General features: G+C 45.0%; 50 protein-coding genes (2 of these 50 only partly in view). 34 read left to right on the top strand and 16 right to left on the bottom strand.

All coding sequences use genetic code 11. From position 1 onward, the window contains the following. From I2H74_RS02400 to I2H74_RS02370, 7 genes are all read left to right on the top strand, one after another. Positions 1-668, top strand: partial view of a carbohydrate ABC transporter permease gene (locus tag I2H74_RS02400; protein WP_195571323.1) — the 3' portion only. 229 nt of this gene lie to the left of the window's left edge; 668 of the gene's 897 nt are visible here — the last part of the coding sequence; its start codon lies off the left edge, out of view; the stop codon is at positions 666-668. A gap of 85 nt (positions 669-753) precedes the next feature. Then, positions 754-2,355: an extracellular solute-binding protein gene (locus I2H74_RS02395; protein WP_195571322.1), complete on the top strand. Its 1,602-nt coding sequence runs from the start codon at positions 754-756 to the stop codon at positions 2,353-2,355. A gap of 24 nt (positions 2,356-2,379) precedes the next feature. Then, complete coding sequence (locus I2H74_RS02390; protein WP_195571320.1) at positions 2,380-4,461, top strand: alpha-galactosidase; 2,082 nt, start codon at positions 2,380-2,382, stop codon at positions 4,459-4,461. Positions 4,462-4,473: 12 nt separating this feature from the next. Continuing rightward, on the top strand, positions 4,474-5,346 hold the full coding sequence (locus I2H74_RS02385; protein ID WP_195571318.1) for a sugar phosphate isomerase/epimerase family protein: 873 nt from the start codon (positions 4,474-4,476) through the stop codon (positions 5,344-5,346). 81 nt (positions 5,347-5,427) lie between these two features. Further along, positions 5,428-5,691 (top strand): YqkE family protein, encoded by a 264-nt coding sequence (locus I2H74_RS02380; protein ID WP_195571317.1) that lies wholly within the window; start codon positions 5,428-5,430, stop codon positions 5,689-5,691. A gap of 109 nt (positions 5,692-5,800) precedes the next feature. Further along, positions 5,801-6,985 carry a NupC/NupG family nucleoside CNT transporter gene (locus I2H74_RS02375; RefSeq protein WP_195571315.1) on the top strand — a complete coding sequence of 395 codons (1,185 nt, stop codon included), beginning with the start codon at positions 5,801-5,803 and terminating at the stop codon, positions 6,983-6,985. Positions 6,986-7,096: 111 nt separating this feature from the next. Continuing rightward, a complete protein-coding gene (locus I2H74_RS02370; protein ID WP_195571313.1) occupies positions 7,097-7,930 on the top strand; it encodes an alkaline phosphatase family protein in 834 nt (277 codons plus the stop codon). 120 nt (positions 7,931-8,050) lie between these two features. Here I2H74_RS02370 and I2H74_RS02365 read toward each other — a convergent pair whose 3' ends face one another. Beyond that, positions 8,051-9,448 carry a peptide MFS transporter gene (locus tag I2H74_RS02365; protein WP_195571312.1) on the bottom strand — a complete coding sequence of 466 codons (1,398 nt, stop codon included), beginning with the start codon at positions 9,446-9,448 and terminating at the stop codon, positions 8,051-8,053. 373 nt (positions 9,449-9,821) lie between these two features. On the opposite strand from I2H74_RS02365, the gene I2H74_RS02360 reads away from it, so the two are divergent. From I2H74_RS02360 to I2H74_RS02350, 3 genes are all read left to right on the top strand, one after another. Next, complete coding sequence (locus I2H74_RS02360; RefSeq protein ID WP_195571310.1) at positions 9,822-10,061, top strand: phage holin family protein; 240 nt, start codon at positions 9,822-9,824, stop codon at positions 10,059-10,061. A 17-nt stretch (positions 10,062-10,078) separates the two neighbouring features. Next, a complete protein-coding gene (locus I2H74_RS02355) occupies positions 10,079-10,339 on the top strand; it encodes a hypothetical protein (protein WP_195571309.1) in 261 nt (86 codons plus the stop codon). Between the two features lie 175 nt (positions 10,340-10,514). Further along, positions 10,515-11,228 carry a copper amine oxidase N-terminal domain-containing protein gene (locus I2H74_RS02350; RefSeq protein ID WP_195571307.1) on the top strand — a complete coding sequence of 238 codons (714 nt, stop codon included), beginning with the start codon at positions 10,515-10,517 and terminating at the stop codon, positions 11,226-11,228. Between the two features lie 898 nt (positions 11,229-12,126). Here the strand turns inward: I2H74_RS02350 and I2H74_RS02345 are convergent. Further along, positions 12,127-12,927 (bottom strand): DUF1836 domain-containing protein, encoded by an 801-nt coding sequence (locus I2H74_RS02345; RefSeq protein WP_195571305.1) that lies wholly within the window; start codon positions 12,925-12,927, stop codon positions 12,127-12,129. 254 nt (positions 12,928-13,181) lie between these two features. Here I2H74_RS02345 and I2H74_RS02340 point away from each other — a divergent pair, with 254 nt between their 5' ends. Next, the gene (locus tag I2H74_RS02340) at positions 13,182-14,522 is read left to right on the top strand and encodes a hemolysin family protein (protein ID WP_195571304.1); all 1,341 of its coding nucleotides are present in this window, start codon (positions 13,182-13,184) and stop codon (positions 14,520-14,522) included. A gap of 16 nt (positions 14,523-14,538) precedes the next feature. Here the strand turns inward: I2H74_RS02340 and I2H74_RS24935 are convergent, their stop codons facing one another. Continuing rightward, positions 14,539-14,661, bottom strand: a complete 123-nt coding sequence (locus tag I2H74_RS24935) for a hypothetical protein (RefSeq protein WP_267490698.1) — start codon at positions 14,659-14,661, stop codon at positions 14,539-14,541. A 24-nt stretch (positions 14,662-14,685) separates the two neighbouring features. On the opposite strand from I2H74_RS24935, the gene I2H74_RS02335 reads away from it, so the two are divergent. Next, positions 14,686-15,228, top strand: coding sequence for a hypothetical protein (locus tag I2H74_RS02335; protein WP_195571302.1), 543 nt, complete (start codon positions 14,686-14,688; stop codon positions 15,226-15,228). 245 nt (positions 15,229-15,473) lie between these two features. Then, positions 15,474-15,635: a DUF4269 domain-containing protein gene (locus tag I2H74_RS02330; RefSeq protein ID WP_229106292.1), complete on the top strand. Its 162-nt coding sequence runs from the start codon at positions 15,474-15,476 to the stop codon at positions 15,633-15,635. A gap of 68 nt (positions 15,636-15,703) precedes the next feature. On the opposite strand, the gene I2H74_RS02325 is transcribed toward I2H74_RS02330, so the two are convergent. Together I2H74_RS02325 and I2H74_RS02320 are read right to left on the bottom strand one after the other, a co-directional pair. Next, positions 15,704-15,982, bottom strand: a complete 279-nt coding sequence (locus I2H74_RS02325) for a GNAT family N-acetyltransferase (RefSeq protein ID WP_195571299.1) — start codon at positions 15,980-15,982, stop codon at positions 15,704-15,706. 79 nt (positions 15,983-16,061) lie between these two features. Then, positions 16,062-16,295 carry a (4Fe-4S)-binding protein gene (locus I2H74_RS02320; RefSeq protein ID WP_195571298.1) on the bottom strand — a complete coding sequence of 78 codons (234 nt, stop codon included), beginning with the start codon at positions 16,293-16,295 and terminating at the stop codon, positions 16,062-16,064. Positions 16,296-16,573: 278 nt separating this feature from the next. Between I2H74_RS02320 and I2H74_RS02315 the strand changes: the two genes are divergently transcribed. From I2H74_RS02315 to I2H74_RS02305, 3 genes are all read left to right on the top strand, one after another. Further along, entirely contained in the window at positions 16,574-17,800 is a 1,227-nt protein-coding gene (locus I2H74_RS02315; protein WP_195571296.1) for a PucR family transcriptional regulator, read from the top strand. Positions 17,801-17,918: 118 nt separating this feature from the next. After that, on the top strand, positions 17,919-18,368 hold the full coding sequence (locus I2H74_RS02310) for a hypothetical protein (RefSeq protein WP_195571295.1): 450 nt from the start codon (positions 17,919-17,921) through the stop codon (positions 18,366-18,368). Next, the gene (locus I2H74_RS02305; RefSeq protein WP_195571293.1) at positions 18,365-18,832 is read left to right on the top strand and encodes a GNAT family N-acetyltransferase; all 468 of its coding nucleotides are present in this window, start codon (positions 18,365-18,367) and stop codon (positions 18,830-18,832) included. The genes I2H74_RS02310 and I2H74_RS02305 overlap by 4 nt, the downstream gene beginning before the upstream one ends. Positions 18,833-18,932: 100 nt before the next feature. On the opposite strand, the gene I2H74_RS02300 is transcribed toward I2H74_RS02305, so the two are convergent. Further along, positions 18,933-20,267 carry a sigma 54-interacting transcriptional regulator gene (locus tag I2H74_RS02300; RefSeq protein WP_195571292.1) on the bottom strand — a complete coding sequence of 445 codons (1,335 nt, stop codon included), beginning with the start codon at positions 20,265-20,267 and terminating at the stop codon, positions 18,933-18,935. A 224-nt stretch (positions 20,268-20,491) separates the two neighbouring features. Here I2H74_RS02300 and I2H74_RS02295 point away from each other — a divergent pair, with 224 nt between their 5' ends. Together I2H74_RS02295 and pruA are read left to right on the top strand one after the other, a co-directional pair. Continuing rightward, a complete protein-coding gene (locus I2H74_RS02295; protein ID WP_195571290.1) occupies positions 20,492-21,412 on the top strand; it encodes a proline dehydrogenase family protein in 921 nt (306 codons plus the stop codon). 141 nt (positions 21,413-21,553) lie between these two features. Beyond that, positions 21,554-23,101 (top strand): L-glutamate gamma-semialdehyde dehydrogenase, encoded by a 1,548-nt coding sequence (pruA, locus tag I2H74_RS02290; protein WP_195571289.1) that lies wholly within the window; start codon positions 21,554-21,556, stop codon positions 23,099-23,101. Positions 23,102-23,369: 268 nt separating this feature from the next. Here the strand turns inward: pruA and I2H74_RS02285 are convergent, their stop codons facing one another. After that, a complete protein-coding gene (locus I2H74_RS02285) occupies positions 23,370-23,843 on the bottom strand; it encodes a copper amine oxidase N-terminal domain-containing protein (RefSeq protein WP_195571287.1) in 474 nt (157 codons plus the stop codon). Between the two features lie 215 nt (positions 23,844-24,058). On the opposite strand from I2H74_RS02285, the gene I2H74_RS02280 reads away from it, so the two are divergent. Then, the gene (locus I2H74_RS02280) at positions 24,059-25,318 is read left to right on the top strand and encodes a sensor histidine kinase (RefSeq protein ID WP_195572104.1); all 1,260 of its coding nucleotides are present in this window, start codon (positions 24,059-24,061) and stop codon (positions 25,316-25,318) included. Positions 25,319-25,385: 67 nt separating this feature from the next. Here the strand turns inward: I2H74_RS02280 and I2H74_RS02275 are convergent, their stop codons facing one another. Continuing rightward, on the bottom strand, positions 25,386-27,566 hold the full coding sequence (locus I2H74_RS02275; RefSeq protein WP_195571286.1) for a HelD family protein: 2,181 nt from the start codon (positions 27,564-27,566) through the stop codon (positions 25,386-25,388). Between the two features lie 165 nt (positions 27,567-27,731). Here I2H74_RS02275 and I2H74_RS02270 point away from each other — a divergent pair, with 165 nt between their 5' ends. Further along, the gene (locus I2H74_RS02270) at positions 27,732-28,553 is read left to right on the top strand and encodes a VanW family protein (protein WP_195571284.1); all 822 of its coding nucleotides are present in this window, start codon (positions 27,732-27,734) and stop codon (positions 28,551-28,553) included. A gap of 277 nt (positions 28,554-28,830) precedes the next feature. Here the strand turns inward: I2H74_RS02270 and deoD are convergent, their stop codons facing one another. Next, positions 28,831-29,538: a purine-nucleoside phosphorylase gene (gene deoD, locus I2H74_RS02265; RefSeq protein ID WP_195571282.1), complete on the bottom strand. Its 708-nt coding sequence runs from the start codon at positions 29,536-29,538 to the stop codon at positions 28,831-28,833. A gap of 374 nt (positions 29,539-29,912) precedes the next feature. Between deoD and I2H74_RS02260 the strand changes: the two genes are divergently transcribed. The 10 genes from I2H74_RS02260 to I2H74_RS02215 all read left to right on the top strand — a co-directional run bounded on the left by I2H74_RS02260 (position 29,913) and on the right by I2H74_RS02215 (position 45,938). Continuing rightward, positions 29,913-30,869, top strand: coding sequence for an ABC transporter permease (locus I2H74_RS02260; RefSeq protein WP_195571281.1), 957 nt, complete (start codon positions 29,913-29,915; stop codon positions 30,867-30,869). Positions 30,870-30,903: 34 nt separating this feature from the next. Then, on the top strand, positions 30,904-31,800 hold the full coding sequence (locus I2H74_RS02255) for a carbohydrate ABC transporter permease (RefSeq protein ID WP_195571279.1): 897 nt from the start codon (positions 30,904-30,906) through the stop codon (positions 31,798-31,800). A gap of 118 nt (positions 31,801-31,918) precedes the next feature. After that, positions 31,919-33,580, top strand: a complete 1,662-nt coding sequence (locus I2H74_RS02250; protein ID WP_195571277.1) for an extracellular solute-binding protein — start codon at positions 31,919-31,921, stop codon at positions 33,578-33,580. A gap of 382 nt (positions 33,581-33,962) precedes the next feature. After that, entirely contained in the window at positions 33,963-35,630 is a 1,668-nt protein-coding gene (locus I2H74_RS02245; protein ID WP_195571275.1) for an extracellular solute-binding protein, read from the top strand. A gap of 312 nt (positions 35,631-35,942) precedes the next feature. Further along, positions 35,943-36,899 carry an ABC transporter permease gene (locus tag I2H74_RS02240; RefSeq protein WP_195571273.1) on the top strand — a complete coding sequence of 319 codons (957 nt, stop codon included), beginning with the start codon at positions 35,943-35,945 and terminating at the stop codon, positions 36,897-36,899. A 31-nt stretch (positions 36,900-36,930) separates the two neighbouring features. Next, entirely contained in the window at positions 36,931-37,827 is an 897-nt protein-coding gene (locus I2H74_RS02235; protein ID WP_420707405.1) for a carbohydrate ABC transporter permease, read from the top strand. A gap of 120 nt (positions 37,828-37,947) precedes the next feature. Continuing rightward, positions 37,948-39,624, top strand: a complete 1,677-nt coding sequence (locus I2H74_RS02230; protein ID WP_195571271.1) for an extracellular solute-binding protein — start codon at positions 37,948-37,950, stop codon at positions 39,622-39,624. 118 nt (positions 39,625-39,742) lie between these two features. Further along, a complete protein-coding gene (locus I2H74_RS02225; protein ID WP_195571269.1) occupies positions 39,743-42,283 on the top strand; it encodes a beta-mannosidase in 2,541 nt (846 codons plus the stop codon). Between the two features lie 289 nt (positions 42,284-42,572). Continuing rightward, entirely contained in the window at positions 42,573-44,153 is a 1,581-nt protein-coding gene (locus I2H74_RS02220) for a response regulator (protein WP_195571267.1), read from the top strand. Positions 44,154-44,165: 12 nt separating this feature from the next. Beyond that, positions 44,166-45,938 (top strand): sensor histidine kinase, encoded by a 1,773-nt coding sequence (locus I2H74_RS02215; RefSeq protein ID WP_229106291.1) that lies wholly within the window; start codon positions 44,166-44,168, stop codon positions 45,936-45,938. Positions 45,939-46,276: 338 nt separating this feature from the next. Here the strand turns inward: I2H74_RS02215 and I2H74_RS02210 are convergent, their stop codons facing one another. Continuing rightward, on the bottom strand, positions 46,277-47,134 hold the full coding sequence (locus I2H74_RS02210; protein WP_195571265.1) for a DegV family protein: 858 nt from the start codon (positions 47,132-47,134) through the stop codon (positions 46,277-46,279). A 282-nt stretch (positions 47,135-47,416) separates the two neighbouring features. Between I2H74_RS02210 and I2H74_RS02205 the strand changes: the two genes are divergently transcribed. Both I2H74_RS02205 and I2H74_RS02200 read left to right on the top strand, forming a co-directional pair. After that, positions 47,417-47,965, top strand: a complete 549-nt coding sequence (locus I2H74_RS02205; RefSeq protein WP_195571263.1) for a hypothetical protein — start codon at positions 47,417-47,419, stop codon at positions 47,963-47,965. Between the two features lie 141 nt (positions 47,966-48,106). Next, positions 48,107-49,251, top strand: a protein-coding gene (locus I2H74_RS02200) for an IS3 family transposase (RefSeq protein ID WP_195571261.1) whose coding sequence is annotated in 2 segments (ribosomal slippage) — positions 48,107-48,380 and positions 48,380-49,251 — 1,146 coding nt in all. Because the reading frame shifts where the segments join, the coding sequence is not laid out codon by codon here. A gap of 189 nt (positions 49,252-49,440) precedes the next feature. Here the strand turns inward: I2H74_RS02200 and msrA are convergent. Then, positions 49,441-50,406 (bottom strand): peptide-methionine (S)-S-oxide reductase MsrA, encoded by a 966-nt coding sequence (msrA, locus tag I2H74_RS02195; protein WP_195571260.1) that lies wholly within the window; start codon positions 50,404-50,406, stop codon positions 49,441-49,443. A gap of 422 nt (positions 50,407-50,828) precedes the next feature. Between msrA and I2H74_RS02190 the strand changes: the two genes are divergently transcribed. After that, positions 50,829-51,518 (top strand): TerC family protein, encoded by a 690-nt coding sequence (locus I2H74_RS02190; protein WP_195571258.1) that lies wholly within the window; start codon positions 50,829-50,831, stop codon positions 51,516-51,518. A gap of 263 nt (positions 51,519-51,781) precedes the next feature. Continuing rightward, the gene (locus I2H74_RS02185) at positions 51,782-52,663 is read left to right on the top strand and encodes an AraC family transcriptional regulator (RefSeq protein WP_195571256.1); all 882 of its coding nucleotides are present in this window, start codon (positions 51,782-51,784) and stop codon (positions 52,661-52,663) included. A 96-nt stretch (positions 52,664-52,759) separates the two neighbouring features. Here the strand turns inward: I2H74_RS02185 and I2H74_RS02180 are convergent, their stop codons facing one another. From I2H74_RS02180 to nhaC, 5 genes are all read right to left on the bottom strand, one after another. Next, positions 52,760-53,923, bottom strand: coding sequence for a glycoside hydrolase family 88 protein (locus tag I2H74_RS02180; protein ID WP_195571255.1), 1,164 nt, complete (start codon positions 53,921-53,923; stop codon positions 52,760-52,762). 20 nt (positions 53,924-53,943) lie between these two features. After that, positions 53,944-54,714 (bottom strand): 2-dehydro-3-deoxy-D-gluconate 5-dehydrogenase KduD, encoded by a 771-nt coding sequence (kduD, locus tag I2H74_RS02175; RefSeq protein WP_195571253.1) that lies wholly within the window; start codon positions 54,712-54,714, stop codon positions 53,944-53,946. Positions 54,715-54,750: 36 nt separating this feature from the next. Continuing rightward, on the bottom strand, positions 54,751-55,515 hold the full coding sequence (locus I2H74_RS02170) for a DeoR/GlpR family DNA-binding transcription regulator (RefSeq protein ID WP_195571251.1): 765 nt from the start codon (positions 55,513-55,515) through the stop codon (positions 54,751-54,753). 58 nt (positions 55,516-55,573) lie between these two features. Further along, the gene (gene kduI, locus I2H74_RS02165) at positions 55,574-56,407 is read right to left on the bottom strand and encodes a 5-dehydro-4-deoxy-D-glucuronate isomerase (protein WP_195571250.1); all 834 of its coding nucleotides are present in this window, start codon (positions 56,405-56,407) and stop codon (positions 55,574-55,576) included. 242 nt (positions 56,408-56,649) lie between these two features. Then, a protein-coding gene (nhaC, locus tag I2H74_RS02160) for a Na+/H+ antiporter NhaC (RefSeq protein ID WP_195571248.1) crosses the window boundary here: on the bottom strand, positions 56,650-57,671 show its 3' portion. 379 nt of this gene lie beyond the right edge of the window; only the last 1,022 of its 1,401 coding nucleotides appear in the window; its start codon lies off the right edge, out of view; the stop codon is at positions 56,650-56,652.

The raw sequence follows: 57,671 nt of genomic DNA, 5'->3' as shown, positions 1-57,671 counted from the left end.
CGGGCTATCTTCATACGATCTACCGAACCGTGCTTGGTGTATTGTTATCGGTCACCTTTACCGCGATTACAGCTTATCCGCTTGCCAAGCGTCAGCTGCCAGGCAACCGCATCTTCACAGGCATCATTCTGTTCACGATGCTATTTGGAGGCGGATTGATTCCGAGCTATCTCTTAATTCAGGAATTGGGATTGTATAATACGATCTGGGCTTTGGTTATCCCTGGTATGATCGGAGCATTCAATGTGATGATCGTACGCAATTTCTTTCGGAATATACCTGATGAGCTGGAAGAGTCAGCTGTGGTGGACGGAGCAGGATATGGAGCTATCTTCATTCGCATCGTGCTGCCATTGTCGAAGCCTGTGCTTGCAACCATTGCATTATGGGTAGGAGTCGGGCATTGGAATGCTTGGTTCGACAGCATGATTTATATCGCGGACCCTTCACGCCAAGTGCTGCAGGTGGTGCTTCGCAAAATTATACTAGAGAACAACACGAGTGATCTATCGATTATCATGCAGACGATGAATCAGCAATCAGAATTTACCGGTCGACAGCTTCAATCTACCATTATCATGTTTTCAATCATCCCGATGCTGATCGTTTACCCGTTTGTGCAGAAATACTTTGTCAAGGGTGTCATGGTCGGTGCGGTTAAAGGATAAGTGATAATGGTTAAGGCATGCTATCGGCAAATTAATTTCTACGGATCATGCTTTAGCTAATAACCATGTGAGAGGGTTGGTTGAAGTGAAAATAAAAAAAGCGCTGCTAAGCATGCTTAGCGTATCCTTGATTTTATTATTTGTATCCGCTTGCAGCCATTCAGGTCAGCAAGCAGATGGAAAGTCGACTGCTCAATCCGGAGATGAAACGAGCAAGAAGACGCTTGAATTCTGGTCATTCTATCCTGAACGGGTGAAAGCAGACTCTCCTGGCGTAACGGCTATTAAAGAGAAATTTGATGTCGTGGTAGAATTTGTCCCAACGACCTTTGATGCGTACCAAGAAAAATTAAATTTAATGATAGCCTCCAAGGATATTCCTGATTGGATGAAGAAGACCTCAACGTCGGAATATGAGAAATATATGAAGCAGGGGATTATCACAGAGATTCCGCAGGAGCTCATTGAAACGCATATGCCTAAATACACAGAATGGATTAAGAAATATATCGATCCCGTAGATCCATTCAAATATGTGAAGCGGGATGGTAAAATTTATGGTTTACCAGAAGTATGGGATATCGGTACAGATGGAACTCAGCTTGGCATTCGACAAGACTGGCTTGCTAAAGTTGGCATCGATAAGGTGCCTGAGACCCTTGAAGAGATGGAGATCATCTTGGAAAAGTTTCGTAATGAAGATCCGGATGGCAATGGAGTAAAGGACACGTACGGCATTACGGCAATGGCATCCAGTGGAAGCATTGGAGGGATGTTTAGCTTCGTATTTGGAGCCTATGGTGTTCATCCTGGCATTTTTACAGAGAAGGACGGAAAGATCGTTCGCGGTGAAATGGAGCCTGGTGCTAAGGAAGCACTTACGGTGCTTAATCGATGGTACAAGAATGAGTGGATTGATCCGGAGTTTGTGGTTAATAAGGATACCAATTTTGTAGATAAGCTTTCCACCAATAAAGCAGGAGCTGGGGAATGGTACTGGTGGGACTTCATGCCGGGTAAAGCATTTTTGGGCAATGAGTCGATGTTCGACAAGATGCTAAAGGCTGATTCGAATGTCAAATGGGCAACGACTGGCGGCATTAAAGGGCCAAGCGGAGATTATGGCATCTCCCAATATGCGCCTGCAGATGGCTCAGGCATTATGTTTGGCTATCAGCTTGCGAAGGATCAAGAGAAGCTCATCAAATATCTTCAAATCTTTGAAGCTACACAGTTTGATCCAAACCTTTATGAGCTGTTCAACTTCGGTGTAGAAGGAACGCACTGGAAACGTGATGAGAATGGCGTCGTACAATATATTCCACCGTATGATGACCAGAAGGAGCGGGATAAACGGGGCATTGCCTTTGGCTCGTATTCGATGTCCGGCTCCTTTAATGATTATGAGTTCCAAACGTCGTATACAGCAGATAAAAATCTTCGTGAGCTTGGGAAGGAAACAAGAGCAAAGAGTACGAAAATCTATGATATTCTGAACCCTTATCAGAAGCCTGTGTTAAACGAATATCAGGATCGGCTTAATCAATATACGATGGAGACGTTCATAGATTTTATTACAGGCAGAAAGTCGCTTGATGAGTTTGATTCCTATGTTCAAGAATGGAAGAAGATGGGCGGAGACAAAGTGTTGGAAGAGGCTCAGAAGATCTATTTAGAGAACAAGTAACATAGAAGAGAGGGAAGCAAGCACATGAAGAAGGATTGGTTCATAACACCTGCGTTATATCGGGCGGAATTCAAGGTTTCATCACAGCAACAGGAGATCACGCTGTCCAACGGCTTAATTTCTCGAACATGGAGACTTGAGCCTAATGCTGCAACGGTAGCCTTTGATAATCTTATGACAGGAGAAACGATCATTCGTGGCGTGAAGCCGGAAGCGATCCTTACTTTGGACGGTCAGGAAGTCGCTGTCGGAGGATTGTCAGGTCAGCCAGACTATGCCTATTTGAAAAAGGAGTGGATAGAGGAGCTGACAGCAGATCCAGAAGCTTTTCAGTTTGCGGGTTATGATATCGGAACCGTGAAGCCGCGTTTTCCTTCTAAAGCGGGCTCCTTCTCGACGCAGCGGCCTTGGATCGCTTCAGGAGTATCTCTTCACCTTATGTTTAGAAGCAAGCTGGAAGCGCTGCAAGGGCTGCAAGTTACGGTGCATTATGAAATGTACGATGGCATTCCGCTGATGAGTAAATGGGTGGAGATCCATAATCAGGGTGAAAAAGATGTACGACTCAATGCCTTTATTAGCGAATGCCTTGCCGTTGTGGAATGGGATTCTCCGGTTGAGACGCCTGACCGCTGGGAATACCCGAATCTTCATGTAGAGAGCGATTATTCGTTCCAAGGGATGGCACAGCGTAAAGCGAACCGAACGACGCATTGGGTCACTGATCCACAGTATCTGACCCAAGTGAATTATGATCGCCTTACACCTGCGATGCTGATCAGCAAGCCGCCTATAGGACCTAATGTCATGATCGAGAGCGGGGAACGATTTAAGACTTTTCGTACCTTCGAGTTGATACAGGACAGCATGGATCGTGAACGCAAGGGGCTGGCACAGCGGAAGATGTATCGCTTGATGGCGCCCTGGGTTCAAGAGAATCCCATCACTCTTCATGTAAAAAGCATCGAGCCGCAAGTTGTGAAGGATGCCATTGACCAATGCGCAGAGGTTGGCTTTGAAATGGTGATTCTATCCTTTGGCAGCGGCTTGGACATGGAAAACGAAGATCTCGCGTATCTTGCCGCATTGAGAGAGCTTGCTGATTATGCGCATGAGAAGGGAATTGCGCTAGGAGGCTATTCGCTGCTTGCTTCTAGGTCGATTAGCAAAGAGCATGACGTAGTGAATCCGAATGGCGCGTACTATATTCATTCACCGTGTCTGGAAAGCGAGTGGGGACAGGATTATTTTCGGAAGCTTCGGCACTTCTTTGAGCAAACAGGCTTTGACGTTCTGGAGCACGACGGCTCATATCCAGGAGACATCTGTGAATCAACCACTCATCCTGGACATGAAGGAAGAGAGGATTCACAGTGGAAACAGTGGAGACGTATCACTAATTTTTATAAATGGTGCAGAGAAAAAGGTATTTATCTGAATGTGCCGGATTGGTATTTTTTTATGGGCTCAAACAAGGCCGGTATGGGTTATCGAGAAGTGAACTGGGCGCTGCCTAGAGAGCGTCAAATCATTTTGTCTCGGCAAAATATATTCGATGGCACCTGGGAGAAGACGCCCAGCATGGGCTGGATGTTCGTGCCCCTTACCTCCTATCAAGGCGGTGGATCCGATTCAACCTTAGAGCCGTTAAGTGAACACTTAGATGCCTATGATGCGCATTTAAGAAACAATTTTACAGCAGGTGTTCAAGCGATGTACCGAGGCTTCCGTGTCTATGATACAGAGGAGACCAAGCAGGTCGTAAAGCGATGGGTTGACTTCTTTAAGCAGTATCGAGATATCCTGGAATCCGATATGATTCATCTTAGAAGGCCGGATGGAAGAGGCTATGATGGTATTATGCATGTGAATCCTACATTGTCTATCAAAGGATTAGCTGTTATCCATAACCCTACAAATGAAGAAATGGTACAGACAGTGGAGCTCCCGTTGTATTATACTGGTATTAGTCAAACGGCTATTGTTCGGGATCGACAGGGTAGAGAATATCGGTGTGATGTGGACCAGCATCAACGAATTAGTGTTACCCTTAACATTCCTGCTCAGGATGCAGTTTGGCTATCCATCACAGACAACAATGGGTAGAGGTGAAGCACAATGAAGATAGGTTTGAGCTCGTACAGCTTATTGAATGCGCTTAAATCTGGAGAAATGACGATCCTGGATGCGATTCAATGGATTGCAGACAATGGCGGAGAGCATATGGAGATTGTTCCATACGGGTATACGTTGGTCGACAATCTTGAGCTTGCGGATGCAGTACGTGAAAAGGCGAAGGAAGCAGGAATTGAGCTGTCCAACTACTCTATGCCGGCTAACTTTGTGCAGGAGACGGAAGAGGCTTTCCAAGAGGAAGTCGCCCGCTTGAAACAGCACGTGGATCTGATTGAGCGTCTTGGCATGAAGCATATGCGCCATGACGTGACAGCGTTTACGCTGCCGAAAGAGAAGATGACGATTCAATGGATGGAAGAGAGCTTGCCGCTTATCGTAAGAGGAAGCCAACTGATCGCAGACTATGCAGCAACTAAGGGCATTACGACGACCATTGAGAATCATGGATTCAGCGTTCAAGCAAGCGATCGTGTGCAGCGCGTGCTTCATGCGGTGAATCGTCCAAACTTTAAAACAACGCTTGATATCGGTAACTTCATGTGTGTGGATGAGGATCCTATCATCGGCGTGATGAAGAATCTTCCTTATGCCTCCCTTGTTCACTTCAAGGACTTCTACTTCCGTCCTTATGATGAGAACCCAGGCGGGGGAGACTGGTTCCGCACGACGAATGGCAACTATCTTCGCGGTGCGATTCTAGGCCATGGTGATATTCCAGTTCGCAAGATTATCAAGCTGATCAAGGACTCTGGCTATGACGGCTATATCACGATTGAGTTTGAAGGAATGGAAGAATGCAAGGAAGCCTCGCGCATCGGAATGGATAACCTAAGAAGCCTGTGGGATGAAGCTTAAGCTCGCGCAATCCTTCTTGTCCTTCTACAATCAAGCGCATATCTGGTATACTCGTAGAAGGATAAAAGAGAGGTGACGACGATGGCGAAGCATAAAAGACAAGCGCCTCAGGCGAATGATCCGACCGCACCGCCGAAAGCCGCAACGCTTAAGGATTTGCTTAGCAGCGAAGTGTTGAATAAGCTGAAGACACAGGCAGATGACCTTAAGTCTCAGGAGGCGGAGCGCAAAGTGAAGGAGCTCAAGGAGAAGGAAGAGGCGCGCAAGGCAGAGAAGAAGCGCCTTGAGAATGACTTTGAGTACCTGCTTGCCAACGACAAGTCAGATTGGCGCACATTCAAGTAGCAAGCCGATTTGGGCCATTTGGCAGCCTGAACATAATTTTCTGTCCATCAAGGGATACTGTTATAAAACGGTATCCCTTTTTGTGTTGATATGGATGGAGGATGTTAGGATGAAATATGTATTTGTAGTGCTGGGGTTGCTGCTTGTCTTTGTGCTGGCCTACGCAGTGAGCAACAACCGAAAAGGTATTCGATATAAGTCCATACTTGCGATGCTGGTGGTGCAGATCTTGTTGGAGCTGCTCATTTTGAATACAAATGTCGGGATTATTCTCATTCAGGTCATCGCAGATACATTTGCAAAGCTAATGGAGTACGGGATTACGGGGGTGGACTTTGTGTTTGGAGGTTTAGAGAATGAAGGCATGTCGACGTTCTTCCTTGATGTGCTGCTCCCAATCGTATTCATCTCTGTACTGATCGGAATTCTGAATTACATCAAGATACTCCCCCTTATCATCAAGGGCATTGGGATCGTATTGAGCAAGCTTAATGGAATGGGAAAGCTCGAGAACTATGTAGCGGTCTCTGCTGCCATATTGGGACAATCCGAGGTGTTCCTGACAACGAAAAGGCAGCTGGATGTGATCTCGAAGCGAAGATTGTATACGCTCTGTACCTCTGCCATGAGTGCAGTTAGCGCAGCGATCGTAGGAGCCTATATGACGATGCTTTCTCCTCGCTACGTTGTGGTCGCGATTATTCTAAATATCTTCTCCGCACTTATCATCGCGAATCTGATCAATCCATACAAACTGACTCCTGAAGAGGATGTAACGGTTGTGGAGGAGAAAGGGGAGAAGGAATCCTTCTTCCAGATGATTAGCGAGAGCGTTATGGACGGCTTCAAGGTAGCCATTATCGTTGGGGCCATGCTGATTGGATTTATCGCGCTGATGGAGATGATCAATAGCCTATTCGGCATGATCTTTGGCATCTCGTTCCAGGAAATACTCGGCTTTATCTTTGCGCCTATCGCATTTGTAATGGGCATCCCATGGTCGGAGGCCGTGAGAGCCGGCGGCATTATGGCAACCAAGCTTGTTACCAATGAATTTGTCGCCATGCTGAACTTCAAGGAGATTGCGGCTGGAATGTCTGAACGAACAATAGGCATTGTGTCGGTATTCCTTGTGAGCTTTGCAAACTTTAGCTCGATTGGCATCATTACAGGGGCGGTAAAAGCATTGAATGAGAAGCGGGGTGAGGAGGTCGCGCAGTTTGGCTTAAAGCTGCTGTACGGCTCGACGTTAGCCTCTATCCTGTCCTCTGTTTTAGTGGGTCTCGTTTTGTAGTATTGAGCAGAACGAAAAAGCATAAATACGATACATTTGTCCATTCTGATTCCGTTTGCATAATCCTAAGATGAGAGTAGCAGGACGCACAACGAAGGAGAGTGGGAAGAGATGGGCAAGTCAGTTAACCGAGTATTTGTATTAGGAATGGATGGAGCAGGGAACTTCCTGCAGCGTTCGAATGCTGTTCATATCCCTAAGGCCGTTGCCAAGCAGGGAGTGATAACATATAACGCGCAAACCGAAATGCCAACAATCAGCGCACAGTGCTGGGGGTCGATGCTTCACGGCGTAACTCCAGATAAGCACGGCTATGATAACAATCGAGCCGCTGTTGAGCGGTTCCCACTTGATTCACCGTACCCTTCTTTTTTTAAGGCGGCACGTGACCAGCATCCAGAGTGGACGCTTGCTTCTTTTACATGCTGGGAACCGATTAACTTTGGTTTAGTTGAAGAGTCAATTGATGTTCATAAAGTGGTTAAAGATGATGAGGCATTGACAGAAGCTGCCTGCGAATACTTAAGCAAAGTAGAAGATGTTCAGCTTTTCTATTTGGCGCTTGATGGTCCAGATGGTGCAGGGCATCGCTATGGCTACAATACGGATGATCAGCTTCGTGGTATCGAGACTGCAGATGCACAGCTTGGAAAGGTGCTGGCGGTCATCGAACAGCGTGGCTGGATGGATGATAGCTTGATCGTATTCGTAACCGATCATGGCGGCGGTGGAGCGGATCCATTCAATCACGGCTCGGATCATCCTTTGGACCGTACAGTATTCTGGGGTGCAGTAGGTCCATGTGTTAACCCTAATGCAAATATCGATGAAGTGACATTCAAGGATACAGCTGCGGTTGTGCTGGCTGCCCTTGGCATCGAGCAGCCCAGCGCTTGGGACGCTCGTGTTCCAGATGAGCTGTTCCAATCTGTTGTTTCGTCCTAGATCAGGTATCCCTATATAAAAGAGCATCCATCAGGTATGGATGCTCTTTTATTCATTATAGTCGTGTTGCATGCCAGCTCATTTCATGAAATCGATGGACTTAAACGTGAGTCCGTAAGATTAGTTGGCATCTATTTGAGCCATTTGCGTCAGCTTCTTCGAGCACAGCAACAAGATAAGACCAAGCGCAATTGATAAGCCTCCAATAATGCCGAATGTCTTGAAGTAGCCAAGGGCGTTTATTTTAGAAGCAAATTGCCCGCCGATAATATTTGCAACCCCCGTGCTCGCCAACCATACACCCATCAAGAGAGAGGTCAGCTTTGCCGGCGATATCTTATTGACTAAGGATAGCCCTACAGGAGATAGGAATAGTTCACCAATCGTATGGAAGAAGTAGGTGCCCAAAATAAATAGAATGCTCGCCTGCTTGGTGGCTTGCGCGGGATCACTACCCGTTTGATTGACCGCAATAAGCAGCACCATATATCCAATTCCGAGAAGCACCATGCCAACTCCCATCTTTGTTGCAAAGCTCAGGTCACCGCGTTTCCGCTTAGAGAGCGCCATCCATAAGGCGGATATGATAGGAGCGAACACAATAATAAACAAGGGATTGACGGATTGGAACCAGGAAACAGGAATTTGGAACCCAAACACATCCTTATCGATGAACTGCTGGGTGTATAACGTCAACAGACTGCCTGCTTGTTCAAATCCAGCCCAGAAGAAAATGACGAAGCAGGTGATGATGAGAATAACCGCCGTTTGACTTTTTTCAGTGGCGGTAAGCGGAGCTTTGGATTGTTTGACTCCATCCGCATGCTTTTCCTTCTGATTCGTAGGCTCCTTCCCAATATCTCCAAGATAACGAGGGCCCAAAACGTTGTATAGCAGCTGGCCAATGACCATCCCAATGCCTGCAGCAAGGAAGCCATATTTATACCCATAGACGATAAAGTCTACCATATCAACTTTGAACCATTGCTCCGCAAGGAAACCGCAGACTAATGGGGCTAAGAAGCTGCCCACGTTAATCCCCATGTAGAATATGGTATAAGCCGAGTCTACTCGCTTGTCATTCTTAGGGTACAGCTCTCCTACTAATGTCGATACATTAGGCTTAAAGAAGCCGTTGCCGATAATAATCAAGGCAAGTCCAAGATACATGAATGCATGGGTCTGTACAGCAAATAAAGAGAAGTTACCGATTGCGATACAAAGCCCGCCGATCGTGATGGATCTTCGTCTGCCGAGATAACGGTCGGATAGATAGCCGCCAAGGAGCGGTGTAAAGTAGCAGGCTCCTACGAAGAAGCCGTAGATCGCGATTGCTGAGCTTTCTGCAAAGCCTAAGCCCCCGCTGATGTACTGTGCTGTCAAATATAAGACGAGCATGGCTCGCATGCCATAGAAGCTGAAACGTTCCCACATCTCCGTGAAAAATAAAAGGTACAAGCCGGGAGGATGCTTGGCCTTGTTGGGTTCGAGCGCAGGATCAAGTGTGTTTGCTGTCATCTGTGAGTCTCCCCTTCAAAGATCTACATATCATTATCGATTGAACAACTATGTATGATGTTACTTGTGAAATCATTTACATGTCAAATGATTGATTAAAGTTTCCTTATATTTCTAAGCCTATAGTAGCGCGTGTTTTCGGGAGTTGTTCAGATTGCAAATATAGAGTTACCCACGAATCACCCACAAAAGAAGTGTTAGTGTTTAAGAATTCATGAGCTTTTCGAATCTGTCAGGGACAAGTTTTTTCTGTCCTTCGGTTACGTGGAGGTATGTAAGTCTGGTTATTTGATCATTTTTATGACCAAGTCGATCTTGGATAACTGCAAGATCTTCTCCAGCTTCCGCAATCAAAATTAGTTAGAAGTTACTGGTGTTTTGTATGAATGCTGATTATGTAACAGGTCTTCTTGGGGCTATTATGACAAAGACTGTCAACAGTGAAGTATGTTCTGGGGGGGGCGTGCGTAAGGGCGTTATCTTCGTTGTGATTGCATTGGCAGTTATGTTGGGCCAGTATGCAGGGGATCTCTCGCCAGTGTTCCGAACATTGGCGATGTATTTCTATATTGGCCGCGAGGGCCTGAGTATCGTCGAGAACTTGAAACATTAAAAGGAGATGATGACGAGATGAAGATTGTGGAGCTGGAGAAGATCGTAAAAGAGCAGGACAAACGGATTAAAGAACTCGAAGCGAAAGCTTGTATAGACGAACCGCCTGAGTGGGCTAAGGAGGCTTGTGTGAATGCCAAACGTGCCGGGATTATCGATACGTCCAACAACGGCAGCCGTGACTTCTATCGCTTTAAAACTGTGCTTGATCGACTAGGATATTTAATAAAAACGTGTAGACCCAATGTATTTGCTAATGAAGTTCAAAAGATTTCTTGAAATGTATGTTACAACAATTAATCAACCAACATTGTCAGAAAAGTTTTACGTTAAATCTAGAGGACGTTGTAATAAACGCCCTGAAAACGATGATCGATAAGGATGTAATTTATCAATAAGTGTGATACCATTATTCTGGGAATTCCGTCCAATAGTATATTTTAGGAGGTTTAAAATGAAGAAAAAGCTGGTCATTGTTGTATCACTTGTTTTTGCTCTTACCTCTTTGTTAATTGGGGGAGCATTTGCTAGTGGTAAAATTTCAATTGTTGTAAACGGTCAAACAGTACCTACTGACGTTTCGCCTCGCAATGTTGATGGAAGAGTCATGGTTCCTATTAGTACGATTTCTAAGGCATTAGGTGCTGATGTGACTTGGGATTCTAAAAAACAAACAGTAATTATTAATCAGAAAAACGGCACTTCGGTTTCTACTCCTGATCTATGGAATGAAAAATTAAATCTGGCTGGGGGAGAATGGGCAGACATCGTATCTTTAATTAATAAGTATTTCGTTACATATGATTCAAGGGATGAAGAAGCTTGGAAAAAAACAATAGCCTCTAGTTACTTGAATAACGGTTCAATCGAACTACCAGGAGGAGGCGTATATCCTTCCATTTTAGAGCTGAAAATAGTAGATGCTAAAAAAATTGTAGATGATAAAAGAAAAGGAGAAGGTAGGAGCGATGGAGACCAATACAAAGTACGTGTAAAAGTAGTTCATTACATGAATTTATCCACACCATTTGTGGCTGAATGGGACTTTGATGTAGCTCCATATATGAGTAAGGGATACCTAATAGATTATGCAAACATAATCAGTGATACCCAATTAAAGAATTATACCGTTTTCCCTGGTTTAACATTCCAAGATGTCTCGGAATAGATATTATATGTATGATATGTAATGAGCCCCATAGCTTATCGGGGAATTTCCTATAAGCTATGGGGTTTCCTTTATTTCAGCATACTTTCGCTAGTTATTTCTGATAGATTTGGAACATATCGTCGCACAGTACAAACTAAAGGATGTAACGGGTCGAAGATCATTCAGAATGCAAGGGGAGCATTCGAAATTAACGAAAATTCCGATTGTTTGTGGAATGTAATTACTGACTCGGGTTATTCCCCGAGTTCAAAACCTCGCATTGAATGAAATAGTTTCTTTATAGATAGATACTTGGATAGATTAAAAGGAAAAGGATTTATTGATTTTGAAACGAACAAGACACGTACTATGAAAGTGCTGCGGGGGTAATATAAAGAGCTGTTGAGTTAACCCTCACGGCTCTCTTTTATTATTCTGGCACATATTTTACCCACACACTACCCACAAAAACCATGTTAAAAGTGATAAATCATGATAAACAATGATAAAGCAGAAACCCCGAAAACCAGCATCACTACGGCTTTTTGTTGAATATTGATAAACGGTGATAAATCGGATAACTTTTACAAGTCAAATGACACTAAGTTTAGAAAAACATAAACATAGATATTTTTACCAAATTGTATTGTTTCAAATGAAAGGAAAACCAATCCTTTTCATTGCGATTTAGGAGCAATCGGGAAAGCGAGTGTTTACTTGTAGCAAAGAGCCGAATGTTATTAAGGTTTTGTCAAGGAGGGTAAGCATGACAGATGAACAACACAAGAGAGAATTACCAATAATTATGAATCCTATAATTATCTAAATTGAGATATAACAACAAAGTGGGTCGGGAGTTGATGTAAAGGTTCCTCATAATCCAACTTGATAAGCATAAAAAAAGGATAAGCCCGGCTTATCCTTCAAGATTCGTTTGAGTCTTTAGCATGCTGTGTAAATACTGCCTTGACAAGTATTGGAAGAAGATGGTTTGCAAAGAGGCTAGAGCAATAACCATAGTGTCACGCAGCATTACCTGATGTTCCTGCATTTCTGGTAGATGCTTCTTCAAGAACTCCTCGGTCTTCGTACGAATCACCGATTCGAGATGACCATCATGATGATGTCGTAACGGATCAAATAAATGAACGTCGATAATTTGATCGTTATCTTGGTCCAATACTTCATATAATGTACTATAGAGCTGATACAGCTTCAATGGCTCGATGACCGGCTCAGATTCCTGACAATGGATTCTAAGCGCTGTGAGCATATGGCGAATTTCATCCAATGTTAGTGTGGAACGAAGATCTTCGACGATTAGAATGATCGCCGCCTGCTGCAGATCATATTTTTTCCCGAGTCTAGGAGAGCCGATTACGCTTCGGATCTCACGCTTTACCCAGTTCTGCACGGAGGTAACAGAGAAGTTCGTATACTCCACATGATTGCCAAGGGCCACGATTTCATTTAAAGAGAGGCCTTCAGACAAGATGCCGCTTCGAATAAATTTATCTACTATAAACGGGAGGCGGATCGTAAGCTTATGAGCAGAGCTATTTATGGATTCAGCACCCTGCTGGTTCTGGAGCCATTCTTCCTGCAATTCTTGAAGCGATTGGCGAATCGCAGGCGCATGCTGTCGCTGCTTGGCTATCTTTGCTAGCGTATAAAGCAATTGAGACATTTGCTTTCGTGAAAATGTAAGCGACTCCATTTCCGAACCTCCCTGTTTTACGTCATAATCGTACTTCTCATCATAGAATCAGAACCAAATCAAAGTCAAAGATGATAACTGAATTAGAAGACCGCTTCTTCTGGATAAAATGGTCAAATTATCGGCTTTTAGGCTGAATATGAACAGATTCAGACATTGATGAACAGGTTATAAGTTCATATAATAAGTTCAAATGACCTTGAAATATGCCAAAGGTGTACGCTCAAGGAAAAAAAGGAGAGAAATATAGTAACATGGACGACCCCTCGGGTAACTTAACATTGAATTTTGTTCTTGTTGCAATTCTGATCTTGCTGACGGCATTCTTCGTCGCAACGGAGTTTGCGATCGTAAAGATCCGTTCTAGCCGTATTGATCAGTTGGTTGCAGAAGGGAAGGCCAATTCTTTATCGGCCAAGAAAGTCATTACGAATTTGGACGGTTATTTGTCCGCCTGTCAGTTAGGTATTACGATTACAGCCCTCGGTTTAGGATGGTTGGGTGAGCCTACGGTGGAACGAGTACTCCATCCGCTATTCGAGTACTTTGCGATTCCTGAATCGGTGAACAAAGTCGTGTCCGTTGCCGTTGCCTTTGTCTTTATGACGTTCTTGCACGTTGTTGTAGGTGAGTTGGCGCCGAAGACGCTCGCGATTCAGAAAGCTGAGCAGGTTACTCTGGCATTTTCAAAGCCGATCATTTGGTTCTATCGTATTATGTATCCGTTTATCTGGTTGTTAAATGGATCTGCCAATGCCCTCGTTCGTTTATTCGGCTTCAAACCGGTAAGTGAGCATGAAGAGGCGCATACCGAAGAAGAGCTTCAAATCATTTTGAATGAGAGCTTTGAAAGCGGCAAGATCAATAATACAGAATACGGCTACATGAGCAACATCTTTACCTTTGACGAATTGCTTGCAAAAGAGATTATGGTTCCAAGAACAGATATGATCTGCTTGGATGCAGAGTCTACTGTTAATGAGAACATGACCGTAATGAAGCAGGAGCAATATACGCGTTATCCCGTCATCCGCGGCGATAAGGACAATGTCATTGGAATGGTTAACACGAAACAAATGTTTCTTCAATATAATGAGACTCGCCAAGCTGAGCTTGGACAGCTGGTTCAGCCGGTGCTTACCGTATCTGAAGCGATGCCAGTGAAGAGCTTGCTTCGCAAGATGCAGCTTGACCGCGTCCATATGGCTGTTCTAGTGGATGAGTACGGCGGAACGTCTGGTATGATCACGATCGAGGATATCCTTGAAGAGATCGTAGGCGAGATTCGCGACGAATTCGACGCAGAGGAAAAAGCGGAGATCGAAATGATCGATGATGATCATTATCGTTTGGATGGTAAAGTGCTGCTTGCGGAGATCAACGATATCTTCGGAACACATTATGAGAGCGAAGACTTCGATACGATCGCAGGATGGCTGTATGATCGATATCCAGATGCGAAGCGTGGAAGCAGGATCGTTGTTGACGATATCGAGTTCACGATTCTTGAAAAGGAAAGACATCGGATTCGTAAGATCGAGATGAAGAAGATCCAAGATCCCGTTGCTTTCGAAGTGAGCGAGATGCACGCGTAAGCATCATTTTAAATAGTTAAGCATGACTTGCAACAAGTGTAACGGTATGATAACCTTTTAACATCATAATAGTGCGTGTTGCACCGAAAGAATCGGGCAGCGGCTGCTGATGCAGCTTGCTGCCCTTTTTTGCGTTCATGAACCAACCAGGGGAGGCTATAGCGTGAAGCAGGTTGTCAAGCTTGAGAAGTTCTTTGTGGCAGGTGTGTATTGTGAGTCAGAATCAGAGATGGAGAGCTGGTGCATAAAGATGCCGAAGCAGCTGCCGTTAGGGTTTCAGCATGATCTCGAACGAACAAGCTACGGTGTCAAGTGCAAAGATAGCTACTTCGCAGGAATAAAAGTTTATGACAGGATTCGCATTCCAAGCTATTTGCATCTGCGGGAGATACGTGGAGGCATGTACGAGATGAATCCGGTGGATGCTAGGGACTCACTGTGCGAAGAATCGGTTTGGATGGATGAATCTTATACGCAGAAGACCTTATTTCCTGAGGACAGCCTAACGGAGTTTATTCTCATTCAAGATGAGTATGTCCCGATGTTTCGCTATATTCCCTTCGATTTGAAGCCGTGGGAGGACTTTAGATGTGATCGCCGGATAAAAAAGAGCACAGGTGTCATGCGCATTCGGGAGCAGGCAGGCCGATATGTAGAGATGCGTATGCTCGGTTCGGAAGAGGGACGGGCAGCCTGGCTGTTATAAAGGTTGCTTATCCTGCAATCTAAGGTATATAATTCCAGTGCCGACAAAGGAAATCCATTGTTGCATACGACGTGCAACGATAAGATTTGCCGTCTAATGAATAGACTCTTCCCTAAAAGGGAGGGCTGTTTATTCTGAGACTTTATGTTATGATTATTGCCTTCCATACCGAATGACATGCTTCTGAAGAATCGGCCGCACCAATGTTCGATTGTTGAGCATCCAAGGAAATGAAGCGAGCGGGCTTGAAAACAGAACCAGCCTTCGCACAATGGTTAGGGTTAAGCGGAGATCCTTATGAAGCCATCCTTCACTTGGAACAAATAGAGGATGCGGCACTGAAGAGAATAGTATCTGCTGCTTACGAGAGGAACTTTGGGAAGGCTGAGTTTGCAGGCGAAGATTAAGCTACATAGAACAAAAATGGCAAGCCCATGTTACTTGGGCTTGCCTTCGTGCATTAGATCAATTTAATTTAGTAGCGAACGTCCGCATATTCTGGCTTCGTTTCAAATTGCTTTTTGGCAAACGGGCAGAGCGGGATTAACTTGATATCGTGTTCGCGGGCATACTCAACCACCGTGGACATAAGCTGATCTGCGAGTCCTTGTCCGCGATAATTCTCATCAACGAATGTATGATCGATAATATACAACGATTCGCGTGTGATGCTGTAGGTCATCTCAGCGATGAGCTTACCGTTGTCCTGAATAAAAAATTGGCGTTCAGCCTGATTATGCTCAACTTGTAACATGGTCTCAGCCTCCTAATGCAGTGAGTGAAAGGAATAACACTTGATCCTCCATCATGAATAAGAATACGTCTCCAATCGGTTAATGAGATGATGAAGAGCTGGAATCAAGACGCTTATAGGACAAGGCGCCGCTAGGGCACTTCTCGATGTGAGCGGCTATCTCGTCTGCAGATGCTCCATCTGTATTCACCCATGGTCTTTTTTTCAGATCGAATACTTGAGGCATCCCTTTAACGCATACACCAGAATGACTGCATTTCTCAGCATCGAAATAGACTTCTATCTTTTCGCCGCGATAAACTTTGTTGCTCATGGAAGACACACCTTTCTAGGATGTTTTAGCATCCAATGATCCCTTAATATACCCTTGGGTGTAAGGATTGAAACATTAATAAAAGTTTTAGATGCTATGGATAATATAGTCCTTATCCTTTTGAATGTCTATATGGCTCATCACGGTATCGTGTTGAAAAATCGTGACTGTACATTTTTACTTATTTCCACTACTATCAGGATGGGAGATTTACGTATACTGTGCAAAATATCTGTACTGGCATAGTAGGTATACTTTAAATATAAGGGGAACAATCAATGAATCTTGGCATTAATCCATTTGACCGTCAATTCGACAGCATTGAGTCTATCGTAGATACGATTAGTGAAGTGCTACAATGCCCTGCGACGATTGAGGATGTCAGCCACAAACTTATTGCCTACAGCTCTCATATGGCCGATACAGATCAAGCACGCATCGCGACGATCATCGGAAGAAGAGTGCCCGAATATGTAATAAATGCATTGTGGAAGGAAGGCATCATCCAACAAATCATGTCGAGCACAGAAGCGGTTCGTATCCCGCCGATTCAAGAGCTTGGTCTGAAAAGCCGAATTGTAATCGCCATACGTAACCATCAAGATGTAATTGGCTTCATTTGGGTGCTGGATGATCATCAGCTTGCAGATGACATCGCTCAGCTTCAGTTAAAAAGGGCTGCGCAAGCTGCAAAATTGAAGCTTCTTGAGATGCAAAATGATAGAAGAAAGCAAGAACAGCAGCATTTCGAACTGTGCTGGAGCCTTCTTACAGGGCAAGAGCATAGCGAGATGTCCATTAAAGAGAAGGCGCTGCAATACGGCATTCAACTGCCTGACTCCTATCAAGTCGTTGTGCTTGAATTCGACAGCGAGATTAACGAGAAGCAGTATCAGCAGATGCTGTTTATCGTGCGCACTGTCGAGAACTTAAGAATTCCACTCTATGTCATTCATCAGAATCGCTTAATTATGATAGCAGGAACAAAAGGGATAAGACAGACAATCATTCAATACGAAGAGGAGCGCGATGTATTCGTACACCGGCTGATACAGCGATTTGCGACTGATGCTCACGTTGGCTGCGGCTCCTATTACCGGTATTTTACCAAAGCAGAGCTCAGCTATCATGAGGCGCTCGTTGTGCTGCAAATCAAGCATTCGTTTCCAGATGAAGTGGATGAGATTCATAACTATAAGGACCTTGGCTATTATCGCTTCCTCCCTTCGATGTATACTGAAAAAGAGAAGACGCAGGTGGAGCATCCAAGCATTACGCTGCTTAGACAGTATGACCTTGAGCACGGCAGTGATTTGCTGACGACGCTTGAGGTATTTCTAAAGCATGACAGCAATGTGAAGAAGGCAGCGGAAGCGCTCCACGTTCATACCAACACGTTGACCTACCGACTGAAGCGCATGATGGAGATCGGACAAATGGATCTCAGCCAAATGGATGAGAAAGTAACGCTCTATTTGGAACTAAAGCTAAATAAGATGAAGTAGGAGTCTTATCAGAGCCAGTTCCGTAATAAGGCTCCTGCCTTTATGGAATAGCGAGCGCTTCCTGCGTAGTGACCATAAAGGAATGGATATACGCGATAAGCCTGGAGGAGAGATAAGCGTGAAGGGGATACGATTGTGGAGAAAGATCACTGCAGGGTTGATCATGATTGTATTATTTGCGCTTATTATGGCCAGCTTGCTGCATAGCAACGGCTGGTTCAGCTTTAGCCAAGTGGTGACGATTGTAATGACGTTCACATCGTTCGGAACTTTGCTGTTTGGTCTCGCCTGCTCTTACGGCATAGATGCGGTGCTAAGGCATCTGAGAGAAGCACGTGCTTCGATGGGAATCAGATTAATCGCCGGCATAGCCCTGTATGCAATGGCTGGATTCTTCTCAACAGTACTCGCCACTTTGGTGCTTATGGTGCTCACTCAACATACCGGAATCATAGATGCATGGATGATGGGACTGCGTCTTAGCCCATTTGGGATGACGGCCTCTTTATTATTTGCGGTCATTGAAGCGATATTAAAGTATTGGTGGAAGGGGAAAACAACATCATGAACATACGACCATTAGCACAAGGTGAACAGCCGCCGCTTAAGCTTATGCTGCTTGCTGATCCCAGCGAAGCGATGATTCGCAGCTACGGTCCAGAGGCGTTCACTTGGGTGCTCGAGGATAATGACTTCGTGATTGGGGTGTATGTATTAAAGCCTCTAGCGGATGGCGGAATGGAGCTCATGAATTTAGCGATAGAAGAAGAACGACAGGGTCAGGGTCTTGGCTATCAATTGCTTCAGCATGCTATGGAGACGGCGATATCCATGCGTGCGGCATATATGCTTGTGGGTACAGGCAATTCCAGTGTAGGCCAGCTTTATTTGTATCAAAAAGCGGGCCTTCGAATCGATCATGTGATTCATGATTACTTTACCGCTCATTACGATGAGCCTTTAGTTGAGAACGGTATACCATGCAGAGATCGTATCGTACTGAAGGCATCTTTTCACACATCAAAACAATAAAAGACAAGAGGCTTATGGCTGCCTCTTGTCTTTTTTGTTCTCCAGCAGTTCTTTATCAGGCTAATCTAATCGTCATGATCGCAAATGGAGTGTAGTGAACTTACGGTTGATCCTCGATTCCGTATGACCGCAGTTTGTAGTATAGCGCGCCTCTAGAAATGCTAAGCAATCGTGCGGCACGTGCCTTGTTGCCGTTCGTCCGCTTCAGCGCCTCCAGAATGCGCCCTCGCTCCATTTCCTCCGAGTGCATGCTAAGAGGCAGCTCTCCCTCCGTTAATTCCGCGAGCGTGGTTAGGCGAGCGTAATCCGGCAGCTCAAGCGCGGTGATCTGTCCTTGCCCACTGGCATGGACATGGAAGCAGGCATGCTCAATCGCATGCTTCAATTGTGGCAGATTGCCTGGCCAATTAAAGGCTTGAATAGCAGCAAGCGCGTCACTGGTAAGCAGCGGAGCCTTCATATCGAGCTTGCCTGCAGCCTCCTCTACGATCATGCGGCTTAGCTCAGGCAGATCCTGCTTGCGATCGCTTAGGCTAGGGATGCGCTGCTGAAACATCATATAGTAAAGGCTGTCAAGCAGGGTCCCATCTTCAAGCGATGACAAGACGACGCTTTCTGAAGGAATGGCGCAGATGATAGCGCATTGCAGCTTCACTTGCATTTTACCAGCTAGCCTTGTATAGGATCTTTCCTGGATAGCCTCAGCAAGCTTATTTTGCACGTATAAGGGCATTAGATGAATATCCTTGAGGTAAAGCAGACCATTCTTTGCTTGATCCAGCTTGCCTTGTCGTACTTCTTCTCCCTCATAGCCAAATAGCTCTGCTTCCATGAGCCCTTCTGGAATCGTGGAACAACTTACGGTGACGAAGGCGCCTTCGTGCGCAAGCTCTTGGTGAATCCACTTCGCGATGGCTCTCCGTCCAACGCCATTTTCCCCCAGAAGAAGCAGGGCCTGCCCTTTATGAACACATAGCTTGGCTGCCTGCAGTACTTCAGGCTTAAATGGAAAGCTGGCAGAAGACAGTTCCTCTTCCTCCTGCTTCGTATACATCTCTGCACTCATCTTTACGTACTGTGTGACGTTATGCTCAATGGCAATCGCGCCAAGGAGGGTTCCTTCCGAATCGCGAATCGGGCTAGCATCTATAATGACATGCATCCCGGACCGAGGCTCATGATACACCTGCTTCACCTCAAGGCCACTCTCCATCACTTGAATCAGCATAATCGATTCCCTTTGGAAAAAGTCGCCGATTCGTTTGCCGATAATTTGTTCCTTCATAATGCCGTAAGTCTCTTCTGAAACCCGATTCCAATACTGCACGATCCCTTCGGTGTCAACAATCGTCACCGCGTCGTGGATCGTCTCCAATACCTGCCGCAGGACGGATTGCAGCTGTCGGTCAGTCCAACTGTTGATTTCCACATTCATTCTGTTAACCTCTGCTTCCGTATACTTAGTGCTTGTACGTTATTATGTCAAAAGCTTCCTTGCGTTGCAATGAATTTCTAAATGCATAGAGATAGTGATAAAAATCATTTACAATTATTTCGCTTTGTATATTTACAATATCAACCATATGTGATTATAATTAATCATGAAAATCATAAGATGTTCAAAAATTAAACACTTCGTCACTTGGAGGGCTGCTTGAGATGGAAACGATGATGCGCAATGCATTTCTATATCTGTCCAAGAATCGAATGGCCAATCGAACCGCGAAGCGCTATGGTCTTAAGTTTGGCGCAAAGCGTTTTGTGGCAGGTGTTCAGATTGCGGATGCCATTGAGGCAATTCGGCAATTGAATGCCAAAGGCATTGTAGCAACGCTTGACCATTTAGGAGAATTTATTAGTACAGAGCAAGAAGCAGCAGAAGCAACCCATTATTGCATCCGAACTTTGGAAGCGATTGCAGAGAGTGGTGTGAATTCACATTTATCGCTTAAGATGACGCAGCTTGGCCTTGATATTTCGAAAGAACTTTGCATGAAGCATATGCGCATGATTCTTGATACAGCCAAGCGACAAGGCCAATTTGTTCGCATCGACATGGAGGATTACGCGCACAATGAAGTTTCTTTAGAGATCTTTGAAACGCTTCGAAAGGAATATGGTGAGACGGTTGGACTCGTTATCCAGGCTTACTTGTACAAGAGCGGAGACGATATTGCCAAGCTTGCCGAGTATAAGCCGAATCTACGCTTGGTAAAGGGTGCTTATAAGGAATCCAGTCAAGTCGCATTTCCGGAGAAAGCAGATGTAGATCGCAACTTTATTGCCATTATTGAACAGCATCTAAGCAATGGGTGTTACGCAGCAGTAGCCACTCACGACGACAGCATCATTCATCATGTGAAAAAGTATGTGAAGGAACACAACATTCCGAATTCACAGTTTGAATTTCAAATGTTGTATGGTATTCGCACTCAGGCGCAGCAAGAGCTTGCGAATGAAGGCTATAGCATGAGAGTCTATGTTCCTTATGGAGATGACTGGTATGGCTACTTTATGCGCCGCCTTGCTGAGCGCCCAGCGAATGTATGGTTTGTTCTCAAATCCATGTTTAAATCCTAATCCCATCTCAGATAAACCCACAGAAACCCTTCCTACACCATAGAGCCACCATCAACATGTTCATATGTGTATCTGACTTCAGCATAGACCTTTCATATGAGACCTTTAATGCCTATTCATAACTTAATTGTTCAGGAGGTAATGATGATGATCGATTTCCGCAATGAACCATTTACAGACTTTACGGTTGAAGCGAACAAACAAGCTATGGAGGCCGCACTTGCCAAGGTCAAGGATCAGTTAGGCCGCACCTATCCGCTTGTTATTGATGGAGATAAAAGGGTTACCGAAAAACTTGGACAGTCCATTAATCCAGGACAAACGGATCAGCTTGTAGGGAATATGTCACAGGCAAATGCGGATTTGGCTCTTCAGGCGATAGCCGCTGCGGATACAGCATTTAACAGCTGGAAGCTGGTGAGTCCAGAGGAGCGCGCAGGCTATTTGTTCAAGGCGGCAGCCATCATCCGTCGTCGCAAATTTGAATACTGTGCATGGCTGGTCTATGAAGTCGGGAAGAACTGGGGAGAAGCGGATGCTGATGTAGCGGAGGCTATCGACTTCTTAGAATTCTATGCCCGTGAGATGATTCGTTTAGGTGGGCCACAGCCATTAACGCCGTATGAGGGCGAGCATAATCAGTTAACCTATATCCCGCTTGGCGTTGGTGTTGTCATCCCGCCATGGAACTTCCCATTTGCGATTATGGCAGGTATGACGTCTGCGGCTATTGTCTCAGGTAATACAGTCGTTCTCAAGCCAGCATCAACATGTCCTGTTATCGCAGCCAAATTTGTTGAGTTGATGGAAGAGGTTGGACTTCCTGCAGGGGTACTGAACTTTATTCCTGGCTCCGGTGCCGAAATTGGCGATTTGATCGTAGATCATCCTAGAACACGCTTTATTTCCTTTACAGGCTCTAGAGATGTCGGTTTGCGCATTAATGAGCGCATGGCAAAGACGTCAGAGGGCCAAATCTGGATCAAACGCCTCATAGCTGAAATGGGAGGCAAGGACGGCATCGTCGTGGATGCAAGCGCGAACTTGGAAGAAGCGGCGACAGCAATTGTCCAATCCGCATTTGGCTTCCAAGGTCAGAAATGCTCTGCAGGCTCCCGCGCGATCATTCATCAGGAGGTTTATGATAGAGTGCTTGAGCTGATCATTGACAAGACGAAGCAGCTGCAAGTAGGAACAGCGGACACGAATGCTGCGATTGGTCCTGTTATTGATCAGAATGCGTATGAGAAGATTCTAGAGTACATCGAGATTGGAAGAGGCGAGGGCCGCTTGGCAGCAGGAGGAAGTATCGCAGAGGGGAATGGCTATTATATTCAGCCAACCGTCTTTGCTGACGTTGCAGCCGATGCGACGATCATGCAGGAGGAGATCTTTGGCCCGGTTCTTGCCGTATGCAAGGCGGAGAATTATAAGCAAGCTATTGATATCTTCAACAATACCGAGTATGGATTGACAGGCTCTGTTTTCAGCCATAACCGCGAGAATCTGGAATACGCCAGAGTTCATATGCATTGTGGCAATCTTTACTTTAATCGAAAATGTACAGGTGCATTAGTGGGTGTGCATCCATTTGGAGGTTTCAATATGTCTGGAACGGACTCCAAGGCTGGAGGCCGAGACTACTTGCTCTTGTTTACGCAAGCCAAGCTTGTATCTGAAAAGTGGTAGGATCGAATAACGCTTAACATAAAAAATCTGCACTTTACAATACGTAGAGTGCAGATTTTTCCTTGTTGATATTCGAATCAGGCTTCATTAACTCTATCATTGTAATGGAAAATACGAGTGTAGCTTGAGGGTGGATTACCGAGTCTTCATCCCAGTGGCTATCGTAATGAGGTTATAAAGTTAATGATTATGTACTTGAGCAGTCAGAATTATAGCGTTTATACATGAACTGACCGACAATCAAGGCAACTCTATCATTGTCTCTTTCTTATTGGACATCAGGCGATAGAATTGTAACCGTCTTCGTAGGAGCATCCCAATAATATTTCAGCTGAAATACCTGTTGCAGCAGAACTAACGGGACATAAGTGCGGCTATCGAATATTTGAGGACGATCCGTTATCGTAACATCTTTGTTGTTGACCTTGATTCGATCCGTAATGGAATACCATTTCATCGTTGTTTGCGGATTCTCGATGGTAACGGTATGGGTGCTCGCTTCCCATCTTACTTGAACCTGTAGGACTTTGGCGACTTCAGAGATCGGGATATAGGTCATCCCGTCAATGATCTTATGGTTAGAAACGGCAACATAGCCGTTGGTAGTCTCAACGCGAACCTGTGAATTTGGAGCTGCGGTTAATGCCGGTGCTCCAGCCTGCTTCGCTAATGCTGAATAAGGATAAATCATCGTTGTTGCAATTAGGCTTGATATCGCAATCGCGGTTAACTTTTTTCTCATGATGAACCCTCCTCAGTAATAAGACGAATGAAATGGTTATTTAGTTTCGTTTTTTATTCATTTTCCACATGTAAATATTTACTTTTTGATTGGCTGAATAGGGAAAATATGATAATGTTGAAGAAAAGTGTTGGATGATGCTGTAAAATAATGTCGAAATATCACAGCGCTTCTTAGGAAATGAAACAAAGACCCTTTGAGAAGGAATGTTTCAGTTGATACTGTCAATGATCGGTCATCAGGTTACAGGGATTCTATATGTGATGAGTGCCTGTTTATGTTTTTTGATTATTACCCCACGATTTACCTATTCTAACAACCGACGCAAACTTTTGTTTGTGGCCATATTGGCTTTATTGTCTCTAAGCTATCTTTCATTGGAAACAATAGATCCATTTATTTACTGCATTCACTTGATCCCGATCAGCATTGTGCTAGCCTCCTTGTTCGAGGGAACGATTGCGGGAATCGCAACATGGATTGCCTTTAACTTCGGCAATATCTTTATTCTAGGGAATGACATATGGCCTACAATGCTTGCCTCAACCGTATTGTTGTGCATGGGACTTGTGTTCCATAGGACCCAGGTAGAGCGGAGCACGTTTTTGCAAATTAATCTACTCGCATTTACATTAACCACGGTATATTTGCTTGTCTTTTTACTTTGCTATGAAGATTGGCCTAGTATAGAGGGAAGTCCAATTGGACTTATAGTCATTGGTACATACATTTCTACGATGCTTGTCAGCTATATCTACTATCATGTGAAAAATCAAGAGAAGCTGCGAGAGGAGCTGTATGATGCAGAGAAGTACCAGGTGATTGGGCAGCTAGCTGCCTCCATATCACATGAAGTTCGCAATCCATTGACGACTGCCCACGGCTTTTTGCAGCTGATGCGTAATGAGAAGTTGTCCAGGGATGTTCTGGAGAAGTATCGCAGCTTTGCGATAGAGGGGATTGATCAAGCGAATTCGATTATTACGGACTATTTGAACTTTGCAAAGCCTACTGTGGGGAATCACGATATCGTACATATTCAAGCGGCGATAGATTCTTTAATCTCCATGGTATCTCCCTTATGTGTGCTGTCCAAAGTAGAACTTAACATTAAGCATTATACGGCATATCCTGTCTACGTGAAGGGAGACACAAAGAAATTTCAGCAAAGCCTCCTCAATATTATGAAAAATGCGATTGAATCCATGCCTGATGGTGGGCATCTTCGAGTGTCCACATGGTGTGATAATGAAGGGGTACATATCCAGATTCAAGATACAGGCGTTGGCATGTCTGAATATGAAATCAAGCGCATCGGCATGCCTTTTTATACGACGAAGGAGAAAGGGACAGGCTTGGGCCTTATGGTCGTAGTAAGCTCCGTGCGGGCGATGAATGGGAAGATTTCCTACTACAGCAGACCTAGAGAAGGGACAACCTGCGTGCTTCAGTTTAGAAGAATGCATCAAAACTAGCTGAACGAACAAACAGCTGAGATCGACAGAGATCTCAGCTGTTTTTATCATGATATCGTGTATAACGTTAGGCATGCACATGTTCAGCCCATTCATCGCTTACCTCTGCAAGAAGTGGGCTAAGCGTGCCATCAACGAGCAGTGTCAGCTGGTGAAGCGCACGGGTACAGCCAACATACAGCAAACGTGCCTCCATCGGATTCAGATGATAGTGTGATTCGTTTACGTGCAAGAGGATGACAGAATCGAACTCCAAGCCTTTCGACAAGTATACAGGAAGGATGGAGATGCCGCCCTCATACTGCTGCTCCTTGCCTTGAATCAAATGTACAGGTACAGAGGATGACTGTAATTGCTCGTGCCATTCCTTCGCCTCCTGCATTGTTCTGGTCAAAATAGCCGTTGTTTGATAGCCGCTCTCATGATGACGCTGAATCTCATTCATCAGCCATTGCTCCACCTTGGTGTGCTGGTGGACGACGGCGACCTTTTGGCCGCTGCGGAATACAGGCTCAGCGAGGAGTGCTGTTTTTATGCCCCTTTTTAGCACTTGATTGGCAAAATGAATAATCTCCATCGTTGAGCGATAGCTTCTGGTCAACGCATGATAAGAACATTCTTCCGGATGGAACAGCTCCATCATTTCCTTCCAGTCTTCAATGCCTGCATATGCATGAATGCCTTGAGATAGGTCACCAAGAATAGTGAAGGAATGATTTTTCGTCAATCGATCTAGCAAGGCAATCTGAAGCGGAGAGAAGTCCTGTGCTTCGTCAATGACGATATGATCGAAGCGGTCCGCGGATTCGACTCCGTTTAGGCGAATGTACAAGTAAACAAGGGAAGCCAAATCCTCATGCTGCAGGAAGGCTTTTTTTAGATCAGAAACCGTTTGTTTGCGATTCTTGGCCGGAAGTAAGCCGCTGTAATCTTCTTCTTGAAGAAATTGTTTATACAACTCGGTAACCTCGGTTTTCGGCCATTTTTTCATATAGGTTTTAAGCTTTTGTGAAGATTTTTTCTTTTTCTCGCTGAGCAGCGTGCGACTGCGTTCCTTCTTGAGCTCCATCTCCAGCCAGCGCTGGATGCGAGCTTGAACCCTAAGAATGCGCTTCGCTGGTTCATAGGAGCGATATTCTTCGTTGAACCACTGGGAAATGGTCTCTTGAGACAAGACGGCACCTTCCCAAGGAACAAATTCTACGTCAGGAATCGCATCTTCCACCCAACGATCAACAAAACGATCAAGCTGAAGCTTCCAAGCGACCGAGCCTTTGACTCGGCCCGTTGCTGGAGTGCTGTCCTTCGGTCTTGCATCTAGGGAACCGTACCAGCGCTCAATATCATCAAAGGAAGAGGCTAGAATGATCTTATCTTCCAGCTGAGCAAACTGTAGAGCCCAATCTGCAAAGGTTCTCTGTTGAATATTTCCAACCCCAAGCTCTGGCAAGACCTCGCTAATATAATTGAGGAACATGCGGTTAGGGGCAAAGATGATCATGCGCTCAGCCCGAATCAGCTCCTGATATTGATAGAGCAAGAATGCCAGTCGGTGAAGCGCAACGGTGGTCTTTCCGCTGCCTGCCACCCCTTGAATGAACAAAGCTTTATTTTTCGGTGAACGAATAATAATATCCTGCTCTGCTTGGATCGTTGAAACGATGTCGCGAAGGCGATTATCTTTGTTCTCGCCCAGTCGATAGACAAGAAACTCGTCGGTGACGTGTTCTTCGCCTTGCTCCCGATTGTAGGTATCTACAACACGCTGAAGCTGCTCATTTCGAATGACGAGGTTCCGCTTTAAATGGACATGTGCCGAGATGGGGCCTTCTGGGGCTTCATACACAGCAGGTGCTTCACCTCCCGTGAAGGAGTAGAACATGCTTGCTACAGGCGCCCGCCAATCGATCACCATTGGATAATGGACTCGGTTCTTAGGGAAGCCTTCCTGCTCCAGGTCAGTTTCCTCTGCATCCACCCCTTGTTTACCAATATAAAGAGGTGTGGCAGTGACTTGGTGGGCATCTTCCTGAATATCCATCCGGCCGAAATAGGGCTCTCTAATCGCCCGCTTCAATCTTTGTCTGCGCTGCTCCCGGTTGTCTTCTAGGACCTGCTCAGTAAAGTCGGAGCCGCGATATACCGGAATAGCCTGCAAAGACTCAAATTGCTGCTTAATTTCGAGAAGTGTCTGTTCAAGTCGCTCTTCTTCTTCTTGATAGGCACTTTGAAAACGTTCCTCTGACATTTCAGTTACCTCCTAAGATCAAATGCTGCCATTTTACGGTCGTGAGCAACTGGAAAATGGAAACAGGTATCCACTATATCATACGGTGTAACCCATCGCAACCAGATTGCGCTCATGACGAATTGATCAGAAATCTATATTTAAAGGGAAGATGAGGTGTTAAGGATGCAATCCACCCTGCAGTATAAACCGATCCCGCGATCGAAGCTGAGATTATGGCTTGGAAAGGCTTATTATCGCGGAAAGAGGAGGGTCAAGTGGTGGAAAATGAGGCATCAATTCGCATCAAGGCAGCAACCTGAGAGTCTACTATATGTGCATGCTTCTCACCAGACACCGCTCTACCGCAAACTACAAAATGTCGACATGTCGATTCAAGCGCAGAAGGTACATAACTTGAACCTTGCCATGAAGTCTCTTCACGGACTTATTCTTGCACCTGGAGAGGTCATGTCGTACTGGCGACGCATTGGAAAGCCTACCCACAGAAAAGGGTACAAGGAAGGGATGATTCTATTCTACGGGACCATGCAGCTTGGGGTTGGGGGAGGATTATGCCAGCTATCGAATCTGATCTATTGGATAACACTGCACACGCCTTTGCAGGTAATGGAGCGCTATCGGCATTCCTATGATGTGTTTCCAGACGCAAGCCGTACCCAGCCCTTCGGAAGCGGGGCGACATGCGCTTATAATTATTTGGATCTGATGATCGTCAATCCAACGAATGAGACGTTTCAGCTTCTGCTTACGATCGATGACAAAGAGCTTCGAGGAGAGTGGCGTTCTACCTATAAGCCTCTATATCAATATAAGATCGTAGAGCGTAATCATCGAATCTCACTTGAGGCATGGGGAAAGTATATGCGGCATAATGAGCTGTATCAGCAGGTCTACACGTTGGAGGGTGGATTGATCAACGAAATAAAGGTTGCAGAGAATCACGCTCTGATGATGTACGAGCCAATGCTGAAACAAGGAGTATAGGGAATCCATGTAAATAGAGTATCGAGGTGTACCGCCATGATATTAACTGTTCTTGCTTGATATGGTATTGTCAGTGCTTTGGTAAGCTATAAGAAAACCTTACAAAAGACCAAGAACGATCTCCATTTGAAGAGACGCCTTGGTCTTTTATTCTCTATATAGTACTTTAAATTGCTATTCCTGAATCTCATCCCATACTAAACTGGCGGTTACAAGCAGCCTTTGAATGAAGTCACATTGATCAGGGTCTATGATTGGGGTTCTTCTCGTGCAAAAATTAGAATTTAATTACGGTATCGAGTGCTACTTCAATCATTTGATTAAAGCTTGTTTGACGCTCATGCGGTGTCGTTTCTTCACCTGTCACGATATGATCGCTCACTGTAAGAAGAGACAGCGCTTTGCGCTTATACTTCGCTGCCAGTGTGTATAAGCCGGCTGTTTCCATTTCAACAGCCATCACACCGTATTGACCCAGTTTCATGGTCATTTCAGGACGCTCATTATAGAAATAATCCGTTGAAAAGACGTTGCCGACACTAACAGGGATACCGCGTTCTTGTGCTGCTACGTAGGAAGCATGCAGCAAATCATGGTCAGCAATAGGTGAGAAAGCGATGCCTGGGAATACGTGAGAAACGATTGATGAATCCGTGCTTGCTGCTTGTGCAATCAATACATCACGCACCTTAACATCCTCTTGTATGGCTCCACAAGTGCCAACGCGAACGAGTGTCTGACAGTTGTAATCTTTCATTAATTCAGTGGCATAGATCGAGAACGATGCGATGCCCATGCCTGTACCTTGAACAGAGATTCGCTCTCCTTTATATAGGCCTGTATAACCGAGCATATTGCGCACTTGATTATAGCATTGAACGTCCTCAAGAAAGTTCTCCGCGATATGCTTCGCACGAAGCGGATCTCCAGGAAGTAGAATTTTATCTGCAATTTCACCTTGTTTAGCTTCAATATGTACACTCATGATTTGACCTCCAGTTATGTAATGATCTCATGTTCAGCATAAACGATTTTCATCGTTTTTTAAACTAAGGGATGTTTTTGAAGGAGGAATTTTTATAAAAATCCAAGATTAAAATACAAAATATGACAGGTAAATATATAAAAGGACAAGACAATTATGTAAAAATATGTCGATTTTTCTTTAAGAGCGGTGAATAGTATCATTTTTCGTTGTTCAAGCACCTATCCTTGAAAGCGTTGTCAAAATACAATTAAGTTACAGAGAGACGATCAAGCAGCACAGCTCTTACAGAAATCATAACAACGATGAAAAGGGCAGCTGCAGCCTCTAAACCTTAGCTTCAAATCATTACTTCAAGATTAAGGGGGATAGATATGGCACAAGTATCGGTAGAAAAAGAGTGGACTCCTAAAGGGAAAGAAGCCAGTGGACTGAAGCGTTTTTTTAAACAAATCGATATTCAATTAATGGTTATTCCAGCCTTGTTGCTTATCTTTGTCTTCAGCTACATCCCGATGTACGGCGTGCTTATGGCTTTTCAGGACTTCGACATTTTTAAAGGATTTTTCGGAAGTCCATGGGCCGGCTTCAAGCATTTTCAAATGTTTTTTGAAGCACCAGAGTTCTACAATGTTATGCGCAACACCATTGTGATTGCCCTGTTGAAATTCTGTATCGGATTTCCAGCGCCAATCCTTCTCGCACTAATGCTGAACGAAGTGAACCGCATGTTCTTCAAGCGTATCATTCAAACGATCAGCTACCTGCCTCACTTTTTGTCCTGGGTTATCGTATCAGGATTCGTGATCTCCCTTCTCTCTACAGAGAGCGGAAGCGTGAACATCCTGCTGGAGAAGCTCAATCTGATCGAGGATCCTGTCAACTTCTTGTCGATACCGGAGTATTTCTGGACGATTCTCGTAACGACGAATGTATGGAAAGAGATTGGATTCGGATCGATCGTCTATCTCGCAGCAATTGCGGGGATTGATCCTCACCTCTATGAAGCGGCATCAATGGACGGTGCAAGTCGATTCAAGCAAATCTTCCTAATTACGCTGCCTTCTATTATGCCGGTCGTGACGATCTTCATGATCCTTGCCATCGGTAATCTGTTGAATGCAGGATTTGAAGATATCTTGCTCTTAGCTAAAAACCCGATTTTAAGACCAGTTTCGGATGTTGTTGATACCTACGTGTATAGGGTCGGTCTGCAGAACTATCGATACTCCTACGCAACAGCGGTCGGATTGTTCAAGGCAGTCATCAGCGTGATGCTCCTTACGTTTGCGAATGCAGTCGCTCGCAAATCCGGCAACAGCTTATGGTAATCGAGACTTCATGAAGAAAGGGGTATGATGACCGATGAAACGGTACACAACAGGCGATAAAGCAATGTATTTCTTCATCTATACATTCTTGATCCTGCTAGGATTCGCAACGTTCTATCCATTCTGGAATGCGCTGGTCATTTCATTCAACGTAGGTTCCGATACATCCATGGGTGGCATCACCTTCTGGCCACGGGCCTTCACGTTTGAAAACTACGAGATTGTGTTTAAAGACAAACGTATCTTGAACGGATTTATGGTTTCGGTGTTTAGAACCGTTATAGGTACTGTACTCGCAATATTGTGTACATCCATCTTTGCTTACGGGATGTCCAAGAAAGAATTGATGGGCAAGAAGTACTACATGATCATGTGTATTGTGACGATGTACTTTAGCGGCGGTTTGATTCCAACGTTCATGGTTATCCGTGGCCTTGGCTTGACAAATACATTCTGGGTATTCATTATTCCAGGCTTGATCAGCGTATGGAATATGATTATCTTCCGAACGTTCTTCCGAGGATTGCCGGCAGGACTTGAGGAATCCGCTAAGATTGATGGATGCGGAAACTGGGGCACATTCTTTAGAATTGTTGTTCCGCTATCAGGTCCGGTTATTGCAACGCTGTCCTTGTTTACGGCGATTGCACACTGGAATGACTGGTTCGGTCCAGCCATCTATATCTCAAATGAGAATTTGCTTCCTATTCAAACGATTCTAAAACAGATTCTAGACTCCAACATTATGTCTGAGCAGCTTGCTAATCTCGACTCTGCTTCACAAGGTCGATTGAGCTCCATGAAGTCTGTTACGAGCCGTTCCTTGACGATGGCGACGATGATGGTTGCAACATTGCCAATCATCTGTGTATATCCATTCGTACAGAAGTTCTTCGTTAAGGGTGTATTGGTAGGTTCTTTGAAAGAGTAGTTCTTAGGCAGATTTCAGAATATGGCAGGGAACATCAGCGTTTCCTGCCACCCATTACGGGTATAAAGCGATACGCTTTAACCATACATTTTCTTAACAACAGAGAGGGGTTGTCTACATGAGATTCAAGAAATCTTTACTGCTGACGATCATTACGGTGTTCATGTCAGTATCCTTCCTCGCAGCTTGTTCAAGCAACAACACATCTAATGAGTCTACATCAGAGGGGTCAAGCAACAAGACAGAAACAGAAACATCTTCATCCGGTCTTTATGAGCTAGGAAAGGAACCTTTGGAATTTACTTTCTATGGTCACTATGACTGGTACACAATGCCTCAATGGGGCGATGATGAGGGATCCAAGTGGATTCAAGACAACAAAAAGGTTACGGTAAAAGCGATCAGCTCTGGCGGTAACGCAGCTCAGAAGCTGAATACGATGATTTCAACCAATGATATGCCAGATGTTATCTGGTTGGATCGTGCATCTGACTTGGAACGTCTACGTGAAGCAGGCATGCTCGCTCCACTGGATGAGTACTTCAACAAATATCCAAACCTGAAAGAGTGGTTGGGTGACAAAGGTGCAAATATCCTTCGCGCTGAAGACGGACACCTTTACGGCTTCCCGAACTGGTATACAAGCCAGCCTAATGGTAACGCAGGTTACGTTGTAAACAAGAAATACTATACAGAGCTTGGATCTCCTAAGCTTGAGACGACAGAAGATCTGTACAACTACTTGAAGCTTGTAAAAGAAAAATATCCAAACGTAATTCCGTATCAGCCGCACTTGGCGAAAGATGGACAAGGTATGGATATTCTGTACTCTGCATTTAAAGAGAATGATCACAAGTACCCTGGTATGAGAGCGGTTCCAGAAGGCGATAAGCTTACTTCCATCTTTACAGATCCAGCGTTCCGTGAAGCGATGCAATATTCTGCTAAGCTGTTCCGTGAGAAGCTGATCACACAGGATGCGTTTACACAAACATTGGATCAAATCGAAGAATCTGTTATGACGGGCAACGTAGCAGTATTTGCTTCTGCAAGCCCAACAGAGATCGCGATGAAGGCACATGCAGGTCTTGCAAACTCCGACCCTAACGGCGGTTACTTCATGATCTGGCCAATTCATAAAGAAGGCTTGGATAAAGACAAGATCTTCCCTGGTACGTATACAACGCTTGGCTGGAACGTAGCGGTTATTACAAAGGCAGCTAAAGATCCTGAAGCAATCTATGCATTCTTGGATTGGTATACAGGTCCGGAAGGTCAAACGATCAACTTCTGGGGACCTGAAGGCAAGTACTGGAATGGTCTTGAAGATGACGGTATTTCACCGAAGTTCACAGAAGAGTATGTAAAAGATGCAGCTGGCTTGGCTGAGTATCAACAGCTTTCGACTAACCTTGCATGGGTAGGTAATACTGTATTTGCTGACCGTACAAAAGCGAAGTTCGAAGAGTCTCTTCCTGAAGAAGAACGCAACTGGTCTACTCGTTGGCAAAGTGAGATTACTTGGAAAACGCAATCCAACGCAACAGAATTCATTAGTTTGAATCCGCTTCCAGATACAGAAGAAGGCATGATTCAACAACGTGTTGAAGATATCTATCAATTGGCTCGTACTCAAGCGATCTATGCGAAGACAGACGAAGAGGTTATCGCGATCTTGGACAAAGCTCAAGCGGATGCCGCTGCAGCTGGCTATGACAAATTGCTAGAGTTCAAAACACAAAAATGGCAAGCAAACAAACAAAAAATTGCTGGTAACTAATTGAATACCGTTCGTAAACGTTCAGATGGAGAGTTAGAGGGGTTATCCCCTTTGACTCTCTGTCTTTTTTTGTGCCATAATTTGCAGCAGTATGAATGATTATATTGTCCAAGCATGTTCGTTGTTTTGTATCACATTTCATTGATCAAACCTATTTTCATGACAGATATAGATGATTATGATAATAAAAACAAATAATTACAGTTATGGATTGACAGAACTAATTAGCTACTATGCAACTCCGGGATAAGGCACTGCATGAATATGCCTATGGATATCCTTAAGAGGTTGCATCATGAAGAGCTAGAATGATTTGTTTTATTGACCACGGGTATAAAGCGGCTTGCTTTTTACCATATCTATGATGAAAGGGGCTAATCAGATGAAGTTTAAACGATCATTATTTCTGATGATCATCACGATGTTACTGACAGCTTCATTTCTAGCAGCCTGTTCAGACAGCGGCACGACGACGAACACTCCATCCACCACGAATAGGGACAAGGAGAAAGAGCCTACAGTAAGAAATAGCAATGGCTTATACGAGTTGGGTAAAGATCAACTAGAATTTACATTATATGGACATTACAATTCTTATTCCATGCCTGCTTGGGGAGCTGACGAGGGTTCGAAATGGATCCAGGATAACAAAAAGGTTACGGTAAAGGCGATCAGTGCAGGCAATGATCCGGCAGCGAAGCTCAATACGATGATTGCGACTAATAGTTTGCCTGACGTGATCTGGTTGGATCGTGCTGCTGATTTTGAGAGGCTTCGTGAAGCAAATTTGCTCGTTCCATTGGATGAGTATGTCGACAAATATCCGAATCTAAAGCAATGGTTGGGAGACGAAGGCATTAACATTCTTCGAGCTGAGGATGGACACTTATATGGGTTTCCAAACTGGTATACGAAACAACCGAATGGCAATGCGGGCTATGTCATTAACAGCAAGATCTATAAGGAGCTTGGTTCACCAAAAATTGAAACAACAGATGATCTGTACAACTATTTAAAGCTTGTGCGCGAAAAATATCCGAAAGTTATTCCTTATCAGCCGGGGCTCGCGAATGACGGACAAGGAATTGATGTATTGTACTCCGCTTTTAAAGAGAATGATCATAAGTTTCCTGGAATGAGAGCGGTTCCTGTGGGAGAAAAGCTGACCTCCATTTATTCGGACCCAGCATTCGTCGAAGCCATGAAGTACACATCCAAGCTGTTTAGAGAAAAGCTGATCTCTCAAGACGCCTTTACCCAAACGTTGGATCAGATTACGGAGACGGTAATGTCCGGAAATGTAGCGGTCTTTGCAGGCGCCAGCCCTACGGATATCGCCTCTAACGCTCATGCGGAGATGACCAAGCAAGATCCTGATGCAGGATATTTTATGATATGGCCTGTTCATAAAGCTGGGCTCGATAAGAACAAGATCTTTCCAGGCACCTACACGACGCTTGGTTGGAATGTGGCTGTGATTACAAAGGCCGCGAAGGATCCTGAGGCAATCTTTGCCTTCCTCGATTGGTATACGGGGCCGGAGGGGCATCGAATCAACTTCTGGGGCCCTGAGGGCCAGTATTGGAAAGGGCTTAAGGAGGATGGCATCACGCCAATCTTCACAGATGCGTACATTAACGACGCGGAGGAGCTCTTAAAATATCAAGGGGTCTCAAGCAAGCTAATGTGGGTTGGTAATACGGTCTATGCCGATGTGACAAAAGCAGACTTCGATGCTACGCTGCCGGAGGAAAAACGCAACTGGACAACGAAATGGCAGCATGATATTACGTGGAAGACGCAAAGCAATGCGACAGAGTTTATTAATCTTACTCCAATACCAAACTCAGATCTAGGCGTTATCGCCAAGCGAATTGACGAGATCTATCTGCAGGCGCGCGCTAAAGCGATCTATGCCCATTCAGATTCAGAAGTCGAAGGGATCCTGAAGGAGGCTGAACAGCAGTCCATGGCTGCCGATTATCAGAAACTGCTTGATTATAAGACGGATCGCTGGCATGCTAATAAGAAGAAGATTGCGGGCGAATAGAGTATGATCATGTCCGGGGTTTGACGATCCTTGTCAGATTTCGGACGTTTTTTGTAAAAATAAAAGAAACATTCGATATTAAAAAAATATGAAGATTGGACCTTGTATCGTTGAATAGTATAACTTTTCGTTGTTTGAGCATATTCCCATGTTAGCGCTTCATGTTTATGATAATTGTATAGTAGATACAGAAAATAACAGCTCTGGATACTGTACAACGAAGATTGAGTAGGTCCTGGGTAGGAGGATGTGGTCCGCTTTAAAGTTATCACGATTAAACTGAATAGAATGTGCATATAAAGGAGGAACGACATGGCACAAGTCTCACTAGAGAATGAACATCTGCCAAAGTCAAAGGAGAAACCGCTGATCAAGCGATTCTTTCAACAGATCGATATTCAACTCATGGTGCTTCCTGCGTTAGCCTTCATCTTTGTCTTCAACTACATTCCGATGTACGGTGTGATTATGGCCTTCCAGGAGTACGATATTTTTAAAGGATATTTTGAAAGTCCTTGGGTAGGCTTTAAGCAGTTCGAAATGTTTTTCCAAGACCCAGCGTTTTTTAACGTGATGCGCAACACCTTAGTCATCTCACTTCTCAAATTCTGTATTGGCTTTCCAGCCCCGATCATACTCGCTCTCATGCTTAACGAAGTCAATCGAATGTTCTTCAAGCGCATTATACAAACAGTCAGCTACTTACCTCACTTCCTGTCTTGGGTTATCGTTGCCGGATTTGTCATCTCACTTCTATCCACAGAAAGCGGCAGCGTCAATATACTCCTAGAATCTTTAAACCTCATTGATGAACCAATTAACTTCCTGTCTATACCCGAATACTTCTGGGGCATTCTCATCACGACTAATGTTTGGAAAGAAATTGGATTTGGATCCATTGTATATTTAGCAGCCATTGCAGGCATCGACCCTCACCTTTATGAAGCCGCTTCCATGGACGGTGCAAGCCGATTTAGACAAATTTACTTGATTACGCTTCCATGCATTATGCCGGTAGTATCCATCTTTATGATTCTTGCCATCGGTAACTTGTTGAATGCAGGCTTCGAGGATATCTTGCTGCTCGCGAAAAACCCAATTATACGACCTGTGTCTGATGTCATCGATACCTTTGTGTATAGGGTGGGCTTGCAGGATTACCGATACTCGTATGGTGCAGCCGTTGGATTATTCAAATCCATTATTGGGGTTATTCTGTTGACCATTGCCAATACGATTGCTCGAAGATCTGGCAACAGCTTATGGTAAGAAACGATACTATACGGAAGGAGGGATAGATGTGACTCGCCTTGGAACTGGGGATCGTATCATGATTATCTTCATATATTCATTCCTAATCTTGCTTGGCTTCTCAACGTTCTATCCATTCTGGAATGGTTTGGTTATTTCATTCAATCAGGGAACCGATACTTCCATGGGAGGCATCACATTCTGGCCACGTGAATTTACCTTCGAGAATTATTCGGTTGTATTTAAAGATGAAAGACTGATGAGAGGCTTTCTCATATCTGTGTTGAGAACGATCGTCGGAACGTTCGGCGCTATTCTTTGTACAGCTACCTTCGCATACGGGATGTCCAAGGCCGATCTGATCGGCAAAAAGTATTACATGATTATGTGCATCATCACCATGTACTTCGGTGGCGGACTTATCCCTACGTTCTTTCTGATTCGCGGACTTGGCTTGGTAAATACATTCTGGGTATACATTATTCCTGGTTTGATCAGTGTGTGGAATATGATCATCTTCCGCACCTTCTTCCGCGGCTTACCAGCGGGTCTGGAGGAATCGGCAAAGATGGACGGCTGCGGGAACTGGGGGACTTTCTTCCGAATTGTTATCCCACTGTCCGGACCAGTCATCGCGACATTGTCCTTGTTTACCGCGATTGCCCACTGGAATGACTGGTTTGCGCCTTCGATCTATGTATCGAATGAGAATTTGCTGCCGATTCAGACCATTTTGCGTCAAATTCTAGATTCTAATATCGTATCTGAGCAGACGGCAAATATTGACTCTGCATCTCAGGCACGTATCAGTGCGATGAAGAGTGTCACCAGCCGATCTTTAACGATGGCCACGATGATGGTCGCAACCATACCGATTATATGCGTGTATCCATTCGTGCAGAAGTACTTTGTTAAAGGGGTATTGGTTGGTTCTTTGAAAGAGTAGTCTCTTTCATCATGTAGTACCGTATTGAGTCGATTGGGGACCAATGCGTGTACGTCTGAACAAGGGTTCAAAGCATTTTGCTTTTAGCCATATATAAATCATGAGAGGGGTTTAATCTAGATGAAGTTTAAAAAGTCATTATTTCTAACGCTCATCACGATCCTAATGACGGCTTCATTCCTAGCAGCTTGTTCAGGCAGCAATAGCGGTACCTCTTCCACTGGCAACACGACAACGAAGGAAAATACAAAACAAGAGGAGAAGTCAGGAGAAGAAGGATCCAATTTGTATGAGCTCGGCAAAGATCCGCTTGAATTCACGCTCTACGGCCACTATGGCTGGTATACCATGCCACCGTGGGGAGGAGACGTAGGTACGAAGTGGATTCAAGACAACAAGAAGGTAACAGTTAAGTCGATTAGCGCAGGTAGCGACCCTGCAGCGAAGCTCAATACGATGATCGCAACTAACAGCCTTCCTGATGTCATTTGGCTGGACCGTGCTGCGGATTTTGAAAGACTTCGTGAGGCAGGAATGCTGGTAGCACTCGATGAATACGTTGAAAAATATCCGAATCTGAAACAATGGCTCGGCGATGCAGGCATTAACATTCTTCGTGCTGAAGACGGCCACTTGTATGGATTCCCGAACTGGTATACGAACCAGCCTAACGGTAACGCAGGCTATGTCATTAATAGCAAGATCTATAAGGATCTTGGATCTCCAAAGCTTGAAACTACGGATGATCTTTACAACTACTTAAAGCTTGTAAAAGAGAAATTCCCTAAGGTTATTCCTTATCAACCAGGATTGGCAAATGACGGTCAAGGTATTGACGTCTTGTACTCCGCATTCAAAGAGAATGATCATAAATTCCCTGGTATGCGCGCAGTTCCTAACGGCGACAAGCTGACTTCGATCTATTCCGATCCTCAGTTCGTCGAAGCGATGAAATATACTTCGAAGCTATTCCGTGAGAAGCTCATCACACAAGATGCGTTTACACAAACGCTTGACCAAATTACAGAGACTGTTATGACTGGTAATGTTGCTGTATATGCTGGCGCAAGCCCTACGGATATCGCACAAAAGGCGCATCCTGAGCTTGTGAAGAACGATCCAGACGCTGGCTACTTTATGGTATGGCCAATTCACAAAGAAGGCTTGGATAAGAGCAAGATCTTCCCGGGTACGTATACAACATTGGGTTGGAACGTAGCGGTTATTACTAAAGCAGCGAAAGATCCTGAAGCGATCTTCGCATTCTTGGATTGGTATACAGGTCCAGAAGGTCAAACAATCAACTTCTGGGGACCTGAAGGCAAGTACTGGAAAGGTCTGAAAGAAGACGGTATTACACCAAACTTCACGGAAGAATATGTCAAAGATGCTGCTGGCCTGCTTGAGTATCAAGGCGTATCCACGAACTTTGCATGGGTAGGTAACACGGTATTTGCAGACCGTACAAAAGCTGACTATGACGCAACGCTCCCAGAAGAGCAGCGCAACTGGGTAACGAAGTGGCAAAATGATGTTACATGGAAAACGCAGTCCAATGCTACAGAATTTATTAACCTAAACCCTGTGCCTAATACAGATGAAGGTATCATTGCGAAGCGTGTTGATGAGATCTATCTTCAAGCACGTGCAGCAGCAATCTATGCGAAGTCCGATGCAGATGTTGAAGCGATTCTCCAAAAAGCAGAGAAAGATTCTATGGACGCAGGATATCAAAAGCTGCTTGACTTCAAGACTCAAAGATGGCAAGAAAACAAAAAGAAAATTGCTGGTCAATAACAACTGGCATAATCAATCGGGATGGGCATTTTTTCGCTCATCCCGGTTTCTATTTGGACAGGAATTAGGTACTATAGAAGATGACACTTTTACGCTTACATGGAGTAGGGAGGATGCTATGCATAGTCAGAAGAAGCTGATTACCGATTGGAGATTCAAAGCATGTGAGGAACTAGAATGGATGCCTGCGACAGTACCTGGAACCGTTCATACGGATTTGCTTCGCAATGGACAGATCGAGGAGCCATTTGAAGGTCTTCATGAGCACACCCTTCAATGGATTGATAAGAAAGATTGGGAATATGAGGCTAAGTTTGATGTAGAGGAAGCGATGCTGGCAATGCCTAACCTCGAGCTCGTTTTTGAAGGGCTTGATACGTATACGGACATCTCAATCAATGGTCAGCACGTATGTTCCACGGATAATATGTTCCTGAGATGGACAGTTGATGTAAAGCCATACTTGCAAGCTGCGAATAATGTCATCCATATCCGATTCCGCTCTCCGATCCAGGAGGATTTACCGAAGGTGAAAGAGAGAGGCTATAATCTTCCTGCTGCAAACGATCAATCAGAGCTAGGAGGATTAGGAGAAGATCGCGTAAGCGTGTATGCGCGCAAGGCACCTTATCACTATGGATGGGACTGGGGACCGCGCTTCGTAACGAGCGGGATTTGGCGAGATGTGTACATTCAAGGATGGGCAAACAGCAGAATCCACGATCTGTTTATTGAACAGGTGGAAGTATCGCAAGACCAGGCAAAGCTTGTTGCACATGTCGAGATTGAATGCGAACAGGCATCCGAAGGAACGATTAGAATATCGAATGGCGAGGAAGAGTGGCTCGCTCAGGCTTCTTTATTGCCTGGTGTGAACGCGCGTTCACAAGAGTTGGTTATCCATCATCCGAAGCTATGGTGGAGCAGAGGACTAGGAGAAGCGCACCAATATACCTTTACTGCAGAGTGGTTAAGTAATGAGACCTTACAAGCTGAGAAGAGAGTGAAAGTAGGTTTGCGCCGGATTCGATTGGTTCGTGAAGCGGATGATAAAGGGAAATCGTTCTATTTTGAACTTAACGGTGTTCCGGTGTTTGCAAAGGGAGCGAATCATATTCCTAATGACAGCTTCCTGCCTGAGATTACCGATGAGCGATACACCTATGAGATTCAGACGGCGGTCGACTCAAATATGAATATGCTGCGAGTGTGGGGCGGGGGCATCTATGAGCCTGATATATTCTATGACCTTTGCGACCAGCAGGGTATTCTGGTATGGCAAGACTTCCTATTTGCGTGCAGCATGTACCCGGGAGATGAAGCCTTCCTTCACAATGTGAAGAAGGAAGCCGAATATAATGTGAAGCGGCTCCGCAACCATGCTTGCATAGCGCTCTGGTGCGGCAATAATGAGATTGACGTGGCATGGGCGAATTATGACGAGAAGCTGGGCTGGGGTGGATGGAAGCAGGAGTATACACTAGAGCAGCGTAAAGAGCTGTGGCAAGCCTACGAAGAACTTTTTCATCGCATCCTGCCTGAAGCTGTTGCGGCTTACGCTCCAGGTATTGATTATTGGGCTTCATCACCGATGGAAGAGCTTACGGGTGATGCAACGCAGCATGCGCAGTATTCATCCACAAGAGGAGATATGCACTATTGGGGCGTATGGCATGCGCTGGAGCCGATTGAAAACTATAACGTAACAATAGGGCGATTTATGAGCGAGTATGGGTTTCAATCATTCCCGGAGCTCAAAACCGTGCAAGCCTACGCACAAGAATCCGACATGGATCTCATGAGTGAAGTGATGAAGGCTCACCAGAAGACAGGCTCAGGCAATGACAAGATGAGAGCCTATATGGAAAAATATTTGCGACTCCCGAATGACTTTTATGGTTTCATCTATATGAGTCAAATTATGCAAGCCGAAGCGATGAAGTCTGCCATCGAAGCGCACAGACGAAGCCGTCCATACTGCATGGGAACGCTGTATTGGCAGCTTAATGATTGCTGGCCAGTTGCTTCATGGTCAGGCGTAGACTATTATGGACGCTGGAAGGCGATGCAGTTTTTTGCCAAGAAAGGCTTTAAGGACGTTATGCTATCCATTGATGGGACAAGCGGGGCACGCGCGGATTTCTATATTGTCTCTGACTTATTGGAGCCATTCGAAGGTGAATTGGAATGGAACCTGTTCGATTTTAATGGCAATCGCTTGAAGCATGAGTCGATTCCAATCAATCAAGCCGCCAACACCTCAACCAAAGTATACTCGATAGATTATGAGCAGATGGAAGATGTCGATCCAACACGGGTAGTATTCGTTGCGAAACTCCTGGCAGGCGGCAGCGTGATAGACTGCAAAGAGCATTATATGCTGCCTGCGACCAAGTTGAAGCTTGCTCCTCCTTCAATTACCATCCGAGAAGTTGAAGGATCGAATGGGATTGAATTCGAACTCACGACAAATGTACTGGCTAAGTATGTATGGCTGGAGCATGAGACAGAGGGCTATATGAGCGACAACTATTTTGACCTTATCCCAGGCATCCCTTACAGGGTGACATTTACTCCGCGAGATCGTGAGGCTTCTCAGCCGCTTAAGCTTGAGCAGGTTAAGGTGCACGTTATGACGGATTATTGTTCATTTGACTAATGAAATAGAGAAAAGAGAGCCGTGAGCATGCACGGCTCTCTTTTCATGCGTGAAGCGGTTCGAAGTATAAGAACAATTTATAAAAATAAACATGGAAATATGTATGCAGTTATAGCATAATTTGAATTGTAAAAAAGGTAAAGAGAGGTGTAGCTTTTCCGCAAAGCATATGTTTCTTTATACAAAGATTTGTAGAAAAAATAAGACTATCAGACTATACTTAAAACATACCTTTTATAAAAAGCTAGGATCATTGAGGTAACCACAAGTCTAAGGGGTGGCTCGTTAGATGTATAAAGTGTTGTTGGCTGATGATGAGAACTTGGATCTGGAAGGGATGAAGCAATTTATTCCCTGGAATCAGCTTGGTATGGAGATCGTAGGAGCCGTTGGCAATGGATTTGCTGGCTGTGAGGTATTAGAGAAGGAAGACGTTGATATTCTCGTAACGGATGTACATATGCCCAATATGTCAGGGCTAGAGCTTGCGCGGCGTGCCCTTGAAAAAAAACAGGATATGCGGATTATCTTTGTAAGCGGATACCAAGAGTTCAGCTACGTGAAGCAAGCGCTCTCGATGAATGCCTGCAGCTATGTATTGAAGCCGATGGAGGATGAGGAATTGATCGAGTCCTTGAAGAAAGTAAAGGCAGAGCTCGACATACTGCATCGGCGAAAGGAAGAAGAAGAGAACTATAAGCAGTTGATTCCAATGGCAAAGAATGAACTCATGCTGAGACTTTTCGAAGGCGAATTCAATATGGGAAGAGATCAAGACATCGTCAAGCTTGCTTCTTCTTACGGCCTTTCTGATCTAAGCTGGCCTATTCGCGTCGTGATCATGGAACTGGATGATATTGCGATGAAGCTTCATCAAAGTGAAGGGCAAAGCTTTCCTGAAAGCATGGGGCAATTTTTTAATGAAATGATAACGCTCGCTCGTCAGCACGGGACGGAGCATGGAGTGAAGCTGTCACGTCATCGGCTTGCGCTGCTGATTAAGGACGCGTGCTGTAAGGATTGTTTGGACCAAATGTATAAGCGCTTACAGCAAACTTATCCATTCTCGATGACAATTGGGATGGGAACAGCTGTACAAAGCCTCGATTATTTGCATTTGTCCTACAAGCAGGCGCTTGAAGCTGTGGACAGCAAAATGTTCTGGGGGAAGGGAAGCGTCATTGCCTACGATGAAGTTCGACGAGCTCCAGAGATGGAAGACGCACGTACGCTCGATCAGCGCTTGGAGGCTCTTTTTTCCGCCATGTCGAGCTATGAGCTTGTTCGCATACATGATGAGATCGATAATCTATTCCAATCCGTGCTCACGCTTCAGTCCAAATTCACCATCTATAATCTGGCTGTTACGATTGTGATGAAGCTGGATCAATATCTTCAATCCATTGAAGAAAACTTGTTCGAATTAATCGGATTGGAGCTTCAGAATCTTGACATCCTGCATCAATTTGAGACGGTTCAAGATATTCGCTCTTGGCTAGTACGGAAAATATTCGAAATATCAGAGAAGCTTAATCAAAAGTCCAATACGAAAAACAGTCCATTAATTCGCGAGATTCTAAAGGTTGTGCGTGAGCAGCTGCATGAGAATATTACGCTCAAGGATATCGCACATCAATTCTCCTTTTCACCGAACTATTTGGGGACGTTATTCAAGGATGAAGTAGGCAAGACTTTTAGTGAAATGCTTATTCAAATGCGTATGGAGCGGGCGGGAGAGCTGCTTAAAGACCCCACATTAAAAATCTATGAAGTTGCGAATCAAGTAGGCTACCGCTATCTGCCTTACTTCAGCAGACAGTTCAAAGAAACGTACGGGATGACACCAATGGAGTATCGCAAGAAAGACTAGAGCGGAGGTTCCATGATGGAGGTAGGGGGAAGCAAGAAAACAAGGTATATCCCTGTTGGCTTCAAGCTGATGCTCAGCTATTTTATTTTTATCATCATTCCAGTTCTGCTTATCGGGTATGTCTCCCATTCGATGTATGTGGATTCTATTCGCAAGCAGACGGAAATGAACCTGCGCAGTACGTTGAAGCAAATCTCAGATAACGTGAATTATAAGCTGCAAGATGTTAAGCGGATCTCAGATATGCTATATAACGATTCGTCTCTCGCAAGGCAGCTCCGCATTCAAAGCGAGGGCTTTGAGACCTACGATCGCACGACCAATATCATTATGCCGAAGTTCAGTGCGGCGTTGAATGCAACGGGTCAAAATATTTGGATGTCGATCTATTTAGAGAACAACAGCATCAGTGAACGCTATTATGACATTTATGAGTCAGAACATCCGGATACCATTGGCCGTAATTACAATATGTATCATCTGTCCCGAATCAAGGAGAAGAAATGGTATTTGAGCTATCCCAAAGAAGTTTATGGACAGACGCTGAAGTGGATGGAAGTGGAGAAGGATGCTTCTTTCAATCGAATCTCCCTTCTTCGCAGGCTGGTGGATAATCATAATCCGCTTAACTTGGAGGAGATCGGCTTTATACGAATTAGCGCGATGAAGTCAGAGCTCTTTCAAAGTATTGACTATCAAACGATAGGCAAAGGCAGCGTGCTCATGCTTAAGGATGATAAAGGAAAAGTCATTTACCATTCGGGTGAGCGTACGACAAACCTTGTATCCAATCATGATAGCGGTTACTACCTGACCATTCAGGAAAAGATTACGGATATGCCTTGGCAGCTGGAAGCCTATGTCCCGATGACCATCATCAATCAGGATACATTAAAAGTTCGGCTATTTACGTTTATGGTCTGTCTGATCTGCTTTATTGTGTTTACGTTTTTAGGCATCTTTATCTCCCGCTATTTCTCTAAAAGGGTAACCAAGATCGTATCGGTGCTGAAAGCCTTTAGAGAAGGAGATTTGAGCAAGCGCTTTACATATCGCGGGAAGGATGAATTTGCACAGATCGCAACTGCACTAAATGATGTCGGTGAGAATATAGGCGCATTGATTGAGGAAGTCTACTTGACTCAGATTCAGAAAAAGGAAGCGGAGCTTGAGATTCTGCAGTCGCAGATTAACCCGCATTTCCTATACAATACGCTGTCATCCATCAACCGGCTAGCGAAGTTTGGAGAGACCGAGAAATTGCAGCGCATGGTGCTCGAGCTTGCGAAGTTCTATCGCTTGACGCTAAACGAGGGCCGTACCATGATTCCTGTGCGCACGGAGGTCGAACAGGCTAATGCATATCTTGAGATTCAGAAAATTAAATATGGCGACCGTATGGATGTCATGTTTGATATACATCCTGATATTTGGCCCTATGAAACGGTGAAACTAGTACTTCAGCCATTTATAGAAAATGTGCTGGAGCATGCATGGTGTGGGGATCGAATCCATCTAAGGATTGTCGCCAGAAAAGATAATGAGGATATACTGTTCCGTATTATTGATGATGGCATTGGAATGACGCAGGATCGGATCGATCAGATCTTCCACCCGAAGGAACATGTGAATGCTGGATATGGCATACGAAACGTAGACCAGCGGATTAAGCTGCAATATGGCGCTTCCTATGGCGTCACGATCCACAGTAAACTGGGCATGGGAACTTCCGTTGACATTCGAATACCGGCAAAGCGGATAGCGCAATTCCCCTTAAAGGAATAATACGAATCTGAAAATGAATCTTTTACCTGTATATGGGATTTTGTGTATCATATAGATCATGTAGATGTACCGTTTTTTCAGAATTCGATGAGCAGGTGGCAGGACTGATACTTGCAGCAGGCTCACCTGGTCTTATTATGATGGTGCTTGCTGGGTGCTGCTGGATATTCGCACCGACTCTTGCGAGTAAAATAGAGCGCGGCTGCTAGTCAAAAAAGAAATGCGGAACATGTCATAGAAGGAACCTACACTCATAAAAAGCGCCACTTTCCATTCAGCCATAGCTGTAGGATAGTAGCGCTTTTATCATAGTAGATTAGCAAATAATTCTGTGCTGCTTAGAACGATTTAGCAAACACAATACCGATGGTATTGGTACCGCAATGGCTTGAAATGACACAACCTGTATCCGAAAGAATGACATTCTTTGCTTGAGTCTTTGCCTTAAGCTGCTCTTGCACGTAAGTCGCATCTTCCTCCGAAAAGGAATGTGTGACAAAGATGGTATCATTGTCCATCTGATCCTTCAAGGCTAAAGCATTATTAAGAAGCTGTTCCAGGGCTTTCTCGCGCTTGCCGCGAACACGATTCGTCGGTGTCATCTTCCCGTCGATTACCTTGATAACGGGACGGATTCGAAGCAGGGTACCGATTATATTTTGAAGACCGCTGCAGCGGCCGCCTTTGTATAAGTAGTCCAATGTATCAATAATAAATTCCGTCTCGATATGCTTTCTCATTTCTTCAAGATGACGGACGATGTACGGAACATCGTGCCCCTGCTCTGCCAGCTGAGCTGCTCTGAAAACCTGCTGTCCAATTCCAGTGGACAGATTCAAGGAGTCAATAACGGTAATGGTACCCGGCTTATCCTCCAGCATATTAGCTGCAAGCTGCGCGTTTTGAATCGTTGAAGACAGGTGAGAGGAGAGTCCGATGTAGATGATGTCACGTCCCTCTTGTACAAAAGGCTCAAATGCTGTTGCAAAATCTCCAGGAGAAGGGGCAGCAGTCTTTGGTAGTACGCCAAGCTCGTCCACCTTTTCGTATAGTAGCTTTGTGTTGATGTCAACACCGTCTCGATAATCCTGTTCGCCAAATGTTACATATAGCGGAACTAAACTAATATCGTGCTGTTCAAGTATAGATTTAGGCAAGTCGCTTGTACTATCTGAAAAAATCTTGATGTTACTCATATCTAACCTTCCTCCTGCTAGTTTGCGGTATCTATGGTATGGAATATCACATGCATGATCCTATGTATGTTCTATCCTATTATACTTGAAAAGTAAATTTCCAGCACTCCCTTCCTGATTCCGAATACTGGAAATGAGATGTGCGAGGAAGTTGCCTTGAATGTTTGCTTCCATGTATACTGTTGTAGATTCGTGTCGTACAATGTACATATCAAGCGTTCTAACAATCGGCATTTACTCCGATTTGGAACATAAATTGGACAGAGAGGAAGATCAGAAAGCGTGACTGCAAAGAGAGGATTTCAACTCATTTCATGGGGGATCCTATTTTTCATTGACTTTTCCCCCTTTGGCTTCGATGTATTGCCTGACATCGTTGGCTTTTTACTTATTTACAGAGGTGCGTTCTTATTATCAGATACGTCCATCCACTTTGCAACCGTGAAGAAGTGGATGCCTATCTTGCTTGTTCTGAGTATCTATGATCTGATTTCACCGCTTCTTGCAACTGCATTGGAACCTTCGGTGCTTGCATGGAGCTCTTTAATAAGCTCCATTATTACAACGGCCTTTAGTATATGGCTGGTGTGGCTTCTGTGCAAAGGACTTTCGGCTTGGGCAGAGAAGAAGGGCGAGGACCAAATTGTCACACAAGCACGCAAACGGGCGATCGCGTTTACCATCATGATGGTGATTATGCTGCTCATGCTGGGAGTAGCTCTTATTTCTCCGTATTGGTTTACCATGCTTGTTATTCCAGTGTTGATCGCTTATATTACCGTTACCTTAATGCTGCTTTATCTATTCAATAGAGCATCGTCCAAGGCGTAATACTCCTAAGAAGCAAAGAACAAGCCCCCCTCATTGGGGACTGACCGGGACTGACCCCCTAAAGTGAGACAAATCAAAACACCTTCAAGAGAGTGAACCCATGTCGTAAGATATGGAGATAACCTTGGAGGTGTTTTTACGTTGGCAAAGAAAGTAAGCTACCCACTGGAAGTGAAGATGCAGGCGATTAAAATGAGATTGGCAGGTGTTCCAAGACAACAGGTCATGGACAAGCTCGGCATACGAAATGTAACACAGTTAAAGGTCTGGATAAAATGGTATCGAGAGGGCGATCTCCATCGTCTAGAACAACCTGTTGGTAAACAGTATAGCTATGGAAAAGGTCCAGAATATACTTCAGAACTGGAAAAAGTAAAAGCGGAAAATCGGTTCCTGAGACAACAGTTAGAAGTTTTAAAAAAGTACAAGGAATTGGAGAGGAGGTGTCGCCAGAGGCTGTAGTGGTCTGGATGGAATCTATACGAGGAGAAGTATCCGTAAATCAAGCTTGTGAATGGTTAGGGATTACTCGTTCAACATACTATCGCTGGAAAGCAGCCTTCGCCACACAGCAAGAAGATCTGCTCACCGAGAAAATTCGTCAACTTTGCACCCAGCATAAATTCCGTTACGGCTACCGCAAGATTACTGCGCTGCTTCAAAAAGAGCAACCTAGCCATCACAAACGTGTGCAGCGAATCATGCAACGTGAGGGGCTGCAGTGTCGAGTTAGGATGAAGAAACGCAGGCTAACAGGGCAACCAACACATGTAGCGGAACATCAGTTAAAACGTCAATTCCAAGCCAATGCACCGATGCAAAAACTCGTAACGGATATCACTTATTTGCCGTTTGGTGGGAAAACATTGTATCTGTCTAGCATTTTAGACTTGTTTAACGGGGAGATCGTAGCGTACAGTATAGCAGATAAACAAGACGCAACATTTGTTCTAGATACACTGAATCAGCTGCCTATCACAAAAGGTGCGATGCTCCACAGCGATCAGGGCAGTGTCTATACGTCACAGGCCTATCAAGAGGCTGTAAAAGGAAAAGGCATTACCATGAGTATGTCCCGTAAGGGTACGCCCGCTGATAATGCCCCCATCGAATCGTTTCATTCCACGCTAAAGTCTGAAACGTTCTACCTCGAAGGTATAACTTGCGCAACGACAGCAATCGTTGAACAGACCGTTCGAGACTACATTCACTACTATAACTCAATTCGAATTCAAACGAAACTAAATAACCAATCGCCGGTTGAATACCGACGACTGGCTGCTTAACTTGAAAGGTGTTTTGATCCCGTCTCATAAACGGGGGTCAGTCCCCCGTATGAGGGGGGCTTTTATTGTTAGCAAGTTGCATCGAACAAGCAGCTTGTTTAACCATTACGGACTTCTTCACTAAGCTTGTCGTCATAAAGGCTTGACAGAAGGTATAGCACATCGCTGGAAGAATTCGTTTTTAAGTGCTTACTCTTTGAAAAGGATTTTGTACTCACCGTATCCTTCTTCTTCAAGCTGCGAATCTGGAATAAAGCGCAGGGCAGCAGAGTTAATGCAGTATCGCAGTCCATTCGGGCCTGGACCATCGTCAAAAACATGGCCAAGATGCGAATCTCCTATCTTGCTTCGTACCTCTACTCTAACCATGCCGTGGGTAGTATCGAGCTTCTCCTCAATATGATAGCTGCTTAACGGACGAGTGAAGCTTGGCCATCCGCAGCCGGCGTCGTATTTATCCCTTGAGCTGAATAACGGTTCTCCTGAGACGATATCGACGTAGATGCCTTCCTCGTTATGATCCCAGAATTCATTTTGGAAGGGACGCTCGGTTCCATTTTGCTGTGTCACCTGATATTGAATGGGCGTAAGTTTGTCCTTCAAGCTGCTCTTCTCTTGAGCGGGCACACCCCAATATTTCTTCGTAAAGGCATCTCGGCCGGAAGCAGAGCGATAGCGCTTATAGTGTGCAGGATTTTTATGATGGTAATCCTGATGGTATTCCTCAGCCGGATAAAAGGTTGTTGCAGGAACAATCTCAGTAGCGATAGGCTTGTCAAATCGCCCGCTTGCTTCAAGCTCCTGCTTGGATGCTTCAGCCTCGCGGCGCTGCTCCTCTGAATGATAGAAGATTGCAGATCGGTAGGAGCTGCCGCGATCATAGAATTGTCCGCCTTCATCGGTAGGATCGATTTGCTGCCAGAAGAGCTCTAACAGTTTGCGATATGGAAAAACGGCAGGGTCAAAGGTAATTTGCACTGCTTCAGCATGACCGGTCGTTTCGGAGCATACCTCTTTATAAGTGGGATTCTCGGTATGACCACCAATATATCCTGATACAATCGATTGAATGCCTGGAAGCTCTTCGAATGGGGTAACCATACACCAGAAGCAGCCTCCTGCAAAAGTTGCTAGTTCATATGAACGAGTGTCCATGAGATTTCCTACCTCCTTCTTATGGATATCATAACCATAATGAATCGAGAGATCAATATAGCTTGAATTGCAGTATTTTAGTTCCAAAAAAAGGTTTGTCAATTATAGATAACACGTGTTATGATGTACTACATCAGTACAACTTATACTATTCCTAATAGGGGAGTAGCAGTTCGGTAAAGTCGTCATGACGGGAATTGCGGGCGCAATCCTCGGCTTTATCGGCAACGTACTTACGTTGTTTGCGAGACCTTTGCCCACCATGGGGGAGGTCTCTTTTTAGTGCCGTAACCTTAAGGGAGACGGCATTTTTTTATTGATATGGCTGACATTCTCCATATTTAAATAATGGGATACTCGTTGTTTAACTTGTGAAGTTTGTGCATGCTACATGTAACTAGTTGATGTTGGAGGCGGTTTTTATGGAAATCTTTACGCTGGAGTTTTGGACGACGCTGCTCTCAATCGTCATGATTGACTTGGTCCTTGCCGGTGACAATGCCATTGTGATTGGTCTTGCTGCCCGCAATCTCAGGAAGGAAGATCAGAAGAAGGTTATTGTTTGGGGGACCATCGGTGCGGTGATCATCCGTGTTCTTGCAACGATGGCTGTCGTGACATTGCTTAATATCCCTGGCTTGCTGCTCGTTGGCGGACTCATGTTGATTTATATCGCGCTTAAGCTGATGACAGATGAGAAAGAACATGAAGTGAAGTCATCTACAAGTATATTTGCTGCGATCCGTACGATCATTATTGCAGATGCAGCCATGGGACTCGACAATGTCCTGGCTGTAGCAGGTGCTGCACAGCATGATTATCTGCTCGTTGTGATGGGTCTTGCCATAAGTGTTCCGATCGTGGTGTGGGGAAGTACGATGGTGCTGAAGCTAATCGAGCGTTTCCCGATTATCATCACGATTGGCGCCGGTGTATTAGGATGGACGGCTGCAAAGATGTTTGTTAAGGAAAAGTTCTTGTCCGATTTCTTCGTCAACCCAACCATCAAATATTCATTTGAAGTCATTATGGTTATCGCTGTTGTGGCTGCTGGACTTGTGATTAAACATAAACAAGCCCAAAAGAAAACGATGCAAGAGAAGCATGCATGATCAATCGTTCGTTCGGAGCGAACATTTTGTTAAGCTATAGGTGATTATTAGAAGAATGCGAATCTGGCAGGTATATTCTAATAAGTAAGCTTTGATACGAATAATCATGACAAATAGAGCTATGCAGATGCCTATTCTGCATAGCTTTTTTATGTTCCAATCATGCTCTAATCATCATATGGATTCCTGTAGTGTTTTTACTCATTTCCATGTACAATTGTATTATGTTGGTTCGTTGTAAGCGCTTAAGGGGGCGTGTGCTGTTGTCAGAAACACTTACGATCGTTATGAATGAGTTACCTAGTAAAGGCGAGCTTACCGTATTGTTTAGCGGTCAATCGCAGACGGATAAGGCGCACGTTGTTGGGCCGAATGTACTCGATTATATATTGATTCACTATGTGCAATCGGGCAAAGGCGAGCTTCATATGCGGGATACCGTATATAAGCTAAAAGAAGGGGACAGCTTCTTTATCTTTCCGGGAGAACTCGCAACCTATGCTTCGGATGAGGTGGATCCTTGGGCGTATCGATGGATCGCATTAAGAGGCTCTCACGCAGAGAAGCTGCTAGCAGATAGCGGAGTTGGACCGCATTGTCCTATCGTTCGTCTAACCTCTTACCACAGGCTGAATAGACTGTTTGAGCGTGTTCAAACTGCACTTCAGCAAGGAGGGTTCTCTGGTGACCTTGAGGCAGAAGGATATGTAAGAATTGCCTTAGCAGAGTACAGCAAGGCGCATGAGCATGAGCGGGTAAGCACACCGGAGGTTCGCACTGAGATTGAACGCCAGATTGAGCAGGCGGTTCGCTATATTACTTTACGTTATTACAGTCCTATATCAATCGAGAGCTTGGCACAGCAGTACGGCTACCACCGCACGTATTTTTCTAAGATGTTTCATGAACTGACAGGTGAATCACCCATTCAACTGCTGATCCGACTTCGGATGGAACGTGCGCGCACACTGCTTCTAACGACGCAATTATCAATCGAGCAGATCTCTTCCTCTGTGGGTTACGCTGATGCCTTATACTTTTCAAAAATGTTCAAACGCACTTTCGGTGATTCACCTACAGGCTATCGCAAGCAGCATCAAGTTCTGTCCACACACACGGTGCACATAGAAGACCCGCAAGCTTAAGCCTGCGGGTTTCTTTGTGTGTCATCCGATCTAAATCATGGACGACGAGCAGATATAAGCGAATGAAGTTTCGCTACTATTTTTAGTCACTGCTAATCACAATGCCTTAATAGGCTTGCTGTCCGCTTGGCGTTCGTACCAGTATCCCGTAGTTCCCGTTACAAGCCGCATCAGCGCCTCGGTATAGTAATAATCTCCCCAAATCATATAATCATCAGGGCTGTTATCGTGCTGCACCGAGTAAGAGCCGTGCTTGAGAAGTCCTTCCGCTTGAGGCTCATTCATCGTCGAGTAGTTAACGATCAAAGCGTTTGTCATTTGATGCAGGGCATCAGTTAGCTTCTCCCGGTCTTCATGATCCTGAGGGAGGTGCTCAAGCAGTTCCTGAAGCCCTGCTGCCACGATAGCAGAAGCTGAGCTGTCCCGCGGTGTGTTGGCTTCGATTGGTGCGTCAAAGTCCCAATAGGCGACCTGATCCTCTGGGAGATGATCAATAAAGTATAAGGCCAATCTTCTAGATGTCTCTAAGAATGATTCCTGCTTCGTGTAGCGGTAGGAGAGGGCAAATCCGTACACGCCCCATGCTTGGCCTCTCGTCCATGTTGAGCCGTTAGTATAGCCTTGGTGGGTGGAGCCTCCGATTGGAGCCCCCGTTTGTTCATCAAATACAAAGGTGTGATATGAGGAATCATCACCCCGTACGAGGTAGCGTCGGCTTAATTCCGCATGCTTGTGGGCAATGGCTGCGTACTTTGAATCTCCCGTCTGCTCGCTTGCCCAATATAGGAGCGGAAGGTTCATCAGGCAATCGATAATGATGCGTCCGCCGTTCAGAGGGTCTCCTTGAGGTCCCCATGCTTGAATGTATTGACCCGAATCTCTCCAACGATCGAACAGCACATTTGCAGCTTCGATAGCGAGCTTTCTTGCTTCTTCATCTTGTTCAATCATCCATTGTGCCTTTGCGGACAATGAATACAAGAAGCCAATATCATGATGTTCAAGTACACGCTTATGCTGCAGACGCTCACGGAAGCTATCGACTGTATGCTTTGCAGCATCGGAGAAAATAGGATCCTTTGTATACTCGTAGCAAAGCCAAAGGATGCCGCTCCAGAAACCATCGGTCCAGTCTGTATTATCATTCAATAAATACTTGTCATCTTTACTCACATGCGGGAATTGAGTACCGAATCTAGCAATGTTCGCTTTCGTTTTGGACACAATATCATCTAACGCAGATTTCCACAATGGTTCCATGCTAATGATCCCTCCAAGGATTATCGATTCATCCAACCGCCGTCCACGCATAATACATGACCATTAATATAATTAGAAGCTGATGATGACAAATAGATTGCTGCCCCAGCCAGATCTTCGGGAGTTCCCCAACGATTAGCCGGAATCCGGTCAAGGATTTCGCTGCTGCGTTTCTCATCCTGGCGAAGCGCAGATGTATTGTCTGTCGCCATATATCCCGGTGCAATAGCATTGACATTGACGCCTTTAGAAGCCCACTCATTCGCCAAAGCCTTCGTAATTCCAGCGATCCCATGCTTCGAGGCTGTGTAGCCAGGAACATTGATGCCGCCTTGGAATGACAGCATAGATGCAATGTTGATGATTTTTCCGTAGCCATTCTGTATCATATGCTGACCGAACTGCTGACACAGATAGAAAGCGGCATCCAGGTTGAGGCGCAGCACAGCATGCCAGTCTTCAAGCGGATGATCGGCAGCAGGCGTACGACGGATAATGCCTGCATTGTTGATCAGAATATCCACTTTGCCGTCTGCCAGATCTATGGCTTGTTTGCTTACATCTGCGAGCCCGCTTAGCTCAGATAAATCTGCTTGCACATTGCTTACCTTGCCGCCGTAGCTGCTTAATTCAGTCTTTACATCTTCTTGAAGCGGGCGCTGGGTAATCAATACAAGATTCGCCCCTGCTTGTGCAAGTCCTCGAGCCATCCCGAGACCAAGGCCGACACCACCACCTGTTACAACAGCGGTGCGACCTTCCAGATTAAATAGAGAGAGTGCGGATTGCATGTCTTGCCCTCCTTATGCTTCCTTTGTATAGGTTCGTTAGTTAGGTTCAGCAAGCATGATGTTGGCGCCGCTAGCTTGATATCGCATGGAAGTTTCCGCTGCGAGACCAGAATCCGTGATCATAGCCTGCATTTCTTTCAAGCTGGCAAAGGTGAGAAGCGCGACTTTATCGAACTTGGTATGATCCGCTACTGCAAACACCTGCTTTGCGGTCTCCACCATAGCTCTCTTGAGCTCATAGAGCTCACTAGTATAGATGCTAAGCCCGTGTTCAGGATGAATCGCGGTAGCCGATACGAATGCTTTTTGAATATTCAGTTTTCGAATAAAGCTGTTTGCTTCTGGGCCAATTAGCAGGTTGCGATTGCGATAACCACCCGGTACAACAAGCCGAATATCGGGTTTGCGAGTGAGCTCTGCTATGATAAACAGGTCATTGGTAATAACCGTAAGCGGCGTATCACCCAGCAGCTTCGCCATCTCAAGTGTTGTGCTTCCGCCATCCAAGGCAATTATATCGTGAGGCTCAATAAGGGTTAACGCCTTCTTTGCGATAACAGCCTTTTCAGTCAAATGCTGCTGATTTGGAGACTGAAGCGGAAGCAATCCAAGATCAGATTGATTCCGGAGCATAGCTCCGCCGTGAATACGGGTTAAGAGTCCTTGCTCCTCAAGCAGCTCAAGATCGCTTCGAATCGTCTTGCCCGTCACATCCAATGCCTGACTTAATTCTGATACTTTGACTTCGCCGTGCTGAATAAGCAGTTCCATAATCTGTTGGTGCCGCTTGATGTTAGACATGTGCTCTTCATTCCTTTATCTAAAGGCTCATTCATCGTCGAGCCAAGGGTGTTTCTCCTTATCGTAAATCTTTCATGGCAACCATGTCCATATCATCAAAGTCTTGATTTTCACCCGCCATACCCCAGATGAAGGTATAGTTATTGGTTCCAACTCCACTATGGATGGACCAGCTAGGAGAGATTAATCCCTGCTCATTCCGAATGACGAGGTGACGAGTTTCCGTTGGCTCACCCATGAGATGGAAGACGACAGCATCCTCTGGCATATCGAAGTAAAAATAAACTTCCATGCGGCGGTTATGTGTATGGCAAGGCATAGTGTTCCACATGTTTCCTGGCTTCAGCATGGTGAGTCCCATGACGAGCTGGCAGCTTTGAATGCCTTTTTCATGAATATACTTATAAATAGTCCGTTCATTAGAAGAAGTAATCGAACCTAAATGAACAGGCGCTGCTTCGCTAATCGGAGACTTTGCCGTTGGATATGCTTTATGAGCAGGTGTTGAGTTCAAATAGAACTTTGCTGGCTGTGATGCATCTGTACTTTCGAACTGAACATCCTGTGCGCCAAGCCCGACATAGAGACAGTCCTTGTTCTCCATAGGGTACACCTCGCCATCAACGGTAACTTTGCCGGGGCCGCCAACATTGATGATGCCGAGTTCGCGGCGAGCAAGAAAGTAGGGAGCGCCCATATCTTTTGATTCCGCTTCCAATTTGATGGCGTGATGAACGGGGAGAGCACCGCCTGTAATGAAGCGGTCAGCATGGCTGTACGTAAGGATCAGCTCATCTGCAACAAATAGCGTTTCCATAACGAATTCTTCACGAAGGCGTGAGGTATCATAGCTCTTAACATCCTTAGGGTTGTTGGCATAACGAATATCCATGAATAAGTCCTCCTCAAAGTAAGTTAGTGACATTCAATGAAATGGATAGGATTGCCTTCATTATAAGCAAATGTTCACTTATGTTCAATATGGTTTATTTAATGTTCACAAATGTTTTTTTGAAACTTGTATGATTGAGGGGATATACAAATGAGAATAAGAAGTTAGAGGGAAAAGAGAGGGAAGATATGAGAAAGCCACACGCGGCTGATGCCACGCATGGCTTAAGGAATGAATGCATTTTATTGATGGTTTAATGTGCGCTTCTTAAGTCCGGGCAATAGAGCAAAAGCAAACGTGCATAAAGGCGAGATAAGCAGGAAGAAAGCATATGGCGCATAGTCAAGCACGCTCATGCCGAGAGCGGCTGTCATCAGTGCCCCGCTTACTCCCCATGGAATCAAAGGATTGACCAATGTTCCGCAATCCTCAAGTGTTCGGGATAGTGTTAATGCAGGAATGCCACGCCGCTCATATTCAGCCTGAAACATTTGTCCTGGCAGAAGGATAGACATATATTGCTCACCTGTAAATAGATTGACGCCAATAGCGCTTAAGCCGGTGGAGACGACCATAGACTCTTTGCGTTTAATAGGTGCGATGATCTTCTTAAACAAAGCGGTAATGACACCGCCATGCTGAAGCAGCCCACCGAAGGCAAAGGCAGTTGCAATCAGTGTGATCGACCACATCATAGACATCACACCGCCTCGATTGACAATGGTAGCGACCGCATCGTTCGCAATAGTCGACTGATAGCCATGAAGCGTGACCTCCATCCAATTCATCAGGCTCCAATTGGATTGAATAAAGCCAGTGACGAGTAGCCCAAATGCGATGCCCATTAGCATCGTCAGCAGAATTGGCACACGCAGGATCGCAGCAAGAAGCACAACTGCCAATGGCAGAAGCGACACCGGATGGATATGGTATGCACTCTCCATTGCCGCTTTCATTTCGATCAGCTGGCTCATATCGCTGTGAGAGGTATGACCAAAGATCAGAAAGGCTGCGCTTGTTAAAATAAAGGCAGGGACAGTCGTCCAAGTCATATTGCGAATATGGTCAGTCATTCGTACTTTCGCAACTGCAGAAGCGAAGTTGGTTGTATCGGATAGTGGAGACATCTTGTCCCCAAAGCATGCTCCCGATACGACAGCGCCTGCGACAAGCGCCGAATTCATTCCCATCGATGAAGCCATTCCAACCAGTGCTACACCGAATGTACCGACCGTCGTAATGGAGCTGCCCACACACATGGATA

It is taken from the genome of Paenibacillus sp. 1001270B_150601_E10, assembly GCF_015558675.1.
In the GTDB taxonomy this organism is placed as follows: Bacteria; Bacillota; Bacilli; order Paenibacillales; family Paenibacillaceae; genus Paenibacillus_B.
The sequence above is the reverse complement of the archived record's forward strand: the minus strand, read 5'-3'. Positions and strand labels throughout refer to the sequence as shown.

Coding starts and splice junctions, on each gene's coding strand:
- I2H74_RS02390 (WP_195571320.1), top strand. CDS start 2,380: ATGAAGAAGGATTGGTTCATAACACCTGCGTTATATCGGGCGGAATTC.
- I2H74_RS02385 (WP_195571318.1), top strand. CDS start 4,474: ATGAAGATAGGTTTGAGCTCGTACAGCTTATTGAATGCGCTTAAATCT.
- I2H74_RS02380 (WP_195571317.1), top strand. CDS start 5,428: ATGGCGAAGCATAAAAGACAAGCGCCTCAGGCGAATGATCCGACCGCA.
- I2H74_RS02375 (WP_195571315.1), top strand. CDS start 5,801: ATGAAATATGTATTTGTAGTGCTGGGGTTGCTGCTTGTCTTTGTGCTG.
- I2H74_RS02370 (WP_195571313.1), top strand. CDS start 7,097: ATGGGCAAGTCAGTTAACCGAGTATTTGTATTAGGAATGGATGGAGCA.
- I2H74_RS02365 (WP_195571312.1), bottom strand. CDS start 9,448: ATGACAGCAAACACACTTGATCCTGCGCTCGAACCCAACAAGGCCAAG.
- I2H74_RS02355 (WP_195571309.1), top strand. CDS start 10,079: ATGAAGATTGTGGAGCTGGAGAAGATCGTAAAAGAGCAGGACAAACGG.
- I2H74_RS02350 (WP_195571307.1), top strand. CDS start 10,515: ATGAAGAAAAAGCTGGTCATTGTTGTATCACTTGTTTTTGCTCTTACC.
- I2H74_RS02345 (WP_195571305.1), bottom strand. CDS start 12,927: ATGGAGTCGCTTACATTTTCACGAAAGCAAATGTCTCAATTGCTTTAT.
- I2H74_RS02340 (WP_195571304.1), top strand. CDS start 13,182: ATGGACGACCCCTCGGGTAACTTAACATTGAATTTTGTTCTTGTTGCA.
- I2H74_RS24935 (WP_267490698.1), bottom strand. CDS start 14,661: ATGAACGCAAAAAAGGGCAGCAAGCTGCATCAGCAGCCGCTGCCCGAT.
- I2H74_RS02325 (WP_195571299.1), bottom strand. CDS start 15,982: ATGTTACAAGTTGAGCATAATCAGGCTGAACGCCAATTTTTTATTCAG.
- I2H74_RS02320 (WP_195571298.1), bottom strand. CDS start 16,295: ATGAGCAACAAAGTTTATCGCGGCGAAAAGATAGAAGTCTATTTCGAT.
- I2H74_RS02315 (WP_195571296.1), top strand. CDS start 16,574: ATGAATCTTGGCATTAATCCATTTGACCGTCAATTCGACAGCATTGAG.
- I2H74_RS02305 (WP_195571293.1), top strand. CDS start 18,365: ATGAACATACGACCATTAGCACAAGGTGAACAGCCGCCGCTTAAGCTT.
- I2H74_RS02300 (WP_195571292.1), bottom strand. CDS start 20,267: ATGAATGTGGAAATCAACAGTTGGACTGACCGACAGCTGCAATCCGTC.
- I2H74_RS02295 (WP_195571290.1), top strand. CDS start 20,492: ATGGAAACGATGATGCGCAATGCATTTCTATATCTGTCCAAGAATCGA.
- pruA (WP_195571289.1), top strand. CDS start 21,554: ATGATGATGATCGATTTCCGCAATGAACCATTTACAGACTTTACGGTT.
- I2H74_RS02285 (WP_195571287.1), bottom strand. CDS start 23,843: ATGAGAAAAAAGTTAACCGCGATTGCGATATCAAGCCTAATTGCAACA.
- I2H74_RS02275 (WP_195571286.1), bottom strand. CDS start 27,566: ATGTCAGAGGAACGTTTTCAAAGTGCCTATCAAGAAGAAGAAGAGCGA.
- I2H74_RS02270 (WP_195571284.1), top strand. CDS start 27,732: ATGCAATCCACCCTGCAGTATAAACCGATCCCGCGATCGAAGCTGAGA.
- deoD (WP_195571282.1), bottom strand. CDS start 29,538: ATGAGTGTACATATTGAAGCTAAACAAGGTGAAATTGCAGATAAAATT.
- I2H74_RS02260 (WP_195571281.1), top strand. CDS start 29,913: ATGGCACAAGTATCGGTAGAAAAAGAGTGGACTCCTAAAGGGAAAGAA.
- I2H74_RS02255 (WP_195571279.1), top strand. CDS start 30,904: ATGAAACGGTACACAACAGGCGATAAAGCAATGTATTTCTTCATCTAT.
- I2H74_RS02250 (WP_195571277.1), top strand. CDS start 31,919: ATGAGATTCAAGAAATCTTTACTGCTGACGATCATTACGGTGTTCATG.
- I2H74_RS02245 (WP_195571275.1), top strand. CDS start 33,963: ATGAAGTTTAAACGATCATTATTTCTGATGATCATCACGATGTTACTG.
- I2H74_RS02240 (WP_195571273.1), top strand. CDS start 35,943: ATGGCACAAGTCTCACTAGAGAATGAACATCTGCCAAAGTCAAAGGAG.
- I2H74_RS02230 (WP_195571271.1), top strand. CDS start 37,948: ATGAAGTTTAAAAAGTCATTATTTCTAACGCTCATCACGATCCTAATG.
- I2H74_RS02225 (WP_195571269.1), top strand. CDS start 39,743: ATGCATAGTCAGAAGAAGCTGATTACCGATTGGAGATTCAAAGCATGT.
- I2H74_RS02220 (WP_195571267.1), top strand. CDS start 42,573: ATGTATAAAGTGTTGTTGGCTGATGATGAGAACTTGGATCTGGAAGGG.
- I2H74_RS02215 (WP_229106291.1), top strand. CDS start 44,166: ATGATGGAGGTAGGGGGAAGCAAGAAAACAAGGTATATCCCTGTTGGC.
- I2H74_RS02210 (WP_195571265.1), bottom strand. CDS start 47,134: ATGAGTAACATCAAGATTTTTTCAGATAGTACAAGCGACTTGCCTAAA.
- msrA (WP_195571260.1), bottom strand. CDS start 50,406: ATGGACACTCGTTCATATGAACTAGCAACTTTTGCAGGAGGCTGCTTC.
- I2H74_RS02190 (WP_195571258.1), top strand. CDS start 50,829: ATGGAAATCTTTACGCTGGAGTTTTGGACGACGCTGCTCTCAATCGTC.
- I2H74_RS02180 (WP_195571255.1), bottom strand. CDS start 53,923: ATGGAACCATTGTGGAAATCTGCGTTAGATGATATTGTGTCCAAAACG.
- kduD (WP_195571253.1), bottom strand. CDS start 54,714: ATGCAATCCGCACTCTCTCTATTTAATCTGGAAGGTCGCACCGCTGTT.
- I2H74_RS02170 (WP_195571251.1), bottom strand. CDS start 55,515: ATGTCTAACATCAAGCGGCACCAACAGATTATGGAACTGCTTATTCAG.
- kduI (WP_195571250.1), bottom strand. CDS start 56,407: ATGGATATTCGTTATGCCAACAACCCTAAGGATGTTAAGAGCTATGAT.